This is a genomic window from Candidatus Tisiphia endosymbiont of Empis tessellata (assembly GCF_964031035.1).
Lineage (GTDB): Bacteria > Pseudomonadota > Alphaproteobacteria > Rickettsiales > Rickettsiaceae > Tisiphia.
In genome coordinates, this window is the sequence record NZ_OZ034997.1 from 1,211,097 (window position 1) to 1,268,767 (window position 57,671).

The following is a 57,671-nucleotide window of genomic DNA, read 5'->3' on the forward strand; positions in this document are numbered from 1 at the left end:
AGGAAAATATTGAATTACAATCTATTGGTATGTTTGCTTTTATCATAATGCCCTATTCTATTAACTTTTTATGGGCTCCTATTTTTGACACTATACATTTAGGTCAATTAAGTAAACTGCTTGGTCATAGATTATCTTGGATTTGTCTAATCCAGATTTTGTTGGCATTTACTATTTTTCTTTTAAGTACCATGAATCCTCACCACAGTCTAATATTGTTTGCACTAGTAGGCTTGATAATATCATTTTTAAGTTCAGCTAAAGATAGTGTCCTAGGGGCTTTCAGAACCGAAATTATTGCAAAAGAATCTCAAGGAGCAGCTTCTGGAATTTATATTTTTGGCTACCGCATTGGTATGCTAATTTCAAGTTCTGGAGCTATCTATCTGTCAAGCTATTTAGGATGGAATAATATATATAAAATTTTTGCCATTTCTGTACTTGTTTGTTCTGCTATTTTGGTTACAAGTATCTTGCGGTTAGAACACGACTTAGCCTCAAAAACTTATCCAGATCATAAAATAAATATTTCAAACTTTGTACAAAATATCTTAAGACCTGTAGGGTCTTTTTCCTTAGTCTTTTTAATAATAGTTTTCCTTATTTTATATAGATTACCAGATGATTTTATTACTATGATGATGAACCCCTTCTTAATACATCTTGGTTATAACGAATTTGAAATAGCCAGTGCAGGGAAATTCTTTGGCATAATATCTACAATAATTGGCGGACTAATAGCCAGCTTAGTGATAAAAAAAAAGAATATCTTAGATAGTTTGCTGATATTTGGCGTAATTCATGCAATCGCACATACCTTACTTATTGTGCATGAGATTTATGGCAAAAATTTACCATTATTCTTTATTACCACAGTCTGTGAAGGTATAACTTGCGGGATGGCTATGACAGCTTACATTGCTTTTATAGCTTCAATATGCACAGGCAAATTTCGTGCCACTCAGTATTCATTTTTTTCTTCTATGATGGGATTTTCAAGATCGATTTTTCCAGCTCTTTCAGGATATATTGTCGTACAATTTGGATGGAAAAGCTTTTTTACATTTATTATTATAATCACAATTCCTTCTCTACTTCTGCTACTAAAAATCAGCTCACTATTAAAAGCAAAAATGAAATATTAAATGTAACCATGAGTTCTATTACGTTGTTGCTGTCGGGATAATGTGTTTTGTGCTTTTGATACTGCTGTGTTTGTTTCAGGTGGAGTGTTGTTCACATGATGTTTTAAGCTACTCTGAATCTGCATTAATTCACCTATAGAGTCGCTTGCCTCAAGGGGAATAATAGCTTGTGACATATTGATATTACCTTCTTTATTTTTTGCTACTTCTTGTACCATTGCTTCATATTGACCTTTGGTTACAGGGATAGTGTAGATATTATTCCCTCTTTGTATATATCCTATAGCATCTTTATTATCCCCAGCAAACTTTAGTGATAATGGGTTGGTTATTTCCACTAGTTTTCCTTGCTCGTTATAGTGAGCAGTAAAATAAAGTGCTTTCGAGCTTGCAATATTTTCACCTTTCTCGTTTTGTACCGGGAATGAAAGATGGACAGCTGTACTAGAGGGCTTGATTGTTAATGGTAGATTAATATTTCGATAATTACTAATCTCTCTCTCTGTTACACCATCTTCTAACATTACTTTCTTATAAGTCTTTATATTAGTTTCTATTAATTTAAATAATTCTTCATCTTTGACTTTAATAACCCTTGACCTAGTAGAGGTTGTGTTTGTTACTGTTTCTTGTTCGTTCCAAGTTAAAGGTTTAAAATGATTAGCCTGAAGGACTTTAGCATAACTTTGTACTTCATCATTCATAGCTTGTGCTATATTTGCTTTTACACTGGGGGCAGCCCAAGCCTTTTGTATTAATCCGTTGTTATTTTCTATAAACTCTTTAAACTCCTGAGAATTAGTAGCAAGACCTGCAACTGCAACTCCTTTATCCGTATTAATATTTGCTTCAGCAAGGACGTATTGTAATATTGCTTGTTGTTTGGCAATAATTTCTTGTCTAAAGGCTAATGTTATAGAATCCACTTTGGAGGTTGAGGATTGAACATTAGTAGTTGTTGTTTCGTGAGTCAGCATAACGTCTAGTGCTTTTCTAGATATTTGCATAGATGGTTCGAGATCGCTTGTTTTTTTGGTCAGTAGCTGTTTTTCTTCTTGTAATATTTTTGCTATTTCTTTAATTAATAATACTTCTCGAGCTTTATAGCCTAAAATATACTCTATTTTCTTTTCTTTTCTTAATTTTAATTTTTTGGTTTGGTTGATTATATTGTTAAAATAATCGGGATGTTCTTGGACTAATTCTCGTAATTTTGGTGTGTTAATTTTTCCTTTTGTTACTAAAAGACCCAATTTAATTTGCAACCCATACTCTTTTAATGATTGTTGCCTCTTTTGCATAGTTTCCTTAAAGGCATCTTTAATATCGGCAACCTTTATGTTTTCTAGGGGGATATTCTTAAATTTTTGACTCATTGCCATTTTTGCCCAATTTGCTAGTGCTTTGTCACTATAATATTTTGATAATTCTGCAAAACTGTCATCGATAGTCTTATTTAAATCGACTTGTGCAGTATCAAGTAAACCTTTTACAAATGAATCATTATGACTTAATTTACTTGGGAATTCCCTAAAATGGTTAGTTGGGCCTAGTAATGGTAGATGTCTAGACCAAGAATATGGATGGATGTTATCCTCTAATTGGTCAAGACTTCCAGCAAAATCTATACGAACTAGTTTGGGAAGAATGGTAGAATCTTCGGGGTCTCTTATAACTCCTATGTTACCTGTATGAATATCAAAGTCACCTATTAATAAGCTAGTTGGAGCTATTTTATCAAAAGAACTATAATGAAGTTCTTCAAAAGCTTTGCTTAAAGTATTAGATAATAATTCTCTTGTTCCCATGAAAATCGGTCTTCCCCCATCTTTTCGAAGCCAACCACTTGGTTTAGTTTTTGTAGACATGTGTTTATCCATATCTACATACATGTCACCACTATAATTCTTAAAAAATTCAGACCGTACATATACCTCAGAGCCATCACTTTGAAGTCCTCCTTCCTGATGTACTTTTTCGGTAAGATGATCAGGTACAGTGAGAGAAACTTTAGCTCCATGATTTGGATTTGTTGCTTGAAAAATTTGTGAGCCTAGAAACTCTGATATATTTTTTCGAGAATCCCCTTCGCTTTTAATCATGGATAGAATATCATCAGAACTTTTGTATATTCCTCCTAATTCTCCGCCCTCATTAGCTCCAAGTGACTTCTTTGCCAAATAATTCCAACCGATAAATTTTGATATCAATGGTGTTGTCATATTATCCTCTTGGACTTTTTTGCTTCAGTTCGATATCGAACTAATAGTTATATTGATTATACACTCAAATAATTTCAAGAAAGTTTAAGAAATCTCGTAATTCTTGTCGAGCAGCTACGTGAGATATACTAAGTGTTTTTCCATGATTAGCTGTTGTTAAGTCGAGTAATGTTAATCCTTGTAAAAATAATTCCCGAAAAATTACTCTTTCACTAAAGCCTGGGGCAATTTTAAAGCTAATTCTTTTTGCTAATTGTTCAAGAGAAGTAGCAACCTTCCTTTTATTGACTGCATCCAAGTTGCTTAATCTATTACGCATTACAATCCAATTAATTGTTTCGCCATTACGGTTAGCCTTCTGCATTTTTTGTTCCCAAACCATTTGGCTATAGATTGACGGAGTAATCATTGACAAATTGTTAGCATTAACTTTACCTAGTACATCAAAATCAAGGAAACTGTCATTAATTGGCGTAATTATAGTATCAGCATAAGAGTGAGCTAGTCTTGATAAAAAAGAGTAGCTTCCTGGTGTATCGATTACTACATAATCTGCTTTTTTTGTCTGTTCAATTATTTGTTCAAACCTAGTTTTCTCGTCCTCTTCTTTAAGGTTAATGACTTGTTCTTGGCTTTCAGTTAAATGAACATGCTGAGGAATAGCAACCGTTTTGTCCGGATTCTTTAGATTATAGTCATCTCTATTCTTTAAATAATTTGTTAAAGAACCCTGACGTGAATCAGTATCAATACTAGCTACCGTATGACCATTATACAATAAGCCAGTAATTAGATGCATGGAGCAGGTAGTTTTACCTGCTCCACCTTTTTCATTACCAACTACAAAAATACGATTTGTTTGATTTGCTTGATTATTTTTCATAGTGATCTTGGATAAATTGGTTAAGAAGCCTTACACCATAACCTACTGCTCCTTTGGGACCAAGAGGATTACCTGTTTTATTATAGGCAACACCAGCAATATCAAGATGAGCCCAAGCTACATTTTCCTTAATAAAATTTCCTATGAATTGAGCTGCCGTACAACTACCAGCTGCTCCAGGGACATTACCAATATTGGCAAGATCAGCAATGTCAGACTTTATCATCTCATCAAAATCTTTATGCAGAGGCATACGCCATAATTTTTCATTAACTTTATTACCAACCTCTATTAGCTTATTAGCTAATTCATCATTATTAGCGAAGCATCCAGCATAAGTTTTGCCAAGAGCAACAATGATAGCTCCAGTAAGGGTAGCAAGATCAATGACACATTGAGGTTTAAATTTTTCTTGAGTATACCAAATTGCATCAGCCAGGACTAACCTACCTTCTGCATCAGTGTTATCCACCACCACTGTTTTTTTGGACATAGTGGTTACCACATCTCCTGGTCGTTGAGCATTACCTGATGGCATATTTTCCACAAGACCAACTACCCCGACCACGTTAACTTGGGCGTTACGACTAGCCAAAGCCATGATTGCTCCAACTACTGCGGCTGAGCCAGCCATATCATATTTCATATCTCCCATATTGGCTGCTGGTTTAAGAGAAATCCCACCACTATCAAAAGTAACTCCTTTACCAACGAAAGCTACAGGCGGGGTATCATCATCCAAACCATTATATTGCATTACTACAAGTTTAGATTCATTTTGCGAACCTTGTCCAACACCAAGTAAAGCCCCCATGCCAAGATTTTTCATTTCTCTTTCACCGATAATAATAGTCTCAACTCCCAATGGTTCAAGATGTTCTAATATTTTTTCAGAGTAAGATTGAGGGGTTTTGATGTTGGATGGTTCATTTATCATATCTCTAGCAAAGAATACTGCCTCAGCCAATGATTTTTTATCATTAAATAATTCTTCTGCTTTAGACTTGTCATCTATAGAAATCTCCAGAGAATCTACAACAAATTTCTCTCCTTCACTTTGGGTAGTTCTGTATTTATCAAATCTATATGAAGCAAGCAAACAGCCGCTAGCTATAAGAGAAGCTACAATAGCTGGCTCATATTGTCCAATATTATGAGAGATTTTTATACCAATAGTTCTAATTTTACAGCAAGTACTACTGGATAAAATTTTTCCCCCGATATCCTCAATACAAGAGGTCTTTAGTTTTGTTTCATCACCAATACCAACTATAATTAAATATCTTATCTCTCCATCCTTACCAATAGAATTAACAATTTTAATTTGTCCAAATTTTCCAGCAAATACTAATTTATTCTGAATAGTTTTAGAAATTAAACCATGATGTTGTTGGTCAAGTAGCAATAACTCATTGTCTAATTTCAGTTGTTCGTTAATAAAAACTACAGTTGCTTGATTATTTGATAATTCTTTACTTATAAAGTTAATGTTATTGAGCATAAATTCCTATTTTTGAGAGGCTAATTTTATATATTCTTTTTGTAAGCGTAATAATCTGAATAATGGAAGTATATAAAAAACCTACTAATTAATAAAGTAATTCTTTAAGTCTTTAAATATTATATTCTAAAATTATCTTCCACTAAGTAGAAAAGTGATTAATTTCAATATTGCCAAGTGTGCAAGTTTAAGTAGGTATAATAGTCCTCGATGTTCTAAGGGTGATGATACTGAGCTTACTATCAATTTATTACATCGATACTTGAGGTTAATTAGTTTCTTTTAAATTAGATTTAATTTTGTCTGAATATAATTTTACCTATAAACCTTAACCTAAAAATTTCTTTCTTGCTTTTCTACTTGGAAATAGTGTTTTCAGGAAAATAGTGTTATCATCTTCTTTTATATAAGGTATAGCATATATTTCAGTTAGTATCCTTACATATAGAATTTGCTGATCAGGATATTGTTCTTGATTATGATGTTTAGTTATATCTAATAGATTCCCATTTGCTATAGATTGAATTATTTCTTCAAAACCTATTCCTTTTTCAAGCAATAATTTTGAATTATTTTCATAATTATATCTAAATTTAATCAACTTAAACTACCTAACAACTACAATTTTGTGGCTTCTTTATGAATTAACATATTAATATATGTTTGATATGCTAACCCAAGTTTTGAAGCCTTAATTTTTATAGCTTCAATATCCTGCTCAGCTACTCTTATAGTAATAGGATGCTTTCTCTTTAGGTGTGTTTTAGCTGCATTTTGAAATAGTTTAATATCATTTTGATTTTTAATACTAGGTTGTTCTTCAAAATTAATCTCTATATCCTGCTCATATTTATCTAATTTGTAGCTCATAGTTTCATATATTTTATTTAATATAATAATAAATAGTACATACTATGTCAATACATTATACGCGAATTCGATAAGCGAACAATATTGTACTGCTCGTAAATGAAGAGTTGATAGACGATAGTATAACTTCAAGAAGAGCTAGGCAGTAGCAAAGTCGAGCGGCGTAGCGTACATGAGTAACGGAGCAGCTTCGATCTTTGGTCGCGGGAACGCCAATTCTTGAAGTTCTACCTGAGTATGCATAGTGAAGTAGGCTAGGCAATTTTTTTATACTCAAAGTATATTTTTCTTACCGAGTGAATCCATACAATACAAACAATGGTAAATACCACCATTAAAAATGGTGATATAGAGCTAAAAGTGGCTGTTGGTATTAATGTGAAAATAATTGACTGTATTAACCCGCTCGAAGATTTACCAACCTTCGAGCTAATGACGTCTACAGCTGCCTTACCTTTTGTCTTTAGCTCTTGGTCAAGAGGAATATATAACATTTCTCTTGAGGTATCCCAAATTGAATATTTACTACCTTTCACTAGAATGTTTTGTAAAGCACCAATTGACACCGCAAGAGCTAAGGGTGTCATGAGAATGCTACTATCAAATATAGATAATACTTGGTGGTCAAATACGATTAAGATAAAAAACAATATACCAGTAATCATCATAACAATTGGCGGAATTACTGCAGCAACAAACCAGCCATGGCTACGCATTATATTATTGCCTATTATAGTCATTACCATAATAGCAACTCCAGTCCAAAGAATGTAAAGACTATTGAATTCTGCATAACTATTAACAGTGGGGTATAATTCCTTAATTTTTGCTTTCCATACTGCTTCTACCAAATTCATTGATAAACCAAAGGCAGCAGAGCAAATTAGCATTAACCATAAATATTTTGATCTTGTTATATATTTAAAACTTTCAATTAAACCCATGCCTTCTTTAGTAGATCTACCACTTTTAGCATTTGCATAAAATGTTGGATTTGTAAAAACATTTTTGGTAATAAATTTTACAAGTAAACATGATATAACAGCAGAAACTACCACGAGACTTGTTGATATTTTTATAAGTGTAGTTTTGTTGTCCGATACGGTTAAAAAATATTTAGCAATACTGTTCTCAGATGATAAGTTCATTATCAAAAAGCCCACAAATATTAAAGAAGAATTGCCAAATAATGAAAAAAGCGTGTAAAACCTTTTTGCTTCTTCTGTTGTAGTAAGTTCATTAGCAAACTGCCAAAAAAGTAAAACATAAAAGATATTTGGCCAAAGTTCAGATAATGTATAGAAAACCATATAACTCCAATTACCAATTAAAGCTATATACCATTTAAGATGAGGATAAGTTCCCATAATTTGTTCTAGTGAATTTGGACTAATATGGAAAATATCGACATTTGGATAAATAATGAAAGCAAAAAGAATGAAGAATCCAACAAAAAAAGTGATTAAATAGCAAAAAATCTTTTCAAAACTAAAATGATTAAGCATCTTAGCATAGATTATAACGAATAAAGCTGCTGCAGGTGTTACACAATAAACTTTAGTAAAACTTACTACTTCAGCACTAATCTCTGAAATTAAAATACTATCTTTTAAAATTCTTAATATGTTTTGATTGAATAGGACACAGAACATCAGACCGCACATAGGTATGAATTTTCCAAGCTCATGATTATGGATAGGCCAAAATATAGTTCTGAATTTGCTTTTAAATAAGTTTGACTGTATACTAGTCATAATAAGGATTCCCTAAGACAAAAAAAAAACTTGAGGACATATTCAAGAGTTTCTCTATAATGGCTTAAGGCTATTATGAAAACCAAAGAAAGTTAGGAACTTATATATTATTAGCCTCCCTATGTCAAGATATTTAAATTTAGCTTGTATAGCAAGATAGGAGATGCTATAACTCTTTATGTCTATATAGAAAATCTAACGAGAGTATATGAGAAAACTATTGTTATTAATCGCTGTTGCAACTTCTGTTATTTTAACTTCTACCATATCAATAGCAGATGAAAATCAATTTTATGTAAAAGCAGAAGTTGGTGCAACAATATTAAGTGAAGGAAGTGAGGCTAACTCTACTATACGAAAGAAGCACTATCCAATTAAGGCTATTTCTAGTTTTGGTGTAGGCTATTATGTAATGAATAATGTTAGAGTAGATTTAACACTCGATTTTGTTCCAAAATTGGAAAGCAGTAAGATTGATAAGAATATTCTAAATATTGTTAGGAATGACAATAAGACACTACCGAAAATATCTCAAACACGTGCAGAAGTAGCACATAAAGCCAAAGTAGAGTCATTGTTACTTAATAGTTATATTGATTTGTATGGTGTAGGTATTGCAAGTTCTTTATAGGAGCAGGTGTTGGAATGGCTCAAATAAAAGAAACAATAACAGCTACTGTGACAGCGATACAGTCACAAACCCAATGGTAGCAGTTTCTGCGTCTTCTAATAAGGCTAATAATTTTGCCTATCAGTTGACTATTGGGACGTCTATCAATGTGCTTGATCATGTAAATTTTGATGTTGTATATAGTTGGAGAGATTATGGAAAAGTATCATCTAAGCAATATAAATATAATGATACTGAAAAGAAATATAGCACTGCTGAAATGACTAAAAATTCTTACAGAACTCATAATGTGATTGCTGGCATAAGATTTGATATATAATAATAAATATCAAAAATATTTTGATCAATATAATGATTATTCATCAAAATATTTATTGGGTAATAAGTATTGTTCCTTGGGTAAAAAAATAACTAAAACAAAATATTATCAAATTTTATATTATAAAACACTGGCATCGCAAGATTGCATTATTAGTAAAAAAAGAATATTCTTAGTTATTCCTTCGATCTTTAACTCCCCGGAAATTCTTTTCTTAGCTAAATCAAAAAGCTTTGTTGATAATTTAAGACATTGTGGGGAGGTGTTTCTAGTTGATTGGTTTGAAGTTGATGAAGCTGATTATTTGTTAGAAGACTACGTAAAGAGGGTAGTTGAAATTATTAGCAAAATTATTAGCAATTTAAGACAAAAAAAGTATCAAATAGACTTAGTGGGACACTGCATCGGTGGTATTATAGGAATGGCAGCCACTATAATAGTACCAAACATGATAAGAACATTAACATTACTTTCAACACCTTGGGATTTCTCCCATTTTGCTACAGCAAGGAATATATACCAATATCTTGGTCTAGATTATTATGTACGAAATTTGCCAATGATTCCTAAACTACATATTCAGATTCTTTTTTTCCTATTAATGCCAAATTATTTCAGTACAAAACTTGATAAATTTTTTACCATAACTGTACCAAAAATAAGAGATTTATCTTTTAGAGTAGAAAATTGGTTGATGTCTGGAACTGCTTTGTCTAGAAATACATATATACAAATTATGGATGATGTAGTAGGCAATAATATGCTTGCAAAACTTCAATGGAAAGTCAACAATATCACCATTGATCCGACATTAATAAATAAACCAGTATATCAAATAATTGCAAGTAATGACAAAATAGTACCAAAATCATCTATGTTATCCTTACACAAATTATTTAGAGAATCTATGATCTTCGAAGTACCAAGTGGTCATATTAGCTATTTGATTAATAACAATTTAGATATCTTATTTAAGGAGTATACTCGGTGAACTTAAAGAATTGGCTTCGTCGTGTCTAAAGATCTTCGCTGCTCCGTTACTCATGTACGCTACGCTGCTCAACTTTGCTACTGCCTAGCTCTTCTTGAAGTTATATACTCTTCTGCTTTGAAGAATTGTTTTTTGAAAATATCATGGATTCGCATGCTCACGTACTATATGTACGCTCCGCTTGCTCACCATTCATTTTCAAATCCAATTCTTCAAATCATTTGAGTATACTATCGTCTACCAACTTATTAAAATCATAGAATGTGGAGTATACTCGATGAGTAAAAAGGCAGTTTATATAACTCATGCAAAAAGAACAGCAGTAGGATCTCTGCTAGGAAGCTTAGGATCAATTCCAGCAACTAAACTTGCAGCTATCATTATAGAATCAATTTTAAAAGATAGTAAACTAGATACAGCTATTATTAATGAAGTAATAATGGGACAGGTAATCACACTGGTGGCGTAGGACAAAATCCTGCTAGGCAAGCTCTAATCTAAGCTGGATTACCTAAAGAAGTTACAGGCTTCACAGTTAATAAAGTGTGTGGATCTGGGTTAAAAACGGTATGTTTAGCAGCAAGTAGTATTATTGCAGGTGATAATGAGATTGTGATAGCTGGTGGGCAAGAAAATATGTCTTTGGGTTTACATGGATCGTATATTCGTGCTGGTCATAAGTTAGGTAGCACACAAATGGTAGATTTGATGCAGTATGACGGTTTGACCGATGTATTTTCTAATAATTTAATGGGAATTACCGCCGAAAATATATCTAAAAGATTTAATATTACTAGAGAAATGCAAGATGAGTTTGCACTAAAATCACACCAAAAAGCACGTGAAGCACAAGCAGAAGGTCGTTTTAAAGATGAGATCTTACCAGTAGAAGTTAAGATGCAAAAAGCTACATTAATATTTGATCAAGATGAGGGAATTAGAGCTAATATTAAATTAGAAGTTCTAGCTAAACTACGTCCAGCTTTTGACAAAGAAGGTACTGTAACAGCTGGTAATGCTTCTTCTATTAATGATGGAGCAGCTTGTTTAATGGTAGTATCTGAAGAAGCATTAAAGAGATATAATCTAAAACCTCTTGTTAGAATTGTATCATATGCTGAAGTAGGGGTAGAACCAAATATTATGGGAACAGGTCCAGTACCAGCATCGAAGAAGGCTTTGGACAAAGCTGGTTGGAAAGTAGAAGATTATAATGGACTGAAGAAAATGGACAAAAAAATAGAGTTAAAAGTTTCCTAATTAAGATAAAATAATAAGAAAAAATTAGGAGAAAAAATGACAAAAGAAAAAGTAAGAGTTTTTAGTGCTGAAGAAAAAACTAGGATAGTATTAGAAGTGCTGAAAGAAGAGAGTCCATTATCAGTGATAGCATCAAAATATGAGATAAACTCCAAGACAATTAGTAATTGGAAAAAATAATTTATATCAAATGCAGCATTGGCTTTTGAACCAGCAAAACTGGTAAGTAAATATCAGGAACAAATTAATATGCTGAAAGAACAAAATGATGAATTAGCGAAAACTCTTGGAAAAACAATAGTAGAGAGAGATTGGGCTGTGGGAAAGCTACAAAGCTTGGACTTATCAAATAGAAAAGAACTTGTCGATTCCAAGCTAGCAATGTTACCAAAGACAAGGAAATATGAATTATTAAAGATTAATCGTTCTTCAATGTACTATAAAGCAAAACCATTTAGTGGGTATAACTTAAATATTTTAAATAAAATAGATGAAATATATACTGATAATCCTGAATTTGGTTATCGTTATATCCATAGACAATTATTAGAAGATGGCTTGGTTATTGGTAAGGATCGGGTTCTAAAATATATGAACATGATTGGCATAGAGGCTATTTATCCAAAGAGGAAAAAGTTAACATCTGGAAAAGATAAACAGCATAAAATTTATAGTTATTTGCTTGATAAATATTGGTCTAATCTAGGTACAAGTAAAACTGTAGATGTACCTAACGCTAACGAGGTTTGGAGCGGAGATATCACTTATGTTAGAACTAATTCGGGATTTATGTACATGGCAGCAATTATAGATTGGCATAGTAGAGCTGTGTTGAGTTATAAATTGTCAAATAGTATGGATGTAAGTTTGGTAACTGAAGTATTGCATGATGCACTTAACAAATATCCTGCACCGCAGATATTTAATAGTGATCAGGGCAGTCAATATACTAGTCATGAACACATTGAAATTTTACAAGAGCATAACATTAAAGTTTCGATGAATAGTAAAGGAAGAAGTATTGATAATATAATTATGGAGAGATTTTTCCGAACTTTAAAATATAATTGTATATTTATTAATGATTTTAAAGATGTTAAAGAGCTAAAGAGTGGTATTGATGATTACATCAATCACTATAATTATAGAAGATTCCATTCAAGTATTGGTTACAAAAAGCCTATGAATGTCTATCTAAATTCTATACAAAATTATGAACAAATTGCAGCTTGAAAAATGCAAAAATGGGAAACAACATTATTATTTTTTTGTCTTGATTTTTCAGTCCAGTATCTTTTTATGAAAACACGGGATGAAATAAAAAGTGAAGTACAAGAAAAGATTAAAGAAGCAGAGCAACTAAAGGAACAAGATATCAGTACAGCAATTGGTATTTTAGAAGAAATAGAACAGGATTTATTGCCTAGGTTTAATATTAATAGGAGTGACAAACCTTCGGTTAAAAACACGACTCAGGATAAGCAAGGTCAAGAAATTTTATACCTAAGTAAATGTGGTTATATATTATACGAGATTGAAGATCATGAACAAGCCTTACAACATTATAACCAATTTGAGGAACGATTACCTAACAATAATCATAAGGTAGCAGTATATAAAGCACAAGGAGATTGTTTACGTAAACTAGCTAAACATGATGAAGCACTAGAGAAATATGAAAAAGGTATTACAATATGGCAAAAAGATAACTCAACTGATGCAAAGGCAAAAGGTGCATTATATAACAACCGTGGTTTAATATATATTACTACGGAACAATATGATAAAGCTATTATAGATTTTACGGAAGCTATAAAAGTTACAAACAAGGTAAAAGAACCTAATCCTTTGTATTATTGTAATAAAGGTAAAGCATTTATTGCTAAGGGGCAAAATAGTGATGCTTTAGAAGTTTTTAAAGAGGCTGAAAATTTAATTGAAAAAGGACATTTACAGAAGTTAGTTGATGCAAAAAACTTAACTAAAGAGAATGTTTCATATATTACAAATACTCTTAAATTAATTATTAAAGATGAAGATAATGTCTTACAAATGCAAGAAATAATCAGCGGACTTGATAAAAATAGTCCAGAGACTCAAAAATTTATTAAATTCTTTGAGAAATATAAAGATGTTGTAACTACAGTCGTTTTTATGGCTGCTAGCAATTTGGATAAAAGCGAGGTGAATACTAAATCTCAGGAACAATTAAAATTAAGATTTGATGTATTGTCTATGGAGAATTCAGATCTAAAGAAAGAATTAGGAGAATACACAAGGACTTTAAGTACATCACTTGAAGTTGTAACAGCTATGCAAAGTAAAGTGCAAGGTGTATCTGATACTGTAGAGTATCTTAAAGAACGGTTCGATTCAGGGCGTAGACAAACGTTAAAAGATTATGATGTGGTTCTAGAAGACTATCTGAAATCTTCAGATTTATCTGAAGAAAATAAGATAAAGATCAAAGAATATTACAAAGCTTTTACTGGAACAATAGCATCATTGTATATTACAGCACAAGTAGTAGATAGTGGACAAGTAGAAACTAAAAAAGGTATAGGAGTTACGCTTACCGCTAGTTTACTTCCTCTCATATCTATTTCTGGGGACTTTGTTAAGATAACATCAGAACCAATATTAGCACTTATTAAGGCAGCTATAACCGGTGGTGCTAACCTCCCCCATCGGAAAGGCCGGTGAGTCAATTGCTGATGATCTAACTGGGTCCTAGTGCAAAAGTTGCTAAACAGATCAAGCAGTTAGCTAATGATTCTAGCAATTTAAGTAAGCAAGTATCCCAAAAGGCTATTATGATAATAGAGAATCAATATAAACAAAATCAAATAATAAATACTACCACAGAAGATTTAAAGAAAATGCCGGATAATGAAATCTTAAAATTGTTAAAAGAAAAACTTAAGGTTGAAAAACTTGAAATTTCTATGAAGCAAGTTAAAAAATTCCTTTATGGTGAAATGTATTCTACAGTTGCAGAACAATTAGGTCATAAAGATGCTAAAGCTTTGATTAAGCAATATCTACATACTGATAATAGTCATCCACAAACTGACAAGAGTCATGCCTTTAAAGTAGCTGCACAAGATATTGTAAAAGATGGTGGATTTTATGTTGTTAGTGTTGACGAATTACACAATGAAGTATCTCAAGGATTGTTTACAAATAAACTAAAAGAATTATTTAATACAACTCATTTAAAATCTAAACTCCAGAATAGTCTTAACAAGAAAATTGAAGAGATATCAGATGAAGAAATAAAAAAAGTACATAATAACATTTAAACTTTTCTGTAGAGCTGTAAAGGAAGCTTCAGAACAAAATAAGGCTATAGCTTGTGTGGAGGATTTTGCAAAGGTCGGGGAATATCAAAGTTTAGTGAAGGAAATTGCATATAATCATCCTGAGTATTTTTGTGCTATTGAGATCGCGAATTCTGCTATTACTAAAGCTGTTCCAAACACTCAGGAACAAACAAAGTTACTAACAAACTTATAAAAAATATAGACAATATTGAAATTGCTCTACGTGATAGTACTAACAAATTAAATAATAAAGTATCTAACAATGGAAAATGGGCAGATGTAAAAGAATTATTTAGCGAGAAATACTTAAAAGATATGCTGAAGAAAGATTATCCCAATGGTAACGTATCAAATGATGAAATAATTAAAGCAAAAACTATCTTCTATTATTAAAACATCTATAAGTTTTAATTTGACAAATTCAGAACAATCCGTGACACTTAGCAAATCAGTATTGCTAAACTTGGTTGATTGGGTAAGAAAATATCATGCAAGGCATTCCTATATTGGAACCAATGAAGTGGGAAAGAGTTCCCAAAGAGAATCGTCATCGCCTAATAACTCTATTAGCAACATTATCATTGAAGAAATTGCCAGAATCGATAATAAATATGGAGAAGGCAAATGATAAACAAGGGGAAACAATCAACTCAGAGTATATTATCAAATGGCAAAATTCAAGATTATCATCACGATCGTCTAGCAATAGTATATGTAAGGCAATCAACACTACAACAAGTAGAACGGCATAGTGAATCTACTAAATTACAGTATAATTTAGTAGAAAGAGCATATGATTTAGGCTGGAGTGCTGATAAAGTACTTGTAATAGATGATGACTTGGGGCAGTCTGGTGCAAACGCCGAAGGTCGTCCAGGATTTCAGCGTTTAGTTGCTGAAGTTGGATTAGACCATATTGGTATAGTATTAGGAATAGAAGTATCGAGGTTAGCACGCTCATGCAAAGATTGGTACCAATTGCTAGAAGTATGTGCACTTTTTAGAACCATTATTGCTGATACTGATGGTATTTATGATCCGGTTTCCTATAATGATCGGCTGTTATTAGGTCTTAAGGGTACAATGTCTGAAGCTGAGTTACATATAATTAAGCAACGCATGCTACAAGGAAAAAACGCAAAAGCACGTCGAGGTGAGCTGGTCATACAAGTTGCTATGGGATATATTAGAAGACCATCTGGCGAAATTGTTAAAGATCCAGATGAGCAAGCACAGGCAACTATTCAGATGGTATTTGAGTTATTTGATAAATTTTCTACAATTAATGCAGTATTAAAATACTTAGTGAGTCATAAAATAAAAATGCCTTATAGAGAACGTAGTGGTTTACAAAAAGGTGAACTAAGCTGGAATCGTCCTAATAGAACTACCTTAGGAAATCTATTACATAACCCCATATATGCTGGTGCTTATGTATATGGACGTAGCCCCCCCCAAAAACAGAAGTACATAGAAAAAAGCCTGGCAGACCATCTACAGGGCGTATTGTTGCTAAAATATCAGATTGGCAAGTATTGTTAAAAGACAAAATTCCAGCTTATATTAGCTGGCAACAATATGAACGTAACGGCAGACAATTATTAGCTAACTCCATACAAGGAATTGGTGTGGCGAGACATGGTAATGGACTATTAGCCGGTCTGGTTGTTTGTGGTCGCTATGGTTTACGAATGGCAACTTGCTATACGAATAATGGTAATAAATTGCGTTACAGTTGTAGCAGAATGTCTGTAAATTATGGTGAAGATGTTTGCCAATCATTGGTTGGCAATGTTTTGGATGAATTAATTGCTAAGCAGGCATTAGAAGTGTTAAAACCGGAGACTTTGGAAATTAGTTTACGAGTTGCAACAGACCTTGAAACCGAACATAATAATTTACAAAAACATTGGCAGAAGCAATTGGAAAGGGTACAATATGAGGTTCAGCGGGCATATCGGCAATATAATTCTTCAGAACCTGAGAATCGTCTTGTCACCAGAACTCTTGAGAAAAAGTGGGAAGAATCATTATCTGCAGAAGAAAAGTTAAAACAGGAATATGACAAGTTTCTAGCTGATCAGTCAAAGATTTTGTCTGCTGTTGAGCGTCAAGCTATATATGAATTGGCTTCTGATATTCCTGCTTTATGGTCATCGCCTACTACTACGGTAGAAGAACGCAAAGAAATTTTACGTTTACTAATAGAACGTGTTGTTGTAAAAATAGAAGGTGTAACAGAGAAAGTCCTGGTAGAAATAGATTGGGCAGGTGGGTATAAAACCAATAGTAATCTTGTTCGTCCTGTGGCAAAATTGGAGCAACTTAGTTATTATGATGAATTGCTTGAACTAGTAAGCAATCTCAAAAACCAAGATATGACATTACAACAAATTGCCGATATTTTAAATCAGCAAGGTTGGCGTCCAGCAAAACGGTTAAATATTTTTAATAAAAACATTGTTAGTAGCTTACTTATACGCAGTGGTGCAACAGCTAATAAGCAGAAAATATTACCTGTAGAAATTAACCGTAGGCAAAATGAATTTACTTTTCGTGAGCTATCACAAAAAATAAATGTGCCAGGATCAACTTTATATAGTTGGATGAAAAAAAACGAATTAAAAGTCAGGAAAGTTCACGACATATCTCAACGCTGGATTTGGCTAATTACAGCCGATAAGCAAGAGATTAAAAGGTTAATCTTATTAAGAGAACAACCGAAACAGCGGATTTACCATTCTAAGGTAAAAAAGGTAGACTAATAAACAAATAACTATTACAGAGGCATTATGACTGGTAAACTACGATAATGTTTAAGCATATGTGTAAAGCTATAAAAGCAGCTTCAAATACAGTGGCTATAGATTGTGTGAAGGAATTTGCTGAGACAAAACATTCTAGTCTTCTTCCTACTAATAAGAAAGAACATAAAGATTTACTGGTAAAAATTGTAACTATGCATCCAGAATATTTTTGTACCATTGAAATTGCGGAGGTGGCTATTAAGGCTGCTATTCCAAAAAACATTCAGAAACAAAAAAAGTTACTAACAATCGTGTTTAATGAACTTATAAAAAATATAGATAATATTGAAATTGCTCTACGTGGTAATATTGACGAATTACATAATAAAGTATCTAGTAATGGAATGTTGGCAGATATAAAGGAATTATTTAGTGAAGAGTTTTTAGAAAAAGTTTTAAAGAAAGATTATTTTGATGGTTACATATCAAGTGATGAAATGATTAATGCACAAAAAATAATGTTCAAGCATATGTGTGAAGTTACTACACAGAATAATCTATCTTGTGTGCAGGGTTTTGTTCAAGAACATCCAGCTTTATTGATAAAAATTGCAGGTGATAATATCGTGAGGGATAGTATTACAGACAGTATCTTACAAGAGGCGGTGCTTGCTAGCATTAATCCTACAGGTAGAGGTTGTGCTAAACATCAAGAAGATAATTACTGGCATGATTATTGGTATAAGTATAGTAAAAAGGTAATGGATCAAATATTAGAGCTATATCTTAAGAGTGCAGGAATCAAAGATGCTAAGATCATCAGTGCAGACTGCGTTTTTGATGACGCTAGTAAGTTTGATTTCGTTAAGAATTTGCTAGCAAAAATCCCTGTTGAATTTGCTGTTAGTGATAACGTTATTAGTGACAGCATTAGTGGTAGCAATAATATTACTAAGTTATTAATACCGATAAATTTATATAATAAGCACTGGGTTGGTTTAGCGTTAAAACATAGCTTAGATAAAATTATAGCATATTATATGGACTCTGAGAACAGGACAATGCCTAAGACTTTAAAAAGTAGTTTTGAAGTGGGACTGGCTAAGTTATATCCAAATTTACACATTGAGATTACTGAGCAACAAGTACAAAGTCAAAAATATAATAATTGTGGTCCAGAAGTAATAGAAAATTTCATTGCTATATGTGGCGGAATACGAGTAACTGAGGAAGAAGCATTAGATATCCACTCTTTGTTATTTGAAGATAGTGTATTAAAGCAAGAACTTATATATCCAGCATTAGTCATAACGTTAAGGAACGGGGAGGATAATAAACAGTTCAATGGTGATAATGTTATTTATAATCTTGCTGAAACTTCTACACAATGCCTACTATCTGGAGAAGAAGGGATGTTAATCGTTCAGTAAGTAGTTCTTCCTAATAAATAATGGTATGAATTTTGTGTAACTGTTAAATTCATACCACTGTAGTGCAAACAAAGTAAGTATTGTTGTAGAGAACATTGGGTTAAATTACAGAAACGGGGCAGAAGCGAATTGGAAACGGAATTTTATCTAATTTCTAGCTAAATTTAGTTGTTACGCTACTTTAAAATTTACCACTTCACTTAAAGAATAATCTCGATCATTGGCTGATAATATATTGCTGAAATCGTATGTTCCATGCAGGTTTACATGCCGCCAGCTTAATATTGAAGTATACTGCTCGTAAATGAAGAGTTGAAGGAAGAGAAGAAAGAAGCTAGAATATGATTAAGGGAAATATTTTAACATCTGAACAAAGAACGGCACTGAAGTCACGTCATGGTAATGAACGAGATAGGAGAGTATGTGACCGAATTAAGGCAGTTTTGCTGTATGATAAAGGTTGGAGCTATGAAGAAATAGCAGAAGCATTGCTGTTAAGTGAAGAAGCTATAAGAAAGTATGTAATTATGTTTATGCCAAAAATATTAGCAATTACATAGAAAAAAAATACGGTGTTGCCTATACAATAGCAGGAGTAACATACGTTTTACCAAGTCCGTTGGGTTTTTTAATTAATATCTGTCAAAACCCTAGTTTAGAAAAAGACCTTAATTATTTATCCAATATTTTTTTAAATGAACACAATTATGATAATTAGGCGATGTTGTCACGAGATGTAATTCTATATTGAATCAAACTTATCTATACTATATCATATTTTTATCGAAACAGCATATTACCACATTTTATTAAAACTTAATCGGTAAAATAATTTATTAAAATTTAACTAAAAACTTTGGTATCAGAATATAAATATAATTGAATAATATGATAGTTGAACTTTCAAACACTAACACACATCTCAAGGGGGCTGACACTGTTAAGGAGAGTAATAAGCTGCCTAAAATGCTAGTAGGTACGGATGAATTCTATGACTTAGTAGTTAATAGTGATGTATTTGTTGATAAAAGTCTAATGATCAAAGAATTATTAGAAGATAGCGGTAAGGTTATCCTAATCACTCGGCCAAGACGTTGGGGTAAAAGCCTTAATATGGATATGATTAGGAGGTTCTTAGAAATTGAAGTAGATGAGAGAGGTAAGCCTTTATCTCAAGAAAAGAGAGTAAATTATAAACTCTTTACTGGAGGCATAGTAGATTTGGGCTTTGATGAAACCAAAGAGCTACAGCCTTTAAAAATATCCATTCATAAAAATATAATAAAGCGTCAAGGCCAATTTCCAGTAATATATATAAATTTTAAAGAAGTGAAGGGGAGTAATTATAAGGAAATTGTTAGTAGCATTATAGATCAAATAATAGAATTATACGAAAGATTTAATTATTTAGAACAATATATTCAAGAAGATAATAAATTTTTTAGTATTCCGCAAAAAGTAAAGTTAAAAAATTATCTAAGTGGTGATATTAATATAAGCTATTTAAAAAATAGCCTGAAGTTTTTAAGTCAAATATTGTATAAACATTTTAAACAAAAAGTATACATATTAATAGATGAATATGATACACCAATTAATAATGCATATTTAGAACTTGGACATAAAACAAAAGAGTTTGACCAAATTCTTAAGCTATTTAGAGGAATACTTGGTAGCAGTTTAAAAACAAATCCCTACTTAGAGAAAGGAGTAATAACTGGCATATTACGTATTGCTAAGGCTAATTTGTTTTCAGATCTTAATAATGTTAGTGAATATACCTTACTTGATAATGACTTTTCTAAGTTCTATGGCTTCACCCAAGCAGAAGTTGATGAGTTATTAACCATCGTGCCAACTGAAACGAATCCCAAAGAAATTAAAAATTGGTATAATGGTTACACCTTTGGTGGCGAGATAATTTATAATCCGTGGTCAATAATGCAATGTTTAGCACATAAAGGTAAGCTTGATCACTATTGGCTAGATAGTGGGGGAACAACTTTAATAGATAAAATACTGCTATCTGATGAAATGCAAGAAGATTTACAGAGCTTAGCTGCCGGGAGAAGTATTATCTCACCTATTACCAAACAAATAAGTTTTGCTGATATCAATGAACCAATAGGATTACTCAGTTTATTACTGTTCAGCGGTTATTTAAACCCTACTGCCAAAATACCGGAAAAGAATGTTTATGAGCTATCTATCCCTAATTATGAAGTAAAATATATTTATGAAACAAGAGTTCTACAATGGGTAACTGATCAGCTAAAAATTGATAGTTCTAGATATTACTCTTTTATCAGTTTATTGCCAGCAGGTAAAGTAGAGGAATTTAAAGAGCGTTTACAAGAGTTGTTGGTAAATTCTACCAGTTTTTATCAAACAGGGGAGAAAAAGGCAGAATTATTTTATAGTGGCTTTATGCTAGGACTTGTTAACATGTTAGCCCCTAGTTACATAATAGCAAGTGAACAGGAATCAGGTAGTGGTAGAGCTGATATTATCATGATCCCCAAGGTTGGTAAAGAAGATAAGGCTATTATTATTGAGTACAAGATTGCCAAAAATACAGAAGATTTAGCCTTGGTAGCCAAAATGGGATTAAAGCAAATTATAGATAAGCAATATGATGTAAAGGTAAAAGAACATTCTCACGTCAAAAAAATCATTAAACTTTCAATAGCTTTTTGTAGAAAAAATATGGAATTACAATACCAAGTTAATGAACCCTAATAATAGAGTGTAATGGCTTGAATAACAAGTAATTTAGTGTCTATAGTGGTTCTGAAATTGTCCACTACGCCCCGCCAAATGGGACAATTGGTTAATTTTGCTAGTTCTGTGAAGGGGAAAGCCAAGGTGTACTCTAGGTTTGAACCATTAAGATTTAGGTTCGCAAACATAAAATTTAGTAATTCCCGTTTTTCAGCTATCGTCGAATCCCTAAAAGTTTCATAGGCGTTTATAGTAATACTTATTAGGTCTACAAGCTTTTTTGATAATTTGTCATCTACCTTGTCATAACTTTTAATCAGTTCACTTAATTCATATTGCCTATCTCTTAATTGTGTTTTCTTACGCAAAAATTCTTCCCTAGTTAAAACCCCTTCTGTAACTAAGTCTACAATCGAGTCAAGTTTATTTTGAATTTGGGTATGTTCTTGCTTTAATGCACCAACTTCACGGTTAAATTCATGTGCCTTTCCTTGATTAACATTCATAAGATATTCCATCGTCTGCTTTAATATTTCAGGATCTTTGATTTTTAAGCTTTTCAGCACTTCTTCAGGCTGCAGCACTATTTGTTCTTCTCTGATCCAAATCATCTTTTCAGGATTTTGTGGATTCCAAGTGCGTAAATAAGTCCATTCTGATACTTTACCATTCTTGTATCTTTTGGTTTTAGTATCAGCAGTAATTAGTTTATCAGTAACAGCACATTTGAGAATACCCCTAAATAAAAATTCTTTACCTCTATACTGAAAAGATGTTTTATTCCAACCATTTCTTACTGCTTCGCATGCCATAAAAATCTCTCTTGTGGTAAGTGGTTCATACTTATGAGGCCATAATTCTTCTTTAATCCTCATTTCTCCGTAATAAAATGGATTTTGTAAAAGTCGATGCAAAGGTGATTTAGTAAAATGAAAACCCTTTTTACTCCTTAAACCCCACTCTTTTGCCTTGGCTACCATTTCAGATAAAGTATAAACTCCTGTAACATAAGTTTCAAAGATTTTTTTATTATTGGACCAATCACTGGGTCTACCACTATTAGCCCTCTCCCCCTTTCATCCCGTTTATTTACATAACCAATAGGAGCTGGACCATACCATTCCCCATGTATTTCTATTTTTTGTTTAAAACTTTTCCTAACATTCTCGCTAAGCAGATCAGTATGAGATTTGGCAAATACAACACTCATACCCCACATCATTAATTCATGTGTGCTGGAATGCTGATGGATTACATAACCCTCACTGTTAAAATATAGTTCTAACTTGCCTTGCCTTATTAGATCATCTAAAATAGGCGTTTCTTTTTGACTTCTTTGAATACGATCAACTTTATCAGCTACAAAAGCAATAGGCTCACGCTGCTTTTTTATAAATTTGATAATTTCCATAAAATGTTTACGATCACCTTTGTTAGATGATTCAACAAGCTTAAAGCGATCTAAAATAAATAGCCCCTTACGCTCACAATATTTTTCCAATCTATCAGTTTGTACCTCAAGAGAATAATCTTCTTGTTGATCTTTTGATGAAATATAATGGACTGAAGAAAATGGACAAAAAAATAGAGTTAAAAGTTTCCTAATTAAGATAAAATAATAAGAAAAAATTAGGAGAAAAAATGACAAAAGAAAAAGTAAGAGTTTTTAGTGCTGAAGAAAAAACTAGGATAGTATTAGAAGTGCTGAAAGAAGAGAGTCCATTATCAGTGATAGCATCAAAATATGAGATAAACTCCAAGACAATTAGTAATTGGAAAAAATAATTTATATCAAATGCAGCATTGGCTTTTGAACCAGCAAAACTGGTAAGTAAATATCAGGAACAAATTAATATGCTGAAAGAACAAAATGATGAATTAGCGAAAACTCTTGGAAAAACAATAGTAGAGAGAGATTGGGCTGTGGGAAAGCTACAAAGCTTGGACTTATCAAATAGAAAAGAACTTGTCGATTCCAAGCTAGCAATGTTACCAAAGACAAGGAAATATGAATTATTAAAGATTAATCGTTCTTCAATGTACTATAAAGCAAAACCATTTAGTGGGTATAACTTAAATATTTTAAATAAAATAGATGAAATATATACTGATAATCCTGAATTTGGTTATCGTTATATCCATAGACAATTATTAGAAGACGGCGTGGTTATTGGTAAGGATCGGGTTCTAAAATATATGAACATGATTGGCATAGAGGCTATTTATCCAAAGAGGAAAAAGTTAACGTCTGAAAAAGATAAACAGCATAAAATTTATAGTTATTTGCTTGATAAATATTGGACTAATCTAGGTACAACTAAGACTGTACATGTACCTAACGCTAACGAGGTTTGGAGCGGAGATATCACTTATGTTCGAACTAATTCGGGATTTATGTACATGGTGGCAATTATAGATTGGCATAGTAGAGCTGTGTTGAGTTATAAATTGTCAAATAGTATGGATGTAAGTTTGGTAACTGAAGTATTGCATGATGCACTTAACAAATATCCTGCACCGCAGATATTTAATAGTGATCAGGGCAGTCAATATACTAGTCATGAACACATTGAAATTTTACAAGAGCATAACATTAAAGTTTCGATGAATGGTAAAGGAAGAAGTATTGATAATATAATTATGGAGAGATTTTTCCGAACTTTAAAATATAATTGTATATTTATTAATGATTTTAAAGATGTTAAAGAGCTAAAGAGTGGTATTGATGATTACATCAATCACTATAATTATAGAAGATTTCATTCAAGTATTGGTTACAAAAAGCCTATGAATGTCTATCTAAATTCTATACAAAATTATGAACAAATTGCAGCTTGAAAAATGCAAAAATGGGAAACAAAATTATTATTTTTTTTGTCTTGATTTTTCAGTCCAGTATCCATCGTTAGACAATACAGATTTTGCAACACTCTTAGCTACATCTTTGACCCCATCAACTACACCACCAACAACCGTACCTACAGCTAGCAATGTTTCCCACCCACCTTCCACACGTGATATCCCATAAGCAAGATTACTGCCTGCCAATTCTATTACCTCTCCAGCTTGTGCTACACCTTTAATTATTTGGTTGTTAGCATATTTATTATTTGGATTATCAAAATACTCAGAAATATTTCGATCAGTATCTGCAGTGGTTTTGCGTCTCTCCATTGGCGCAACAAGTCTAGGTATAGACCCCATCTCCCTGCCAATTGCATAAGCTTGCTGCATCAAAGCTTCATCTCGTGCAAATTTCTTAGCTGCAGAATCATGCATATTTTGTTTAGCGATTTGCAGGATATTTCTGTGATATTCATTTTCTTTCGTTTGTAGTTGTTGCTTGTCCGCCGTTAAAGTGTCAACTAAAAATTGTGCAGCTGATAACTCCGACTGGCTTAAGGGCTTTGGTTGTAGAGTTGGCTGGGATGGCGGTTTTGGCGGAGTGGTATTGGCCAACTGGAATCGGCTGAACTACGCCTCGTAATATATCAGCTGAGTATTTACCATTACTACTAGCGGATATAGCATCATTAATGCTTAACATATTTTTTTGTGGCGGATTTATTTGCAGTACATTGTTTAGGTAATTGAGAGTATCCAAAGACATTGGTACTTTTGGTGGCTGGATGATAGAGGTAGTTAACAAAGAATATTTGTCATAATCTAACGACTCAATGTCATCCTTCCTGCGAAGAATGGAATCTACCGTACCTAATTGTCTAGATGTTCCTTGTGCTGACTCTTCACCTGTGCCGAAAAGACGTTTATCTAGCTTCTGCGGCTGCCCGATGGTTAGTCCGACCTGAACATTAGTGTTGTGCGGATCAAGTTTTAAAGCATGCTCTCTATTGCTGCTCTTATTTTTATCATGCATCATTATAGTGCTATCATCATCACCAGCTGCTATTGCTACTCCTTTTGAACCAGCTAGATTTATTACTTTATAACCATTTCGGCTCTGTATGTCTCTTATAGCATCATTCAAACGATAAGAATCGCCAAGAAGTGTATCACTGATTTTGTCAGATAAAGATACTTGATGCATTCCTTCCTGTATTATCGGATTAGCTAGCTGATGTTGGTAATGACCCATCAAACTCTTACTAACTAGTGCTGATTGTTGAGTAATTAAATGATTAATCGCTGATTTGTAATCTTTCGCACTACTTGCAATCATTCTACTGGCAAATGAGCTGATTTTAGCTCGATATTTTTCACCTACTCCAAGTTGGTTTTGCTTAATAATTTCTACCGCATTTGAGCAAAACTGATTATTGTTGATTGCCCCAATTCGTTCTAATGTTTTTACTATATCAGCAGCATCATCCATAGAGATTACAGGGTTTGAGGAACTATATAGTAGCTCAACTAGGCTAGGGCATGTCGTCACGAGATTATAGTTGAATAATTTGTGAAGTTGGTTATACTAATTATAGTAATAGGGATAATAGTTATGGGGCTAGCACATAGAAGACATGATATAAATGATGAACTTTGGAATAAGATACAAAGGCATTTGCCTGGCAGGGAAGGTTGTTGGGGAGGGGTTGCAAAAGATAATAGAACCTTTGTAAATGCAGTAATGTGGATATTTAGGACAGGAGCTCCTTGGAGAGATTTGCTACCTGATTATGGGAATTGGAAGAATGTACACAGAAGATTCTGTAGATGGCACGATAATGGAGTATGGGAGCATGTACTAAATATTTTTATAAATGCTCCTGATTTCGAATGGTTAATGATAGATTCAACATTTGTAAAAGTTCATAAAGCAGGACTTGGGGCAAAAGGCGGGAATCAAATGATTAGCCGTACAAAAGGGGGCTCAATACAAAGATACATATGGCCGTGGATGCGCATGGTATGCCGGTCAGAATTATTGTTACAGAAGGTTTCAGAAACGATTGTACTCAAGCTTGTGAATTAACCCAAAATATAGAGGCAGAGTACCTTATAGCAGATAAAGCTTATGACACAAATATAGCATCGTAGAATTTGCTGAGCAAGCAAATATAATTCCTGTAATACCATCAAAAAGAAACAGAAAGATTCAAAGAGAGATAGATAAGGATTTATATAAGTTAAGGCACATTATTGAAAATACATTTCAAAAATTTAAAGAATGGCGTGGTATAGCAACAAGATATGCTAAAAATACAAAATCATACATGGCAGGCCTTTGTCTAAGGGGATTACTAATGTAGGCTAAAATCTCGTGACGATATACCCTAGATGAATTAGGTTATGTACCAATAAATGTACCAATAAAAGTGGATGCTAGATTCCTATTATTTGAGGTATTTGCTAAATTATATGAGCAGTCTTCGCTTATTATCACTAACCATTTGAGATTTGAAGAATGGGGTGATATATTTGGTAATGCTAAAGCAACAAAAGTAATGATCGATAGATTGACACATCATTGTCACATCATAGAAACTGGTAATAAAAGTTTTAGAGGAAGAAAAGATGTAAATTAGCAAAAAATATAATTGAAAATCACTAATTGAGTGTAACTAAATATTATCTAATTTTTAATGTGATTAGGGGGGCAATAGTTCATTACAATAGGGGGGCAAAACCTGATTACAATTTACAATGTGCTACTACTGGTTGTGTGATCACTGCTGATACTAAGAAAAAGACTTATACTAATGGTAGTACAGCAGAGTGGATATATTTACTAGGATGGCATCCTGATAACCCTAATAAAAGGATATACGTGAAAGAAGAAATAATACTACAAGAAGTTGAGCAAGTACTAGCAACACTCCATTTAGAGCCTAAATTGTTAGCTGAAGTAATTGGTTATATTAAAGCTTCAGCAAAAATAGAGCAAGGTTTTTATAAAATGCGTATAGGAGAGCTACATACTGAACATACTAAGATTAAAACTCGTATGGATAGGTTAACTGATTTATTTTTAGACGGTAATATTAGCAAGGAAGATCATGAAGAAAAACGTCAGCAATTAATACAAAAACGTGAAGATATCATGAGAGAACTAGAAAGCCATAATTATGCTGATGATGAATTTTCAGAACTATTGATTAACCTAGTAGAACTAGCTTCCAGAGCGTTAGAAACCTTTAAAGGTTCGAATATTGAGAAAAAACGCAAATTGTTAAATCTTGTATTTTCGAACCTAAAATTAAAAGACGGAAAGCTAGACTTTATGCTACGTCCACCGTTTGACGCATTCGTAAAATGCACTAAAATCGGAGAATGGCTGGGGCGGATGGATTCGAACCACCGAATGACGATACCAAAAACCGTTGCCTTACCACTTGGCTACGCCCCATCATTAAATACTAGTGTATAAGTGTACACTTAATATACACAGAGCTTATAACAACAAACATTTCTTGAGTCAAATATTCTTTTTAATTTGACTATTCTTAATACGATTTTTATTGGTATTGTAGACACAAAATTAGCTTTTTGAACAGGCTAAAAGAATAATTTTTATAAAAAATTATAACATCTTTTCTAATATGTGTTAGAATCCGATATAGGTAAGCAATTATTTAAAACTAATGGATAAGCTGTTAAATTCTGTTCAAGAATATATTAAGTCTGGTGAATATTTTGTTGATGCGAAAAGATGGTATAATTTTGAATATATATATCCACTTGTACACAGAACATTTTTGTTGATATTTAGTGTAGTTCTTTTTGTATTATTTCTAAGTGTGGTGATTAATTTTGAGACTTTATTACCAGTAAAGCGTCAGGTAAGATACGCAATTAGTGCTAAATCCCTTAAAAGTGCAACAATAACTAACGCTAATCATATTAAGCATAATGCAATTAATTCTATTGCAGATATTATGATTAGAAATTACGTTATACATAGAGAATCATATGACTATGATTTACTTCGTCCTCAGTATATATTTATGCAAAATAATTCTACGCGTATAATATTTAGACAATTTGCCAATTTTATGAATATTGACAATCCATTGTCTCCAGTTATGCGTTACCAAAAGTCCTTAAAGCGTTCTGTTAATATATCATCAGTGGTTTATCATAAAAATAATAAGGCTGAAGTTACATTTACATCTTTGGCAAAAAACGCTTCTAATGATATTTTAGAAAATATGGTGTGGCAAGCTACAATAAATTTTGAAATAGATGCAATTAATATACATCTACCGCCTAACTCAAGATTTAATTTTGCTGTCACTGGTTACAAACTTAAGTTAATAGAAGATAAAAGTAAAAAAATAAGATGAAGCAACTAATAATATTTTTTGTAGTAGTATTTTTTGTAAATACTGCGTTAGCCGTTAGGGAATCTAGACCAATGCCGATTGATAGTAGAATCAGGGTAATGGTTTATAGTCCTGATGATGTATTTAAGTTTACTGGATATTATGGTTATCAGGCTAGTATAGAGCTAGCAAAAGATGAAGAAATAGTTAGTATTTCCATGGGAGATACTACTTCTTGGCAAATAGTACCAGCGGGTCATAGGATCTTCATTAAACCGATGGAACAAGATGCTACAACTAATATGACGCTTATTACTAATAAGCGAACTTACTTTTTTGAACTATATGCTACAGAAGCCTTAGATATGAGAGATCCAGATATGGTTTTTAATTTAAGGTTTATTTATCCTGATGATGAGGATTCTGGAGATCACGTACAAAATTACGTTACATCTTCAGCTAACCTTGATTTATCACACCCTGAAAAATATAATTTTAATTATTCCATAAGTGGTAATGAATCGATTGCACCAATTAAAATTTTTGATGATGGAGTGTATACTTACCTACAATTCAGAGATAAAAATGCTGAGTTACCAGCTATTTTTGCAGTTGATGAAGCTCTTAGAGAGTCGATGGTAAATTATAGACTCTCACAAGATAACGCTAATATGGTGATTATTGAACAAGTATTTCACAAGCTGTCAATACGTCATGGTAAAAAAATAGTATGTGTGTTTAATGAAGCATTTAAGCCGTATTAGACTTTATAGCTAACTAGGGTACATTACTACATCTATTAGCGAGGAGTGTACAAAGTTTCATGTGGCATTGCGAGGAGCTACTTTAGTGGCGACGAAGTAATCCATAAAGTAATTAGAAATGGATTGCTTCGTAGGGCTTACGCCTACTCGCAATGACGTTGGGGTTAACCATATGCAGGAAGTATATTAGACCTCTTTCGAAACTCGCTTATGCTGAAGGATTTGAAGGAGACGCTTCACCTCGAACCGCAGCGTACTCTAATGTACGTGAGGATTCGAGTACCGCATCGACGTACAAATCACCAGCAGAAGTAGAGTTTCAAAGGATATCTATTAATAAAATTAAGTAACAATGTTTTTAGAAACTATATATATCTCAAAAATTTTATATTTTTTTACACTGTTAGTGTTAGTTAGTGGTTTATTTATAATGCTAACCAGTGATAATTATGTTCGTAAAATTATTGGGCTTAGTGTAATGCAAAGTTCGGTGCTAATTTTTTACCTTATGCTTGGTAAGGTAAGTGGAGGTATTGTACCAATTGAACGTACAACACTACATAGCTATTCAAGTCCACTCCCTCAGGTGTTAATGCTCACGGCTATTGTTGTTGGATTTGCTACTTTATCATTGGGTCTTAGCTTGATTTACCGTATTTCTAAGCAATTTAATACTATATCAGAAAGTGAGATTAATTTTAGTGAAACGACTAATGATCGAAGTGAATGACATTAATTAAACATTTTCCCGCTTTGCAAGTATTGCTACCATTTTTTGGAGCATTATTTTCAATACTAACTTTTCGTTATGTGCTTGCCACTCGAATTATAGCAGTTATTTCGATTGCACTAAGTTTATTTTTAAGTATTTGTGGTTTATCAGCAATTAATAAAGGTGCTGTGTCATATAATTTTGGTGATTGGCATGCCCCTATAGGTATTGAATATAAGCTAGATTATCTGAACCAACCTATAATCATCTATATTAATTGCGTATTATTATTTTTTCTAATTTTTTGTAACAAATTGCTTACAACTACCGTACTTAAATTTATTGATAACAAAAGGCAATCGTTATTTTACGCAGTTTTATTATTCGCCCATAGCGGCTATCTTGGTATATTAAGTACTAATGACCTTTTTAATCTTTATGTATTTATTGAAATATCTTCATTAAGTACCTATGCACTAATGGCGCAGGGTAATAACCCCAAGGCTGTAATCGGTGCTTTTGATTATCTGATGCTCGGTACGGTTGGGGCAACTTTGATATTAATAGCCATTGGGTTTTTATTGAGCATTACTGGCAGTCTTAATATGTCAGATATTTCAATGCTGCTTCAGACAAATTATGATTACAAAATAGTCAAGCTAGCAATTAGTTTTTTTCTAATTGGTGCTATATTAAAAACAGCTTTTTTCCCTATGCATTTTTGGATGGTTAGAGCCTATAGTTCAGCTGCTCCGGTTATTCTGACATATCTTGCTAGTATATCCAGTATAATTGGTATTTATATAATCTTGAGGTTCATTCATTTTACTATTGATTACAATGTGATCATTAAGTATCTATCAAATTTTATCAGACCAATAGCTTTGATAACTATTACTTTATGTACATATTTTGCTTACAGAAGTCAAAAAGTTAGAAATATTGTTATATATTCTTCGGCGGTGCAAATTGGTTATATGTTTTTGCTTTTAGTTATTCCTAGAGGTGAATCACTGTTATTTCCCTTTTTGTTTGCTGATAGCATTAACAAGATAGCTCTATTTCTGATCATTGCTTATTCTGATATTTCAAAACCGTTTAGTATGTTATGGCGTGTTTTGGTAGTTTTTAGTCTAATTTACAGCTGTGGTTTACCAATAAGTAGCATGTTTTTCATTAAGATTAGTATTTTTGAGTTGTTGGTTGTGGAAGATATGTGGTTAGAGTTTGTTATTGTTGTCATAAGTTCTGCTATGTCGTTACTTTATCATTATAAAATTGCCAAAAAACTATGTTGGGATCACTATGATTATACACAATTAAAATCGAACACTAAGTATTGTGGGCTAATTTTTGTTAGTATAATGCAATTTCTCCTGCCAATATTCTTAAACCAATTACAAATATTAGGGGGATAGTAATGTACCCTTCTGTTACTCCTAGTTTTTTGATTTTATCAACTTTACTTCTAGCTATGCTAAATTTAGTTACTCCCTTTATTAGTAATAGTGATAATAATATGCGTAACTCCTTATTAATTACCATTAGTAGCTTCTTTTTTGTCAATATTTTAATTATTGATTGGTTATTCCTGAAAGGAGTAAGAGCAAATATATCAATAAATATATTCAGTAATTTTGCTATTGGGTTGCATTTAGAAGCGTTAAGCCTCATTTTCTTAACTTTACTGAGTTTCTTATGGATTTGTGCGTTAATTTACACCACCAAATATTTGGCAATTAATAATATTGATAATTCCAGTCGTTTTCTATTCTTCATTAATCTAAGTGTGTTATCTGGTGGGATGGTAGCATTATCTTCAAATCTTTTTACTATGTTTATTTTTTATGAAATATTAACATTATCAACTGCTCCATTAATTGGTCATAGTGGTGGAGATAAAGTTATGGCCGGGGTCTATAAATATTTAAAAATATTGATGATCTCGGGGATATTACTATTCTTGCCAGCCCTAATAATTATTTATGCTAAAGCAGGGCATGGTGATTTTACATCACAAGGTTTTACCGAACATTATTTTTCCAGGAGTCAAATAATAATTTTATTATTAATGTTTATTTTTGGCATATCGAAGGCAGCCTTATACCCTTTGCATCAATGGTTACCAGCAGCAATGGTAGCACATTACCCAGTAAGTGCCTTACTACATGCGGTGGTAGTTGTTAAAACTGGGCTTTTTTGTATCTATAAGATTCTGATATATATTTTTGGTCTTAAATATTTACAATCTATTTTTGCTGAATTTAATTGGATTCTTTTCTTTCCTATTATCACCATATTTTATAGTTCCTTTAAAGCCTTAACTAGTGATAATATTAAGAAGATTCTAGCCTATTCTACGATTAACCAGTTAGGGATAGCTTTATTGAGTAGCTTCATGTTTACCTCAAAATCTATAGGAGCAGCTATCCTACATTTATCCTCACATTCATTCACTAAAATCTGTTTGTTTTATGGGATGGGAAGTATTTATAGCTTAAAGAAAACTAACCAAGTCTCTGACCTGATCAATGCTGGTAGAGAAATGCCAAAAACTAGCCTTATGGTACTTATTGCCAGTTTATCCTTAATAGGCATTCCTCCTTTTGGTGGTTTTATTAGTAAATTTTATATTATGTTAGCTGCTGCAGAACAAAATCAAATATTAGTTATGGTAGTACTAGCTTTAAGTACGCTGTTCTCTGCACTGTATTTAGCAAAGCTGATAATATTTATTTATAAGCCTATTGATAATAATTCTAAAATATTTTCTATAGAAAATAAATTACCTAATTCTATGCTATTGAGTTTAGTTATATGCTCGTGCATGGTGGTATTATTTTATTTTATACATATTTTTATTAAGAAGTTTTTTGTATTTATAACTTGAATTTGTGGTGATAGAATTGATGTCATTCTCGGCATATGCAGGAATCTAAAGAAATAGACAGGAAGGGTGTTTTAGACATTCTATATCTAGCACCAAAACAGGGGTGCTAAAATAACTTAACACAAATATAAAGGAATCAGATGAACATAACTTATATTTTATTAATTATTACAGTAATTATTGCATTGTTTCATAGAGATAAAAAGTTTTTATACATAAGCATCATTATAACAAATATTGTAGGATTATCTCAGGGTGTAATAAATATCGTTGGACTAACTTTGTTGTGTTGCTTTAGTATAATGACATACTTATATTTCCACCTTAATAATGTCAATAAAGTTTTAAAAATTCTATTCTTTATAGGAGTATCCTCTTTCATAGCTGGATTTGCTTTTCATTTAATACCAGGCTTCTTTAATATATTAGTTTTAAATAAAGTCCATCTTTCTGAGTTGTCACGTCCATTTTCTATGTTTTTAAATTTTGACAAGACTATGTCTGCACTAATACTCTATTCTATAAGTAATTTTTATATTTTAGAGAAAACTATAGATGTAAAATCTTTAAAACAAACAGCTTGTTTTCTTTTACTTTGTATTGCAGGAGTTTTAATCCCTGCTTTTATTAGTGGATATGTAAAATTCGATCCGAAGATACCAAATGTGTTATTGATTTGGGCAATTAATAACTTATTCTTTGTATGTATGGCAGAGGAAGTAATTTTTCGTGGATTCTTACAGAATACCTTAAAAACTTTATTAGAACCACTTGCAGGATTTAATATTTTAGGGATAGGAGGTAAAAATGCTCATATTATTATTGCATCTTTAATATTTGGTTTAGCTCATTTTCAAGGGGGTAGCATTTATATAATATTAGCCACGATTTGTGCTTTATGTTACGGATATACTTACGATAAAACAAATAGGATCATATGTGCAATGATGGTGCATTTTGGATTAAATTTATTCCACTTAATGTTATTTAGCTATCCTGCTGCAAATATATAAGTCAGGTTAACCTATCTCTTCATCAAATTGAGGCTAAATAATGAGAAATGCATTTTATAAAACATTTTATATTATTGCAATAATATGTCCAATAGTTGTTGGTATATTATTAATTAACAACAAAGATGAGATGGTAGTTAATCTATACAATAATAGTTTTGTTATTAATTTTAGTAGTGAAAATAAGTTAATAGCACTTGCTTTTATTGTTGTAACGCTGGCTACTAACTTATATGCCATAAGTAAAAACAGAAAATTTGAGGTACTTATAGGTAGCCTATATTCAGCTAGTTCTTTGGTCTGTTTATTTGCTGGGGATTTTGTTTCAATGTTTGCTTCTCTAGAAATGATGATGATATTTGCTGCTTTGTTGATTTTTTATGGCAATTACAAAAATAGTGTTAGAGCAGCAAGACAATATTTGCTTACCCATCTTATAAGTGGGAGTCTTATTTTAATAGGGATTAGTTATATAATTACTCACACCTCTAGTTCACAAATTATTTCTCTTACCTCATTGACAGAAAATCAAGAGGCTGGTTTTATATTTTATGCTCTAATACTTTGTGGTTGTTTGATTAATGTAGCTAGCATACCTTTTTCTGGATGGATTGTTAATTGCTATCCATTTGCTTCAAGCTCAGGGATGATATATTTAACTAGCTTTACTAGTAAAATATCGATAATTATACTCCTTAAACTATTTAGTGGCTTAGAAATACTTAAATTCTTTGGATTATTAATGATTATATATGGCGGGATTTATGCTTGCCTAGAAGATAACATCAAAAGGGTCGTATGTTATCTTACTGTTTCTCAGCTTGGATTCATGCTAATTGCTATTGGCACAAAATCTCAACAAGCAAATTTAGGAATCATAGTTTTTCTTTTTGTCCATATACTGTATAAAGCTTTATTTGTCTTATACGTTGCCATATTAATAGACAAAGAAAATATAGAAAATTGTTCTGAAATAAAAGGAATTTACTCGCCCAAAAGTCATTTGTTGTTTGTTAGTTTAATAGTTAGTGTATTGTTCATTATAGCATTGCCTCCTTTTGCTAGTTTTGTTACCAAAATTGTTGTAACCAATGCTTTGGAGCAAGATATTAATTATTATGCTATTTTCCTACTCAAGATTGTCACATGCATTGCTTTATTTTCTGCGGTTAAATACAAATCTTTGATTAGTGGTTTTTACCTTAAGTTAAATATTCTAACTAAAGTTAGTTTATTTGTCATGCTATCGTTTTTATTAGCAACTAGCTTTTGTTTAGAAGAAGGTTTGAAACTAGTATGGTCATCTTATCCTATTGAAATAATTGATACAAATTGGTTGGATTTAGTAAAACAAATGGTAATAATAGTAATAGGTATAATATTCGCCTTAGTTCTTAGTAAAACGATTTCTAGGCGTTCAACTGCCAACATAAATTTAGACTTATTTCAGTTTATTGAAAATAATATTCGTCATATTTATTTTAAATATAACTTAGTGGGGCAGGGGGTTCATGATAGACTAGGGGCGGACTACCCTGTTTTTAAGAGAGTAGAAAAAAATACTTTACATAAGATGAAATCTTTGCATAATCAATCAACAGCTCTATTAGTAGTAATGGTATCATTAATTACTTTTATAATAATCAGCACTAGATGAGGATAAAATGCAACCACCCATAGCTAATAAGATTGATTATAGCTTTACATTGCACGGTCAGAAAATTACAGATGAGTATGCTTGGCTTAGGGATAATGAGTGGCCTAATGTTAGTAATAAAAAAATTATAGAATATTTACAGGCAGAAAATAAATATTCCGAGCAATTTTTTGCACAATTACAACAAGAAAAAGATAAAATATTTGAAGAGCTAAAAGGTAGGATTAAGCTCGAGGATCAGTCAACTTACGTAAAGAAAGATAATTATTACTATTATACTAGAACTGAAGAAACTACAGAATATCCTATATATTGCCGAAAAATGGGGTCAGTAGATGCTTCTGAAGAAATTATATTAGATGTTAATAGTATCTCTAAAGGTAATAAATTTACTGATGTAGGTCTAGTAGCAGTCTCTCCTGATCATACGTTAATGGCTTATAGTGTTGATTTTTCCGGTGATGAGAAATATACAATTAAAGTCTATAATTTAAAGACCAAACAATATCTACCAGATGAAATACATAACGTTAGTCGCAATATAATTTGGCATGAAGATTTGAAAGGGTTCTTTTATATGCCGATTAATGAGAATTCTCGTTGTGATAAATTAATGTTCCACTCTTTAGGGGATGTAATTTCCAATGATAAGTTAGTACATCATATAACAAATCCATTATATCAGTTAAATGCAGGCAAATCATCTAGTCGACAATATATTTTTATTGATATTTCTGGTCATAATGAAAATGAAATATATGCTATAGAAATGCGTGATCATAGCTTCCAGCCTAAACTTATTAGAGCTGCAAAGGATGGGGTTTTTTATGATGTTGAGCATAATGGGGATAATTTTTATATTAATACCAACGAGGAGGCAAAGAATTTTCGTATACTATTAGTAAATGTACATAATTTCCAAAATGATTTATGGGAAAATAATTATATTCCAGAAGAACCGACTAAATATTTATCAAGTTTTGATATTACTAACAATTATTTGATAGTTAATTATCGTGATCAAGGATTACCAGTTATTAAAATAAAACATCTTAAAGAACAGGATGAAAAAATTATCCACTTCCCGGATGCTGCTTTTACTGCCTCAGCCATGTCTACTAATTTTGATGAAGATGATATCCGAGTAAATTATTCTTCACTTGCTAGACCTAACACCACTTATAGTTATGATTTTAATAGCGACCAACTGACAATATTGAAAGTACAAGAAATCCCAAGTGGCTTTAATCCTGAAGAATATATGGTAGAAAGGATATTTGCTGATAATGATGGGGTTAAAGTACCAGTTACCTTATTATATAAAAAATCGTTGTTTAACAAGGATGGGAAAAATCCTTTATATTTATATGGTTATGGTTCATATGGTGTTAGCATACCAGTATCTTTCCGGAATACAGCTATTTCTCTTGTAAATCGTGGATTTGTCTATGCCCTTGCCCATATTAGAGGGGGAGATGATCTCGGGCATGATTGGTATAAAGCTGCCAAATTCCTCAATAAGAAAAGAACTTTCGATGACTTTATTGCGGTTAGTAAAGAGCTAATTAAAGAAAAATATACTAGCCAAGGTAATATAGTAATCTGTGGTGGAAGTGCAGGAGGGTTATTAATTGGAGCAGTAATTAATGAGCAACCACAATTATTTAAAGCAGCACTTGCCCATGTACCTTTTGTTGATGTATTAAATACCATGCTTGATGAACAATTGCCATTAACCCCCGGTGAGTTTAAAGAGTGGGGTAATCCTAAAGAATTAGACTATTTTAACTATATTAAGTCTTATTCTCCGTACGATAATATAAAGCCACAAAATTATCCAAGTCTATTTATCACTGCTGGAATCTCTGACCCTAGAGTTGGCTATTGGGAAGCGGCTAAATGGGTAGCAAAGATTCGAGCGACAAAACTCGACGATAATATATTATTGCTAAAAACTAATATGGATTCAGGGCATAAAGGTTCTTCTGGTCGTTTCGATTATCTAAAAGAAGCAGCCGATGATATAGTATTTGTATTCAGGGTTTTTGGTATAATCAATTGACTATATTAAGATTATTATTAACCAGCTATTGACTCGTATTTTTATAAATGGTAACATGAGATTTATGATTTACACAATAAATAGATCACTTAATTTAGAGGATTTACAATGACTAATAGTACAGCCCAATTTGTAGATTTTATGAAATCTTTTATGAATCCAGAAGTTTACATAAATTCCGTAAAAAACTTGCCTGTTATGGATTTTTCTGCTATGTCAGATACTATCAAGAAAAGTACTAAAATACTTACTACAACAAATCAGATTGTTACTGAATCACTGCAGTCTATGATCCAAAAAAATTCAGAGGATTTTCAAAACAATGCTATGAATATGCTGAATTCTATAAAAGATGCAATAACTTCTGGAGATTTAAACTAAATAGCCGAATGTCAGCAAAAATACCTTAAGTCGACTTGCGAAACTTCAATCAATAACATTAAAGAGTTTGTCAGTATGGCATCTGATACTTCAATGAAAATGTTTGATGCCATAAATAGTATGACAGGAGAGATGACTAAGACTTGTGATAACATAAAAAACAAAGCTTAAGAATTATTAATGGGTATATTTTATAACTTAAATACGCATAAATTAAAGAGCTAACTAAAGATAGCATTACAATACAGCTAACGAGAACCTTAGATTATAGAAATGTCAAAAGATAATTTAGATACTGACAGAAATACCGATAATAAATTTGTTGAAACAGAAGAAGAAAGAGAAAAACGACTGGATCGTGAAGAATCAGCTAGGAAACTAAAGGCAATTCTCTTTGTATTTATACCGCTTTTAGTTGGTTTCCTAACCTTCACTTATTTCTTTCTTAATTCAATAGAAGAAAAAAGTAAACTACTAAAAGAACAAACAAGTCAAAATATATCAACACCAAATAGCTCAGCAAAATAGGTAGATTTGGCTAAAGAAATTAGTTTATTGGTTGAAAGGACAACATAAGGCTGTTTTAAGAAGTGATACAGGTTGCACTTTCATCTTATACTCAGCTAGAACTGCAAGAATTAAGGTCTCTCGACCTAAATATCTCAGCTGCTCCGTTACTCATGTACGCCACGCCACTTTGCTAATGCTACCTCTTTTTGAAGTTATACTATCGTCTATCAACTCTTGAAATCATAGTAGTATATAGAAGCATAGTACCCTACATTTATATAACCAATATTAAAATGGCTGCTGATCGTCTATTAGCGAGGAGTCGCGAAAAAGCGGCGACGCGGCAATCTAGGATACGCAAAGCGTTACTCTAAAAAAACAGCTTCGCTGTTTACTTGGATCGCCACGGCATCTAAAGAGCCTTGCTATGACGATTATAGAAAAATTTAGGGTACTATGATACAGAAGCACAACTAATGGTTAATTCAAAAGCTACCCCCTATTCTTCTATAGTTTAGTGCTTCAGCAATGTGTATCCTGTAGACGTTGGAAGAAGCGTCTAGATACGCTATAGTTCTTGCAACCCGTAAGATACGGTTATAAGCACGCATGGATATACGAAATTTTGTCGCGGCTTCATTGAGTAAATCCTTACCGTCATCTACTGGCAATGCATGTTCGATAAGCAACTGTCCGTCCAAACGGTTATTTGTTTTGATATTATATCCTTCATATCTAGTTTGTTGAATATTACGAGCCATTTCGACCCTGTATGCTATCTGCCCCGACTCTTCTTCTGTATCATCTTCTATTAAATCATAGTTATATGAGTCGATAGATCCTACCTCTATATGTAGATCAAATCGATCCATGATAGGACCAGAAATTCGCATCTGATAATCGCTCCCACATTTTGGAGCTTTAGAACATGCTTTGTGAGGATCGCTTAAATAACCACATTTACAAGGATTCATTGCTGCTATTAACTGAAAGTTAGCAGGATATTTTATATGCGAATTTGCTCTAGCAATTAGTATTTCTCCGGTTTCAATTGGCTGCCTTAAAGATTCGATAACGTTAGGTGGAAATTCTGGTAATTCATCTAAAAACAACACTCCGTTATGTGCTAACGAGATCTCTCCAGGTTTTACTCTTTTACCAACCCCACCGCCGACCATCGCTGCTATCGAGCATGAGTGGTGGGGGGTTACGAAAAAGGTCTAGCTCTTGATAGTTTCCCGTTTGCTAGCTTGCCTGCAACGCTTGCTATAGTACTGCACTCCAATATTTCTTCGGATCGCATTTTGGGTAATATACCAGGTATACATTGTGCCAACATAGATTTGCCAGTACCAGGTGGACCAAGCATTAATAGATTGTGACCACCAGAGGCTGCTATTTCTAAAGCTCGCTTAGCGGCTTTTTGTCCTTTGATATCTTTAAAATTAGGGTAATTTATTATAGTAGTGTCAATTTCTAATTCAGGTGATGATAATATTTGTGAGCCTTTAAAATGGTTAACTAACTCTATTAAATTTCCTGCTACCAAAATATTATTATTGCCAGACCATGCAGCTTCCTGACCATTAGATTTTGAACAAATTAGCCCTTTATTTCTAGCCAAAGCTCCAATAGCAGCAGGCAAAGCCCCGCTGACAGGTAGAATAGAACCATCTAGAGATAATTCGCCTATTACTAGATATTCTTGTATTTCCTCAGCTGGTAAAATTTTCATGCTGCTAAGTATAGCACAAGCAATAGCAAGGTCAAAATGACTACCTTCTTTAACCAAATCAGCTGGAGCTAAATTTATCAGTATTTTTTGAGCAGGCAAGGCAAGACCTATTGAAGAAAGTGCTGCTCTAACTCGTTCTTTAGACTCGCCAATAGTTTTATCAGCAAGTCCTACTATAGTAAAATTAGGTATCCCTAGTGATATCTGTACTTGCACATCAACATCGATAATATCTATACCGCTAAAAGTTAAACTACCAAGGTGAACTATCATTTTTATAAAATAAATTTTACTAGATCAAGATTCTTGATAATTTTTGATAATTGCTGGTCGACAAAATGTTCGTCAATAACTATCTCTTTTTCTTTCGTATTACTTGCATTGAAGCTTATCTCCTCCAATAAATTTTCTAGAATAGTATGTAACCTTCTTGCTCCAATATCTTCAACTTCTAAATTAACATTTGCTGCATAAGTAGCAATTTTATCTATTGCATTATCAGTAAATTTTAATTTTACCCCTTCGGTTGCAATTAAGGCTGAATATTGTTTTATTAAACTTGATTCTGGTTCAATTAAAATTTTTATCATATCGTCCTTAGTGAGTGAGCTTAACTCTACTCTAATAGGTAGCCTTCCTTGCAATTCAGGTAACAAATCAGATGGTTTTGATAAATGAAAAGCACCTGATGCTATAAATAATATATGAGCAGTTTCTATAGGACCATGTTTTGTATTAACTGTTGTACCCTCAATAATAGGTAATAAATCTCTTTGCACTCCTTCTCTACTAATTTCTGAACTTTTTCCCTCAGATCTTGAGGTGATTTTATCTATTTCATCCAAAAATACTATACCATCATTTTGTACTAGCACTAAGGCATCTTGAGTAATTTTTTCTTGATCGATCAATTTTTCTGACTCTTCAGCAGAAATAATTAAACGAGCATCTTTAACCAGCATTTTCTTAGTTTTTGTTTTATTAGTACCGATAGCTTTGCCGATCATATCAGAAATATTTAAGACGCCCATGGCAGCTCCTGGCATACCAGGAATCTCAAAATTACTACTACCAAATAAGCCACCTGAATCTGTTATACTTATTTCAATTTCAGTATTGTCAAGTTCACCTTTTTCAAGCTTGCGACAAAATTTTTCTCTAGTTTCAGTTGATGCTGATTTGCCGACTAAAGCATCCAAAATCCTTTCTACAGTTTTTAAATGTGCATTAGCAATCACTGCTTTTTTAGCATTAGCTTTTTGTGTGTTAACAGCTATTTCCACTAAGTCTCGTATTATTGACTCAACATCTCGTCCAACATATCCTACTTCAGTGAATTTTGTTGCTTCTACTTTAAGAAATGGTGAGCCGCTAAGCTTAGCAAGTCGCCTAGCGATTTCAGTCTTACCTACGCCAGTTGGTCCTATCATTAAAATATTTTTTGGCACGATTTCTTGACGAAGTGGTTCGTCTACATTTCTACGTCTACAGCGATTCCGCAACGCTATCGCAACAGCTTTTTTAGCTTTATATTGCCCAACAATGAATCTATCAAGTTCAGCTACGATTTTAGCGGGAGTTAATCCCATAGATTTTTTTTTAAGATTAATACTCATATAACTTTAACTTTTTCTAGAATAATATTATGATTAGAGAAAACACAGATATCAGCTGCAATATTCATTGATTTTAAAGCAATCTCTTCTGCAGTTAGGTCATTGTCAAAAGACATTAAACCTCTAGCAGCAGACAGTGCATATAATCCACCAGAGCCAATGGCAGCAACGTCACCATCAGGTTCAACTACATCGCCATTACCAGTTAAAATTAATATATTTTTTTGATCTGCAACGATCATCATTGCTTCAAGTTTACGTAAATATTTATCGCTACGCCAATCTTTTGCCAGTTCTACAGCACTTCTTAGTAACTGATACGAATATTTCTCCAACTTTAATTCTAATTTTTCAAATAAAGTTAGAGCATCTGCAGTAGATCCAGCGAAGCCAGCAATAATACTATTATTGAACATGACTCTTAATTTTCTTGCTGTAGATTTTAAAATTGTATTACCATGGGAGACCTGACCATCCGCTACGATTACAACATTCCCACCTTTTCTTAAGCAAAGTATAGTAGTCCCGTGTAATGTGACAGGACCGGGCGAGTTATCTGACATAAAGAATCTTTTAAATATTGATGAAATATTGATGTTTGGCTATTTGTTTATTATTATGGTATTTAAGTAATCATTTAATATCGTAATTACAAGACTTTCCTATGAATATTTATTCAATATATGTTAATCCTCAAAAAAAAGATAATGATTTTATTCTTATCAAGCAAGGTTTTTCATTATTTGCTGCATTTTTAAGCGTGTTTTGGGCATTCTATCATAGAATGTGGTTACCACTAATAACTACTTTGATATTAAGTATTTTTATATCAAGTTTAGGTTGTACTAATTTTATTTCTGTAAGTCAACTCGCCATTATGTTGATATTTGGTTTTTTCAGCGATGATATGAGAGAATATGATTTGCAAAAAAAGAAATACCAACTTACAGACATAATATTAGCAAAATCTGAGATAGAAGCTGAATTAAAATTTTTAGAACGCTTAGTGGATGAAAAAAATGTGTTATAGTAATCTCAAATATTGACATTTGGGAGTAGATAATAAAAATGAGAGTATAATATGTATGACAAGAATAATGTTTTTGTAAAAATTATTGGTAAAGATATTCCAGCAGAGATAATATATGAAGATGATAATCTAATAGCATTTAATGATATAAATCCTGTAGCTCCAATACATATAATAATTATACCAAAAAAGGAGTATATTGACTATAGTGATTTTATCCTTAAAGCTTCTAGCAATGAAATTAAAGATTATTTCACCAAACTAGCCTATATTGCATCGCTAGTTGGTTTAGATCAAGATGGCTATCGTTTGATTACTAATAAAGGGGTAAAGTCTGGACAGAGTGTGTTCCATTTTCATTTCCATATTATAGGGGGAAAAACTATTTCTAAGTTGATATAGTCAATTAATTTGGTTTGCTATATTCTCATTCCAAATTCGGTGAAATTATAAATTGCTTCGTCGACCTACGGTCTCCTCGCAATGACGTTTTATAGACGTATATGCCATTGCGAGCGAACGTACGTGAGCGTGGCAATCCATGAAGCTTGTAAGAATAATAAAAAAATAAATGTAAATGACAAAACAATATAATATTGCGGTAATTGGTGCGTCGGGTAATGTTGGGCGAGAAACTTTAGAAATTTTGTTTGAGAGAAATTTTCCAATTAATAATATCCACGCTATAGCTTCGAGTGAGTCTAATGGTAAAGAGGTTAGCTTTGGAGATGGCACTATAAAAATATCTGACATAGACAGTGTAGATTTTAGCAAAATAGATATTGCTTTTTTTGCAGCTGGATCAGAAATATCAATGAAATATATACCCAAGGTTGTCGAGCAAGGTTGCATAGTTATAGATAAATCGTCATTTTTCAGACTTGATTCTGATGTTCCTTTGATAGTTCCAGAAGCCAATCTAGCTAGCCTTAAAGATTATACTATTAAAAATATTATAGCTAATCCGAATTGTTGTACTGCTCCTATAGCTACTGTATTAAAGCCTTTGGATAATGCAGTAAAGATTAAGAGAATGGTGATATCGACTTATCAATCGACTTCAGGAGCAGGAAAGAGAGGAATGGATGAGCTTTACGAGCAAACTAAGGCAAAATATGTTTTTAGCGACATCACTCCTAAAATTTTTCCTAGGCAAATAGCTTTTAATTTATTTCCTTATATAGGTAGTTTTAATGAAGATGGTTCTACTAGTGAAGAATCGAAGATTTCCTTGGAATTAGAAAAAATTATAGGATCACATGCTAAATTTAGTGTAACTTGCGTAAGAGTACCAGTGTTTGTTGGTCATTCTATTTCAGTGAATGTTGAGTTTAGCGGAGAGATAGATGCTAAAGAAATAGAAGAAATACTAAAAGAATCAGACTCTATTGTAGTTAATTCTCATTTGGATAAAACACAATATCTTTCTCCCATAGATGTTGTTGGTAAAGATCTTGTGTATGTTTCGCGAATTAGAAATGATCATAGTCAAAAAAATACCATTAATTTATGGATTACAGCAGATAATTTACGGAAAGGAGCAGCTTTAAACGCTGTACAAATTGCTGAGGAGTTGATAAAAGGATATTTGTCGAAAAAGTAATTAGGTTATATTTCAGGGTAATTTAAAAGTTACAACTAATGATAGAAAAGTTTGTTTTTTAAATGCATAAATGTCATTGCGAGGAGCCGCAAAACGGCGACATGGCAATCCAAAAGTTGCAATGGCAAAAAATAAAACAGCAAGTTGTTTATTTGGATCGCCACGCCACTTTGTAGCTCGCGATGACAACTATTCGCTTCTATAATTTAGTATTTTCTATCATTAGTTGTGATTTTTAAATTACCCTGTTATACTTCTAAGCTCTAAGTATAATAAAGAGGTTGCCATATTATTTATTTTGCGTATAGTGTAGAGTCAAATAAAAAATATTACAAATAGTATAATTTTTACTAATTAGCAGTAAAAAATATAATAGAGCCAGGAAGCCATCAGGTTCGGATAACTACTATTATCAGGACAGGCTAATTTAATTTGTGTTAGATGATATAGATTATTAATTCAGAAAAATATAATATAACAATGGTAATATGAGAAATAATAGTGCATTAGTATCTCAAGTAATAAATCCCCTAACTACTGCTCTTGAGAAATGCAAAATTGCGTTTTGGATAGTTTTTAGTTTTGCGTTTGTTATTAACTTGTTAATGTTGATAACACCTCTTTATTCCTTGCAAGTTCTTGATCGGGTTATAGGAAGTGGTAACTTATTTACATTAATGTGGTTGTCTATTATTATTGGTACGATCTATTTTATTTATGGGTTATTGCAAATTGCTAGATCATTCACCCTAATTAAAGTTGGTGAATGGTTGGATAAAACAATTGCTCCTGTAATTTTTGGTCACTCTATTTCAGCCTCTGCAACTCGTACTAATATGGGGGCTAGTCAGTTACTTCGTGATTTCCAAACAGTAAAAACCTTTCTAACTAGCACTGGTATTAATACTTTATTTGATGCTCCTTGGAGTGTTGTCTATATAATAGTAATTTTCTTAATTCATCCATATATTGGAATCCTTACATTAGCTGGGGCTATTATTATTGTATCTACGGCTTTCTTTAATGCAGCTGCAACTAATAAAACTCTCGGTGAAGCTACTGAATTTTCTATAAAGGGTATGACGCAAGCTGACATCGCCAATAGAAATTCAGAAGTTGTAGAAGCTATGGGCATGATGAAAAATGTTACGACAAATTGGCATCAGTTTAATATTGCTTCTTTGGAGAAGCAATCAATTGCTAGCTACCGTAATAGTGCTATTTCTAATTTTTCAAGATTTATCCGTAATGTTATGCAGATGCTGGTAACTGGTATTGGGGCTTATGTTGTTGTTAGTACTTCAGGAAGAGAGATGACTACTGGTGGTATGATTATGAGTTCCATTATAGTTGGTAGAGCTTTAGCCCCTTTTGATAACGCTATTGAGTTATGGAAAAGTATGAGCGGAGCTATAAAATCTTATAAAAATATCAATCAACTATTTGCTTCGTATAAATCAAGAGAAGAAGCAATGCCAATTCTAAATGTTGAAGGACATTTAACTGTGGAAAATATTTATTATTCGATACCAATTCCTCCACATATACCACAACCGCCAGTACCAAGATATATTTTAAAAGGAGTGTCCTTTGCGGTGCAGCCTGGTGAGATATTAGCAATTATAGGACCTTCTGCAGCAGGTAAGTCAACTTTAGCAAAAGTTTTAGTTGGGGTATGGAAAGCATCGTCAGGGACTGTTAGGCTTGATAGTGGAGAAATTTATCGTTGGAACAGGGAAGACTTTGGTAAACATGTAGGATATTTGCCGCAAGGAATAGAGTTATTTAGTGGTAGTATAAAGCAAAATATAGCTAGGATGGCTGAAAATGCTGAGCCAGAAAAAGTAATTGAGGCAGCTAAAATTGCTGGGGCTCATGAAATGATCTTAAGATTACCAGATGGCTATGATTCAGATATTGGAATAGCAGGCTCTAATCTTTCTGGCGGACAAAAGCAACGAGTTGGTCTTGCTAGAGCATTTTATGGTAATCCTAAATTACTTATTTTAGATGAACCTAATGCAAATCTTGACGAAGCAGGTGAAATAGCCCTATCACATTGCTTAAAGCAAGCAAAATCTAGGAATATTGCTGTAATTGTTATCTCTCATAGACCTTCTGTATTATCGGTGGTAGATAAGATTTTGGTATTACAAGAGGGGGCGGTAGCTCTTTATGGCACTCAAGAAGAAATGCAAAATCGAGTTAAACTGTTGCAAAATGGTGTAATCCACATTAATGAATAAGTTTTAAATATGGAAGAAAAGTCAAATAACAATAAGCCGGCATTTACAGCGGAGCAACTTAAACAACTTTTGTCGCTACAAAATGATTTAACACACACAAAAAAAACAAAGGGAGCTATTGTATCACAAAAGGTAATAGTAAAGATTTCTAATGCCATTAAAAATACATTATATTATCTTGATCGTTTCGTCAATTTTGTTACTAAAAATAATGATGTTGATCGCAATGATGTAGTGCAAATTGCTAGATACCCAATTCTTTTTGGAGTGTATGTAATAATCTTTTTTGTATTAGTTGGAGGGGTATGGGGCAGTTTTGCTCCTCTTGATAGTGCTGCTACAGCACTGGGTGTTGTTATAACGAGTGGTAATAAGAAGACAATTAATCACCAAGAAGGTGGAATTATAGCTAATATTTTTGTTAAACAAGGTGATCAAGTTAAAGAAGGTGACAAATTAATAGAGCTAGAAGATACAAGAATTAAGTCAGCATATGAAAGTAATTTAAGCCAATATAGACATGCTTTAGCAACGGAAAGTCGTTTAATTGCTGAGAGAGATAATCAAGCTCAGATTGAATTTTTAGAATTATTAACCAAAGATATTAATTTACCTGAAGTAGCAAGGATTATACATACCCAAGAAAATTTATTTCAGTCTAAAAAAGAAGTATATAAAAGTGAAAAAAATGCCTTACATCAAAGGATCGAGCAATTAAATAAAAAAATTGAAGGTACGCAGGCTAAAAAAGTTGCAAATGTAAAAACCCTAGAGGTTGTTAAGGATCGTTTAAAGGCAATGGATACATTGCATGGAAAAGGTTTTGCCAATAAAGCCGCTTTATTAGACTTAGAAGCTAAGGAAGCACAGTACAAAAGTGAGATAGCTATGGCAGAATCTGAGATTGCATCTATTAAGCATTCGATTACAGAGTGTGAGATTAGCATTATTAACTTACAGAATAAATATACAGAGAAAACTCTGACTGAACTAAAAGAGACACAAGAGCTAGTAGCTCGTTTTAAAGAGGCATTTAATGCACATCAGGACTCTTTAAATCGAGTGGTTATTAAATCACCAGTTGATGGTATTATAAATGTATTGAACTATCATACAATAGGACAGGTGATTTCACCAAGTTATCCGATTCTAGAGATTTCTCCAACTGATGATAATTTGATAATAGAAGCAAAAGTTCCAAGCAAGAATATAGATTCAGTGCATGAAGGCTTGGTAGCAAAAATTCGCTTCAGTGCTTTTAAATCTAGAACAACGCCGTTATTTACTGGCAAAGTTGTTAAAATATCTCCTGATATTGTACAAGACAGAAATACTCCAAGCCAAGATACTACCACTTATTATATCGCTAGAATTGAGATTGATATGGATGAGTTTAATAAGATTGCAAAAGCTAAAAAGTTAGAGTTACATCCTGGTATGCAAGCGGAAGTTCAAATTGTCACTGGCACAAGGACTCTCCTGAGATATTTACTTGATCCTATTACTGATACGATGTTTAGAGCATTTAAAGAGAAATGATATAGCTAACCACAGAAAAGGTTTTAGCCAAAAACGATGTCATCCCTAGTACTACAACTATAGTACTAACGTCAAAACGCTGTCATTCCCGTGTAGGCGGGAATCTAAAAAAATAACATAGAAGGTATGTTATCATAATACCCTACTTTTTTATATAACCACCATTAAAATGGCTGCTGATCGTCTATTAGCGAGGAGTCGCGAAAAAGCGGCGACGCAACAATCCAAGATCAGGATACGCGAAGCGTTACTCTAAAAAAACAGCTTCGCTGTTTACCTAGATCGCCAGGGCATCTAAAGAGCCTTGCTATGACGATTATAGAAAAATGTAGGATACTATGGTTAACTTGTTACATCAATAGTTGAGATTAAGTAAGTGTATTAATTTTCGGATTTGATACTAGAGTTTTCTAACGTTTTATCAATTACCCTAGAAAGGATTTCTAAACTATATCCATTTGTTAGTATGCCATTAACAAAAAATGCGGGTGTACCAACAAAACCTTGTGAACTAGCAGCAAGGTTAGTATTGGCAAGTAATGTTTCGACAATTTTATTATCATTAAGACATTTAGCATAAGTTTCTGCGGATACTCCACCAATTTGAGCTATATTTGTTAGTAATTCACGATATCTATTGCTACTGCCCCATTTATCTTGTTGTGCTAGTATTACACTTTGGAATTTAAGAAAACTATCTAGATCATTTGGACAACGTGCCAAAATTTCTGCATCTAAATCTTGCTTATTACCGATAAATTCACGAATTATATAAGCAATTTTATTGGTATCAATATATTTCTTTTTAAGCTCAGGTAGAATTTTTTCATGATAATAAGCACAATGTGGGCAAGTTGGAGAAAAATACTCAACTACCACTACAGTTGCCTTAATATTACCAAGAACTATATCATTTTGGCTAACATTGAAAGTTGGTTTATAAGGCATCTGTTTCAAGCTAACATTATCAATAGAGTTAGTAGCATAATCCTCTACCGTGTCTAGAGGTTCTTCCGTATTAGTTGAAGCCGTACTGTCTTGAGGATTTACTATTGTATTCCATTTATCATTGGCAAGGTTGTCATTATTTTCTTCTTGTGGAGCTTTTTCCTGAGTCACTTCAGCCTTATTATCAGGTTGCTCGTTTTTATTATTAGATTTATCACTTTCTTCCGAACATGATATTAACAATAATGAAATTATAATGATAAGGATATTATGCATAAGTTTTAATATAGTTTTAAGTTAAATTAAATACTTTACTCTCTAGGATTTTATATCTCTTATGAGAAGTCCTTATAAAAATAAGGTTTTACTGATATTTAAGCAATAAAAATTTTTACTTATTCGTAACAAAATAATTAATTTATATACTATAAATATTTTTTCTAATAAATGCAAAAATACTATTAGTTAAAATAAAAATATTGTTATAATGATTTGAACCCCCTCGTAACTTTCGTGATAATTAAGTCTTATTTGCAAATAAGGTAACACAACCCAAGAAGAAGTGAAAAATATATTGGGATACCATGATGATACTGATATAATGCTTGATGGAAGCATGAAATGGGTATACATCCGTATAATTTATGTTCTGATTAGTTAATTGATTCTCCTCCCTAGATATTGAATAACACGATAAGAAAATTAATTATGAAAGATTTTAATACTAAGGTTATTAGTAAGTATGAAGAAAGATTAAAAGGCTGTTTTGTCTCTTTAAGCTCTGAATGCATCGTGTCTTGTAAATATCCTATTACTTTAAAAAGGTCTTTACGTACTTTTAATATTATAAAGATTCTACAACAGAATAGTGACTTGCTTGATTATCTTAGTCTAGATAGTCAAAAGAACTTGCTCTCTGTTCTTGAGCATTACGGACCTCTCTCTATTGAAACGTTAAAGCAACAAAAATATCAAATGGAAGAGGTAACAAATTTTGTTACCTCTCTTAATCAATTGGTTGATTGCTTAAAAAGTTCTTCCACTTTACATCATGAAGAAAATAATAAGGCACTAAAACCTGTAATGGATTTAGCTAGAAACTTTGTACAACATTGTTGTATATTAATAACTAAAGATGTTAAAAATCAAGATGTTATAAATAATCTACAGGCAACTGCAATTGTTTTGAATTTAGATAATTTATCGCTTGAGCAACAAAATCTACTTTTAGATCAATTGTTGCTCATTAAAGAATTATGGCAGATTGATTATACCATTGACATAAAGAAAGAATCTGTTCCATTGTTATTTCATGCCAATATATTATTAACACTGAAAGAAGAGAACATAGTAGAGAATACAGTAGATTATGGATACATTTTAAAAAAAATTACTAATTTTTTAATAAATGATCACAATGTATTGATGGAGTTAACCAATGCTAAGTTAATTTGCTTATATAATAGGCTAAAAGATTTATCTATTAAATCTCAGACCATAAACCATATTTTGCTAAGAATACATGATGAATCAAAATTTAGGAAGAGTTTCAGTAAACTTAATAATTCAGGGTATGAGCTTTCAGTATTATTTGAAAATTATAATGCAATAATACATCAGATAGAAAATGCAGAGTTCGCTATAATAGAAAGATTCTTACTCCGGCAAAATGTCTTTATGCATGAAATTTTAATTAATATTACAAAGCATATAGATGCTATCAGGATGCTCAATATAACAGAAGATTCTGATCTGAATTATATATTAGCTCAGATTAGAAAAAGGTTAACTCAAAATATCCAAAGTGGTCATACTATTTCTTTAATGATTTCTTCTATTGAATCTAAATTTTCTGCAAAACTTGAAGTTAAAATTATCAAACGATATGCTTCTTTAGATAGTTTTACTAAAAATGCTTTAAAAACTAGGTATCAGTTGTTATTTAAAAATATTACTTCATTATTAAAAAAAGAGCTAAATTATGCAGAGTTTGTACAACAGGTAATAACATGTAAAATTGCAGCTGATTATAAGATAAATAGCAATGTTACTTCAGTTAAAACGTTAAGACTAATTGAACAAGAAAGGTTAGAAGTAAAAAAACAATTATGTGAAATAAATTTTGTAGAAATTTTTAGTGACAAATATTTAAATAAAACATCTAGTTTAAGTTTTAAAAAACATGTCAGGAAAACTAATATAACAACTCCTGCAGGTTATGTTATGGTAATTATTAGAATATTACTAACAAATTTTAGTGTTGAACAGCTTCAATTTTTATCACAATTTTTAATTAATGGTAATCTAATGACAATTCGAACAATCGTTCAACAAGAGTTGGTTATGCAAGTTAAAAAACGCACCACTATAAGTAAGGTAATATATTATGTATTTACTAGAAAGAAAAATGAACTTATCATGCTCAATAATATCAAGAGAATTCTAAATAAATATACTAACCTCAATTAGATATAAGAATCCTTTTTTAGGAGGGCATTTCTCCTTATATTAAAGCCAATTCAGAAGAATTTGATGCTAGGATGGAGCCGAAGAAGAAAGCCTATAGATAATAGGCGAGCGACGAGTGACGACGTTACCAAATTATCATCAATTGATTATATCAAAAATTTTTGTAAGCTTTGCTAACATACGTACGTCAGAACCATCTTCTAAAGCCCAAACCCAAGAAAGTACAGATTGGACAAAACACCAATCGCTAATTCGCTCCGTATCTAAATCCAAGAGAGTTGCAAACTTAATGATGCGATTTGCAATAATACTTTCAACATCTTCTAAAGCAAGGAGTTCAGGGAGAGGATTACGAATAAATGCTGCTACCTCATATGCTTTTTCACCGATAACTCCTTTGGGATCAATAACCACCCAATTATCACCACTTTGCAGAATATTATCATGATGTAAATCACCATGAAGTAAAACTAACATTGACGATGTGCCTAGTAATTTATCTCGCAATTGTCTAGCTTTTTCTAAGTAGTAATTTGGCACATCCCATTCTTTATCTAATACTGCTAACCAATCTGTGACATAAGGAAAACCTTCTGATGGCAAAGGTGCATAGTGTAATCTTTTCATTACATTACATGCTATTTTAATAGCCTCGTAATCTTTTACAGGAAAATAGGATTTTAATGATATATTAGAAATAGCCTGCTCAACTAGCAGTAAGCCGGTGCTTTCAGCTAAAACCTTCACACCTCCAAATTTAGAAAAAACTTTTAAAGCTGTTGATTCTCTCTTAAGATCATCAATGTCTAGCCCTAACTTTAAGATAATTGGCTGATAACCTTGGAAACCTGCTAGGACATAATGGTAACTCAAGTTCTTAACTGGATTTAAGCTAGATAAACCGTACTCCTTAGCCAATTTACGAACAATTTTTGGCAAATCATCTAACCAAACCTTACCTTGAACACCATAGATATTAGTAATGTTAGTTTCAAATGTTTTCATGATGACCTTAGAAAAATGCATTCTTGAAGCGGCTGGCACAAATGCATTTTAATCTATTATTAGCAAATGAAATATTTAACAATTATGCGTCAAACCGCTTTAAGCCTGATTGTTTACATTCTCATTCCAATTTAGGATTAATCAAATTAATCCGAAATTGATGTTGATGATAAATTTGTATTTTTTATGCTAGATCAAATTAACTATTTGCTATAATATTATAGGTAATTCTAACTTAAAACTTATAAAATTGATATTATGGGAATGAGCTTCAGCCACTTATTAGTGATCTTATTAATCATCTTAGTGTTGTTTGGAGCTGGTAAGTTGCCTCAAGTAATGTCAGATATTGCAAAAGGTCTTAAAGCTTTCAAGGAAGGAATGAAAGACATTGATAAGAAAAAAGATGAATAACCTGTTTTGCTAGGTGATGTGAGGATTTCTATCTAATAGTCTTTATCGATCGTTATTTTTGTTCTCGAATCCGTAACACCCCAATACGGGATAAGAATTAGTTAATTCTTATCCCGTATTGGCTTTAATACGACAATTTGAAATCTAGAGAATCCCAGTTCGAGCATTCACATCGAAGGGGTTCATTTGCCTAAGAGATGACGTCTACTTAAACCAAGCACTAGTATATTGAAGCGAGAATGCCCTTACCTTGACAGCAAGGGATAATGATATTCATTCAATAATTATCGCTGCTCGCTCAAATTTATTTTCTAAGTTGCTTTTAAGGTTTTTATATTGAGGAGTTTTTAACTCTTTATTGGTAATCAAACTTTTTCTTATGGAGATTATATCTATAAATTCAGTATCTTTATTTTGATATTTACATGATCTATTGACATATATCCACGGAGTATCAACTTCAAAGTTTAATTTATTACAATCTTTAATTGTAATATTTTTTATAATTATATGTCTTGTGTTAGTGTTAGGTATACCTATAAAAAGGTCTGATACTTGGTCAAAAGCCGTATTTGTAATATTTTCCATCCCATATAATCTTAACCTTAAACCAAACCCTTTATTGGTTTTAAAAATTCGGTTTTTTTGCTGATATGCATACTTAATTGTAAGATCCTTAACAATACGAGAAGTAAGATCAGGTAATTTTAACAATTTCTTGTCTTCTTTATCAAGATATACTCCTGTTAACATGTGGAAAGTAAAATCCCTTAGCTGTTCATTTGATTGATATAACCCAGCACCTGTTATATTTACTGCTACTTCTCCTTTCAAATCAAGCTGACCATGCACATCTACAATATTATCTCTTATTACCAACTCATTGTGTATTATAGCTTGTGAATTTTGATGATCTATTTCAGGAATTTTGGTATAACCTGCTTGTTGAAGATCTAATACCAAGGCTAACTTACCTGCAACATCCGGAAAAATTCCTTGTGCCATACTGACAAAGTTTGTTGGGTCAATCCAATATATTTTTCCATTTTTATTAGCTACTTTAAGCATCACATGATTAAAATTTCCTATAGTAGGTAGTGCTTTTGGATTAGAAAAATTAGTAATACCTCGCATTACTAAAATGGGTTGAACCTTAAACCCAAGCTTTTGCAAGATAGCAGCAGTACTTGCAGAAAAATCTTTGCAATCACCAATTTGAGAAGTAGCAATCTTTTCTAAATCTCTAGGAAAATACCGACCTGATACTATTCGCCAATCACCCATATATTGGATTTTTTCAGCTAATGAAGAAGTAACAAAATTAATTTTTTCTTCATCGGTATTTTTATTTAGAGCAGATTCTGCTATGCTCATGAGAGTTGTAGGAAGTGGTTGATTGATTACCTTAGAATAGTCAGGAGCTAGTTGCTTGGCAAAATCTTGCCATTTAGTTAAGCTTGATAAAGATACCCAAGTTTTTTGCTTAACATTTAATATCCCCTCAGTTGATTCATTAGTCAATTGATTATAAACAGGTTTCTTTAGGATAATCTCTGCCGAATGAAAGTCACTTTCAGCATCAGTAATAACTTTTAATACACCTTTTGGGTCATTTACCTTGATATTTAGGGGCAATTTAGAATTAATCTTAGTACTACTTGCTTGCAAGTAACCTTCCTTACCATAGAATATGGTAGCACCATAAAAATTATCTATAGCAACTTTTGTTTCAACATACTTATATTTTAAGTATATTTCTGCACCAAGTTCCACTTTAGGAAATGAGATAGTTATCTGATTTAGTTGATCAAAACCTTGTCCAAAACTAGCTAGCGGTTTATCCTCAATCATATCTTTAGAAACTACATATTCTTGCCCATTATAAATAGTCTTGGCTTCTAATATAGAGATTTGGGAACTATAGTTATTATAAGTTAATCTATATGGAGAGAAATCACTACGTCCTGATTCTTTTAGTATTTTTGCGTGCATTTCTATTATTTCTTCAGAAGTGCCATCTTGATTAATACTAATATCGTTGTTATAAAATTTAATTTCAACAGGAGCATCTTCGTATTTACTCCATCTAGCTTGAGCAGAATGGTTTATTAAAAATACCAATAATATTAAACGAAGACAAAATTTTAAATAAATCATTATAAATAATCCTAAAAATAAAAAAAATACCCCTTAGTTATACTCAAATGATTTGAAGAATTGGATTTGAAAATGAATGGTGAGCATGCTAGGTGTACATAGTGTACATATAGTACATGAGCATGCGAATCCATGATATTTTCAAAAAACAATTCTTTAAAGCAGAAGAATATACCAGCATTATAAGGTATTATAAACTAAAAAATAGAGACCACTAAGTAAAAATGATCTTTTTTCTTGGAGGTATATAAATAATTTTATCTTGATCATCTATAGTAACGTCATGATGCATCTTTTCCATGACACCAATAAAATAATTACCATGTGGCATTAGTTTTACTATTGCCCAACCGTCGATAATAAATTGAGTAATTTTATCTAAATCAGATTTGTTTTCAGCGAAAGATATAATTTTTTGATGGGGTTTTACCCTTGTCATAATCTTATTTTTTATTAATTTTAATTTCTTATTACTAAATCTTTTGATTAGTACGGCTGTAACAATAATTGCATCGAAACTGTGTTAGCTTTATTAGAGGGAAAGTGTATACTCAAATGATTTGAAAAATTGGATTTGAAAATGAATGGTGAGAAGGCGTAGCATACATCTAGTATAGTTACGCATGCGAATCCATGATATTTTCAAAAAACAATTCGTAGGAGCAGAATAGTATATGTATTTTTTGAAATACACTAACATTATCCCAAAAGTTAACTGATTTGATTGACCTTTCTTTTTCTTACATAAAATTAGAACCTCTAATGATAAATTATATAGTCAAATACATTGAATTAGGTGGTAAAAACATAGCAGTAGTTTTTACCATCAACTGTTACAATCAACTGATTTTATCAATTATCTTTCCACCTAATTCAATGTATTTAACTATATTGCATTTTTATCTGTTCCTAGAATTCACAGTTCGGCATCACGGTGTCAGTATCTTTTAACAGCAATCTATCCTAGATAACTAATTATTGCAACATTTTCTTTTATTTTAAATACATAATAATTGACAAATTCTTATCCCTAATTCGCGTATAATTTGTATACATTATGGTGTATACATTGCTTTTCAGTACTTCAAGTGGTGGCAAAACAACTCATTCTTAATACTAGCACAATTTCTGCATTAGATATCTTTCGAAATTCGCTTATGTGTAAGGATTTAAAGAAGCCACGAACCTCGACCCACAGCGAACGATGATGTGCGTGAAGAGCAGAGTACTGGTAGCACGAATAAATTACCAGCAGAAGTAGAGTTTGCCAAAGATATCTATTATATTTTCCACATTATATTACTTAGTGCTTTATAATTTCTGTGCTATACTAACTTTATAATTGATAACTACTAATAGCAGCATATATATGGATAAAATAACTCCTCGCGTGGATTTAGCTTTCAAAAAGATATTTGGTGTTGAAGAGAATAAGGACTTGCTGATATCCTTGATTAATTCTATCGTTGGACAAGAGGATCAAGTGGCAGAGGTAACACTGCTTAATCCATATAATCCTAAAAACTTTAAGAATGATAAACTCTCAATATTAGACATTAAAGCCAAATCTGTTGATGGCAAAAGGTTCAATATTGAAATTCAAATTAGCGACGAAGCTGATTATGATAAGCGAGCTTTATATTATTGGGCTAAATTATATACCGAGCAATTAAAGGTAGCTCAGGACTATTCTACCCTAAGCAAAGCCATTGGTATTCATATACTAAACTTTACTTCTATTCCGAATGTGACTAAATATCACAATGTTTTCCATATAGTAGAAAAAGATAGTGGATTGTTGTATTTCAAGGATCTCGAATTACATACTATTGAGCTTAATAAGTTTACTGATAATTCTTATGAGGAATTACCTGATATACTGAAAAAAGTAAAAAACTCTCTA

At 32.2% G+C, this 57,671-nt stretch carries 52 protein-coding genes, 1 tRNA gene and 4 pseudogenes (2 of these 57 cut by a window edge); 39 read left to right on the plus strand and 18 right to left on the minus strand.

The annotated features are described in order from the left end of the window. A protein-coding gene (locus tag AAHM86_RS06340) for an AmpG family muropeptide MFS transporter (RefSeq protein ID WP_342267687.1) crosses the window boundary here: on the plus strand, positions 1-1,145 show its 3' portion. 100 nt of this gene lie to the left of the window's left edge; the window shows 1,145 of its 1,245 coding nt (coding positions 101-1,245); its start codon lies off the left edge, out of view; its stop codon occupies positions 1,143-1,145. On the opposite strand, the gene AAHM86_RS06345 is transcribed toward AAHM86_RS06340, so the two are convergent. The 6 genes from AAHM86_RS06345 to AAHM86_RS06370 all read right to left on the minus strand — a co-directional run bounded on the left by AAHM86_RS06345 (position 1,142) and on the right by AAHM86_RS06370 (position 8,375). Next, entirely contained in the window at positions 1,142-3,367 is a 2,226-nt protein-coding gene (locus AAHM86_RS06345; RefSeq protein ID WP_342267688.1) for a Sca4 family protein, read from the minus strand. The two genes, AAHM86_RS06340 and AAHM86_RS06345, sit on opposite strands and share 4 nt — an antisense overlap. Before the next feature lie 64 nt (positions 3,368-3,431). Continuing rightward, positions 3,432-4,250: a division plane positioning ATPase MipZ gene (locus tag AAHM86_RS06350; protein WP_342267689.1), complete on the minus strand. Its 819-nt coding sequence runs from the start codon at positions 4,248-4,250 to the stop codon at positions 3,432-3,434. Next, entirely contained in the window at positions 4,240-5,751 is a 1,512-nt protein-coding gene (locus tag AAHM86_RS06355) for a leucyl aminopeptidase (RefSeq protein WP_342267690.1), read from the minus strand. The genes AAHM86_RS06350 and AAHM86_RS06355 overlap by 11 nt, the downstream gene beginning before the upstream one ends. 328 nt (positions 5,752-6,079) lie before the next feature. After that, complete coding sequence (locus tag AAHM86_RS06360) at positions 6,080-6,352, minus strand: hypothetical protein (RefSeq protein ID WP_342267691.1); 273 nt, start codon at positions 6,350-6,352, stop codon at positions 6,080-6,082. A gap of 17 nt (positions 6,353-6,369) precedes the next feature. Continuing rightward, positions 6,370-6,621, minus strand: a complete 252-nt coding sequence (locus tag AAHM86_RS06365; RefSeq protein WP_341751756.1) for a CopG family antitoxin — start codon at positions 6,619-6,621, stop codon at positions 6,370-6,372. A gap of 254 nt (positions 6,622-6,875) precedes the next feature. Then, complete coding sequence (locus AAHM86_RS06370) at positions 6,876-8,375, minus strand: Npt1/Npt2 family nucleotide transporter (protein ID WP_410521550.1); 1,500 nt, start codon at positions 8,373-8,375, stop codon at positions 6,876-6,878. A 208-nt stretch (positions 8,376-8,583) separates the two neighbouring features. On the opposite strand from AAHM86_RS06370, the gene AAHM86_RS06375 reads away from it, so the two are divergent. The 15 genes and pseudogenes from AAHM86_RS06375 (at position 8,584) to AAHM86_RS06445 (ending at position 21,815) form a co-directional block, all read left to right on the plus strand. Further along, a complete protein-coding gene (locus AAHM86_RS06375; RefSeq protein WP_342267692.1) occupies positions 8,584-9,006 on the plus strand; it encodes a hypothetical protein in 423 nt (140 codons plus the stop codon). Between the two features lie 73 nt (positions 9,007-9,079). Next, positions 9,080-9,325, plus strand: coding sequence for a hypothetical protein (locus AAHM86_RS06380; RefSeq protein WP_342267693.1), 246 nt, complete (start codon positions 9,080-9,082; stop codon positions 9,323-9,325). After that, complete coding sequence (locus AAHM86_RS06385) at positions 9,315-10,316, plus strand: alpha/beta fold hydrolase (protein ID WP_342267694.1); 1,002 nt, start codon at positions 9,315-9,317, stop codon at positions 10,314-10,316. Before AAHM86_RS06380 ends, AAHM86_RS06385 begins: the two co-directional genes overlap by 11 nt. A gap of 277 nt (positions 10,317-10,593) precedes the next feature. Further along, positions 10,594-11,525 (plus strand): annotated as a pseudogene (locus tag AAHM86_RS06390) (acetyl-CoA C-acyltransferase); the annotation flags it as partial. An 87-nt stretch (positions 11,526-11,612) separates the two neighbouring features. Next, a complete protein-coding gene (locus tag AAHM86_RS06395) occupies positions 11,613-11,756 on the plus strand; it encodes a transposase (RefSeq protein ID WP_342267695.1) in 144 nt (47 codons plus the stop codon). 18 nt (positions 11,757-11,774) lie between these two features. Further along, positions 11,775-12,809: an IS3 family transposase gene (locus AAHM86_RS06400; RefSeq protein WP_342267696.1), complete on the plus strand. Its 1,035-nt coding sequence runs from the start codon at positions 11,775-11,777 to the stop codon at positions 12,807-12,809. A gap of 3 nt (positions 12,810-12,812) precedes the next feature. Then, positions 12,813-14,279, plus strand: a complete 1,467-nt coding sequence (locus AAHM86_RS06405) for a tetratricopeptide repeat protein (protein WP_342267697.1) — start codon at positions 12,813-12,815, stop codon at positions 14,277-14,279. Between the two features lie 110 nt (positions 14,280-14,389). After that, the gene (locus AAHM86_RS06410) at positions 14,390-14,878 is read left to right on the plus strand and encodes a hypothetical protein (RefSeq protein WP_342267698.1); all 489 of its coding nucleotides are present in this window, start codon (positions 14,390-14,392) and stop codon (positions 14,876-14,878) included. A gap of 55 nt (positions 14,879-14,933) precedes the next feature. After that, positions 14,934-15,092, plus strand: a complete 159-nt coding sequence (locus AAHM86_RS06415; protein WP_342267699.1) for a hypothetical protein — start codon at positions 14,934-14,936, stop codon at positions 15,090-15,092. 219 nt (positions 15,093-15,311) lie between these two features. Continuing rightward, positions 15,312-15,527 carry a hypothetical protein gene (locus AAHM86_RS06420; RefSeq protein WP_342267700.1) on the plus strand — a complete coding sequence of 72 codons (216 nt, stop codon included), beginning with the start codon at positions 15,312-15,314 and terminating at the stop codon, positions 15,525-15,527. Continuing rightward, complete coding sequence (locus AAHM86_RS06425) at positions 15,524-16,441, plus strand: recombinase family protein (RefSeq protein WP_342267701.1); 918 nt, start codon at positions 15,524-15,526, stop codon at positions 16,439-16,441. Before AAHM86_RS06420 ends, AAHM86_RS06425 begins: the two co-directional genes overlap by 4 nt. After that, a complete protein-coding gene (locus AAHM86_RS06430) occupies positions 16,435-17,664 on the plus strand; it encodes a zinc ribbon domain-containing protein (protein WP_342267702.1) in 1,230 nt (409 codons plus the stop codon). Before AAHM86_RS06425 ends, AAHM86_RS06430 begins: the two co-directional genes overlap by 7 nt. Positions 17,665-17,723: 59 nt before the next feature. Beyond that, positions 17,724-19,076, plus strand: a complete 1,353-nt coding sequence (locus AAHM86_RS06435; protein WP_342267703.1) for a hypothetical protein — start codon at positions 17,724-17,726, stop codon at positions 19,074-19,076. Positions 19,077-19,417: 341 nt separating this feature from the next. After that, the gene (locus AAHM86_RS06440; protein ID WP_342267704.1) at positions 19,418-19,636 is read left to right on the plus strand and encodes a helix-turn-helix domain-containing protein; all 219 of its coding nucleotides are present in this window, start codon (positions 19,418-19,420) and stop codon (positions 19,634-19,636) included. Between the two features lie 328 nt (positions 19,637-19,964). Continuing rightward, positions 19,965-21,815 carry an AAA family ATPase gene (locus AAHM86_RS06445; protein WP_342267705.1) on the plus strand — a complete coding sequence of 617 codons (1,851 nt, stop codon included), beginning with the start codon at positions 19,965-19,967 and terminating at the stop codon, positions 21,813-21,815. Here AAHM86_RS06445 and AAHM86_RS06450 read toward each other — a convergent pair. Beyond that, the gene (locus tag AAHM86_RS06450; protein ID WP_342267706.1) at positions 21,812-22,777 is read right to left on the minus strand and encodes a recombinase family protein; all 966 of its coding nucleotides are present in this window, start codon (positions 22,775-22,777) and stop codon (positions 21,812-21,814) included. The two genes, AAHM86_RS06445 and AAHM86_RS06450, sit on opposite strands and share 4 nt — an antisense overlap. After that, positions 22,771-23,445, minus strand: a complete 675-nt coding sequence (locus AAHM86_RS06455; RefSeq protein WP_342267707.1) for a recombinase family protein — start codon at positions 23,443-23,445, stop codon at positions 22,771-22,773. Before AAHM86_RS06455 ends, AAHM86_RS06450 begins: the two co-directional genes overlap by 7 nt. On the opposite strand from AAHM86_RS06455, the gene AAHM86_RS06460 reads away from it, so the two are divergent. Beyond that, complete coding sequence (locus AAHM86_RS06460; protein WP_342267695.1) at positions 23,439-23,582, plus strand: transposase; 144 nt, start codon at positions 23,439-23,441, stop codon at positions 23,580-23,582. The genes AAHM86_RS06455 and AAHM86_RS06460 overlap by 7 nt on opposite strands. A gap of 18 nt (positions 23,583-23,600) precedes the next feature. Then, positions 23,601-24,635: an IS3 family transposase gene (locus AAHM86_RS06465; RefSeq protein WP_342267708.1), complete on the plus strand. Its 1,035-nt coding sequence runs from the start codon at positions 23,601-23,603 to the stop codon at positions 24,633-24,635. Positions 24,636-24,662: 27 nt separating this feature from the next. Here AAHM86_RS06465 and AAHM86_RS06470 read toward each other — a convergent pair whose 3' ends face one another. Both AAHM86_RS06470 and AAHM86_RS06475 read right to left on the minus strand, forming a co-directional pair. Beyond that, positions 24,663-25,256, minus strand: coding sequence for a hypothetical protein (locus AAHM86_RS06470; RefSeq protein ID WP_342267709.1), 594 nt, complete (start codon positions 25,254-25,256; stop codon positions 24,663-24,665). Next, positions 25,159-26,130 carry a hypothetical protein gene (locus tag AAHM86_RS06475; protein ID WP_342267710.1) on the minus strand — a complete coding sequence of 324 codons (972 nt, stop codon included), beginning with the start codon at positions 26,128-26,130 and terminating at the stop codon, positions 25,159-25,161. The genes AAHM86_RS06470 and AAHM86_RS06475 overlap by 98 nt, the downstream gene beginning before the upstream one ends. 123 nt (positions 26,131-26,253) lie before the next feature. On the opposite strand from AAHM86_RS06475, the pseudogene AAHM86_RS06480 reads away from it, so the two are divergent. Together AAHM86_RS06480 and AAHM86_RS06485 are read left to right on the plus strand one after the other, a co-directional pair. Beyond that, positions 26,254-27,004 (plus strand): annotated as a pseudogene (locus tag AAHM86_RS06480) (IS5 family transposase). A 36-nt stretch (positions 27,005-27,040) separates the two neighbouring features. Further along, positions 27,041-27,280 (plus strand): annotated as a pseudogene (locus AAHM86_RS06485) (ATP-binding protein); the annotation flags it as partial. A gap of 746 nt (positions 27,281-28,026) precedes the next feature. Here the strand turns inward: AAHM86_RS06485 and AAHM86_RS06490 are convergent. Continuing rightward, positions 28,027-28,101: transfer RNA gene (locus AAHM86_RS06490), tRNA-Gln, on the minus strand. A 235-nt stretch (positions 28,102-28,336) separates the two neighbouring features. Between AAHM86_RS06490 and AAHM86_RS06495 the strand changes: the two genes are divergently transcribed. The 11 genes from AAHM86_RS06495 (at position 28,337) to AAHM86_RS06545 (ending at position 39,024) form a co-directional block, all read left to right on the plus strand. Beyond that, entirely contained in the window at positions 28,337-29,038 is a 702-nt protein-coding gene (locus AAHM86_RS06495; RefSeq protein ID WP_341747699.1) for a VirB8/TrbF family protein, read from the plus strand. Continuing rightward, on the plus strand, positions 29,035-29,781 hold the full coding sequence (gene virB9, locus AAHM86_RS06500) for a P-type conjugative transfer protein VirB9 (RefSeq protein WP_341747700.1): 747 nt from the start codon (positions 29,035-29,037) through the stop codon (positions 29,779-29,781). The genes AAHM86_RS06495 and virB9 overlap by 4 nt, the downstream gene beginning before the upstream one ends. A 152-nt stretch (positions 29,782-29,933) precedes the next feature. Further along, positions 29,934-30,131: a palindromic element RPE1 domain-containing protein gene (locus tag AAHM86_RS06505; RefSeq protein ID WP_342267711.1), complete on the plus strand. Its 198-nt coding sequence runs from the start codon at positions 29,934-29,936 to the stop codon at positions 30,129-30,131. A 23-nt stretch (positions 30,132-30,154) separates the two neighbouring features. Continuing rightward, entirely contained in the window at positions 30,155-30,511 is a 357-nt protein-coding gene (locus AAHM86_RS06510; RefSeq protein ID WP_341752284.1) for a Na+/H+ antiporter subunit C, read from the plus strand. Further along, positions 30,508-31,911 (plus strand): proton-conducting transporter membrane subunit, encoded by a 1,404-nt coding sequence (locus tag AAHM86_RS06515; RefSeq protein ID WP_342267712.1) that lies wholly within the window; start codon positions 30,508-30,510, stop codon positions 31,909-31,911. Before AAHM86_RS06510 ends, AAHM86_RS06515 begins: the two co-directional genes overlap by 4 nt. 2 nt (positions 31,912-31,913) lie before the next feature. Continuing rightward, positions 31,914-33,383: a proton-conducting transporter membrane subunit gene (locus AAHM86_RS06520; RefSeq protein WP_342267713.1), complete on the plus strand. Its 1,470-nt coding sequence runs from the start codon at positions 31,914-31,916 to the stop codon at positions 33,381-33,383. A 140-nt stretch (positions 33,384-33,523) separates the two neighbouring features. After that, the gene (locus AAHM86_RS06525) at positions 33,524-34,396 is read left to right on the plus strand and encodes a CPBP family intramembrane glutamic endopeptidase (protein ID WP_342267714.1); all 873 of its coding nucleotides are present in this window, start codon (positions 33,524-33,526) and stop codon (positions 34,394-34,396) included. 40 nt (positions 34,397-34,436) lie between these two features. Further along, a complete protein-coding gene (locus tag AAHM86_RS06530; RefSeq protein WP_342267715.1) occupies positions 34,437-36,053 on the plus strand; it encodes a proton-conducting transporter membrane subunit in 1,617 nt (538 codons plus the stop codon). 7 nt (positions 36,054-36,060) lie between these two features. Next, positions 36,061-38,115 (plus strand): S9 family peptidase, encoded by a 2,055-nt coding sequence (locus AAHM86_RS06535; RefSeq protein WP_342267716.1) that lies wholly within the window; start codon positions 36,061-36,063, stop codon positions 38,113-38,115. A 108-nt stretch (positions 38,116-38,223) separates the two neighbouring features. Next, the gene (locus tag AAHM86_RS06540; RefSeq protein WP_342267717.1) at positions 38,224-38,496 is read left to right on the plus strand and encodes a phasin family protein; all 273 of its coding nucleotides are present in this window, start codon (positions 38,224-38,226) and stop codon (positions 38,494-38,496) included. 273 nt (positions 38,497-38,769) lie between these two features. Then, positions 38,770-39,024: a hypothetical protein gene (locus AAHM86_RS06545; RefSeq protein ID WP_341747708.1), complete on the plus strand. Its 255-nt coding sequence runs from the start codon at positions 38,770-38,772 to the stop codon at positions 39,022-39,024. A gap of 467 nt (positions 39,025-39,491) precedes the next feature. On the opposite strand, the pseudogene AAHM86_RS06550 reads toward AAHM86_RS06545, so the two are convergent. The 3 genes and pseudogenes from AAHM86_RS06550 to hslV all read right to left on the minus strand — a co-directional run bounded on the left by AAHM86_RS06550 (position 39,492) and on the right by hslV (position 42,920). Further along, a pseudogene (locus AAHM86_RS06550) lies at positions 39,492-41,014 on the minus strand (YifB family Mg chelatase-like AAA ATPase). A 2-nt stretch (positions 41,015-41,016) separates the two neighbouring features. Next, on the minus strand, positions 41,017-42,357 hold the full coding sequence (hslU, locus tag AAHM86_RS06555; protein WP_342267718.1) for an ATP-dependent protease ATPase subunit HslU: 1,341 nt from the start codon (positions 42,355-42,357) through the stop codon (positions 41,017-41,019). After that, positions 42,354-42,920: an ATP-dependent protease subunit HslV gene (gene hslV, locus AAHM86_RS06560; protein WP_342267719.1), complete on the minus strand. Its 567-nt coding sequence runs from the start codon at positions 42,918-42,920 to the stop codon at positions 42,354-42,356. The genes hslU and hslV overlap by 4 nt, the downstream gene beginning before the upstream one ends. 101 nt (positions 42,921-43,021) lie before the next feature. Here hslV and AAHM86_RS06565 point away from each other — a divergent pair, with 101 nt between their 5' ends. The 5 genes from AAHM86_RS06565 to AAHM86_RS06585 all read left to right on the plus strand — a co-directional run bounded on the left by AAHM86_RS06565 (position 43,022) and on the right by AAHM86_RS06585 (position 48,775). Beyond that, positions 43,022-43,387, plus strand: coding sequence for a DUF2628 domain-containing protein (locus tag AAHM86_RS06565; protein ID WP_341747711.1), 366 nt, complete (start codon positions 43,022-43,024; stop codon positions 43,385-43,387). A gap of 51 nt (positions 43,388-43,438) precedes the next feature. Next, entirely contained in the window at positions 43,439-43,789 is a 351-nt protein-coding gene (locus AAHM86_RS06570; protein ID WP_342267720.1) for an HIT domain-containing protein, read from the plus strand. Between the two features lie 175 nt (positions 43,790-43,964). After that, on the plus strand, positions 43,965-44,990 hold the full coding sequence (gene asd / locus AAHM86_RS06575; RefSeq protein ID WP_342267721.1) for an aspartate-semialdehyde dehydrogenase: 1,026 nt from the start codon (positions 43,965-43,967) through the stop codon (positions 44,988-44,990). A 488-nt stretch (positions 44,991-45,478) separates the two neighbouring features. Further along, positions 45,479-47,236, plus strand: a complete 1,758-nt coding sequence (locus AAHM86_RS06580) for a type I secretion system permease/ATPase (RefSeq protein WP_342267722.1) — start codon at positions 45,479-45,481, stop codon at positions 47,234-47,236. 9 nt (positions 47,237-47,245) lie between these two features. Further along, positions 47,246-48,775, plus strand: coding sequence for an HlyD family type I secretion periplasmic adaptor subunit (locus tag AAHM86_RS06585; protein WP_342267723.1), 1,530 nt, complete (start codon positions 47,246-47,248; stop codon positions 48,773-48,775). 381 nt (positions 48,776-49,156) lie between these two features. Here the strand turns inward: AAHM86_RS06585 and AAHM86_RS06590 are convergent, their stop codons facing one another. Next, on the minus strand, positions 49,157-49,999 hold the full coding sequence (locus tag AAHM86_RS06590; RefSeq protein ID WP_342267724.1) for a DsbA family protein: 843 nt from the start codon (positions 49,997-49,999) through the stop codon (positions 49,157-49,159). 432 nt (positions 50,000-50,431) lie between these two features. Here AAHM86_RS06590 and AAHM86_RS06595 point away from each other — a divergent pair, with 432 nt between their 5' ends. Continuing rightward, positions 50,432-52,192 carry a hypothetical protein gene (locus AAHM86_RS06595; protein WP_342267725.1) on the plus strand — a complete coding sequence of 587 codons (1,761 nt, stop codon included), beginning with the start codon at positions 50,432-50,434 and terminating at the stop codon, positions 52,190-52,192. A gap of 138 nt (positions 52,193-52,330) precedes the next feature. Here AAHM86_RS06595 and AAHM86_RS06600 read toward each other — a convergent pair whose 3' ends face one another. Continuing rightward, positions 52,331-53,197, minus strand: a complete 867-nt coding sequence (locus AAHM86_RS06600) for an aminoglycoside phosphotransferase family protein (protein WP_342267726.1) — start codon at positions 53,195-53,197, stop codon at positions 52,331-52,333. Between the two features lie 258 nt (positions 53,198-53,455). Between AAHM86_RS06600 and AAHM86_RS06605 the strand changes: the two genes are divergently transcribed. Then, positions 53,456-53,611, plus strand: a complete 156-nt coding sequence (locus tag AAHM86_RS06605; protein WP_342267727.1) for a Sec-independent protein translocase subunit TatA — start codon at positions 53,456-53,458, stop codon at positions 53,609-53,611. A gap of 273 nt (positions 53,612-53,884) precedes the next feature. On the opposite strand, the gene AAHM86_RS06610 is transcribed toward AAHM86_RS06605, so the two are convergent. Both AAHM86_RS06610 and AAHM86_RS06615 read right to left on the minus strand, forming a co-directional pair. Further along, on the minus strand, positions 53,885-55,768 hold the full coding sequence (locus AAHM86_RS06610) for a DUF3857 domain-containing protein (RefSeq protein ID WP_342267728.1): 1,884 nt from the start codon (positions 55,766-55,768) through the stop codon (positions 53,885-53,887). 214 nt (positions 55,769-55,982) lie between these two features. Beyond that, positions 55,983-56,207: a DUF2674 domain-containing protein gene (locus AAHM86_RS06615; RefSeq protein ID WP_341747721.1), complete on the minus strand. Its 225-nt coding sequence runs from the start codon at positions 56,205-56,207 to the stop codon at positions 55,983-55,985. Between the two features lie 930 nt (positions 56,208-57,137). Between AAHM86_RS06615 and AAHM86_RS06620 the strand changes: the two genes are divergently transcribed. Next, a protein-coding gene (locus AAHM86_RS06620; protein ID WP_342267729.1) for an Rpn family recombination-promoting nuclease/putative transposase crosses the window boundary here: on the plus strand, positions 57,138-57,671 show its 5' portion. 318 nt of this gene lie beyond the right edge of the window; 534 of the gene's 852 nt are visible here — the first part of the coding sequence; the start codon lies at positions 57,138-57,140; the stop codon falls past the right edge of the window.

Bases quoted from the DNA above. Each gene is read 5' to 3' on its own strand.
- AAHM86_RS06345 (WP_342267688.1), bottom strand. From the start codon at position 3,367: ATGACAACACCATTGATATCAAAATTTATCGGTTGGAATTATTTGGCA.
- AAHM86_RS06350 (WP_342267689.1), bottom strand. From the start codon at position 4,250: ATGAAAAATAATCAAGCAAATCAAACAAATCGTATTTTTGTAGTTGGT.
- AAHM86_RS06355 (WP_342267690.1), bottom strand. From the start codon at position 5,751: ATGCTCAATAACATTAACTTTATAAGTAAAGAATTATCAAATAATCAA.
- AAHM86_RS06365 (WP_341751756.1), bottom strand. From the start codon at position 6,621: ATGAGCTACAAATTAGATAAATATGAGCAGGATATAGAGATTAATTTT.
- AAHM86_RS06370 (WP_410521550.1), bottom strand. From the start codon at position 8,375: ATGACTAGTATACAGTCAAACTTATTTAAAAGCAAATTCAGAACTATA.
- AAHM86_RS06375 (WP_342267692.1), top strand. From the start codon at position 8,584: ATGAGAAAACTATTGTTATTAATCGCTGTTGCAACTTCTGTTATTTTA.
- AAHM86_RS06380 (WP_342267693.1), top strand. From the start codon at position 9,080: ATGGTAGCAGTTTCTGCGTCTTCTAATAAGGCTAATAATTTTGCCTAT.
- AAHM86_RS06395 (WP_342267695.1), top strand. From the start codon at position 11,613: ATGACAAAAGAAAAAGTAAGAGTTTTTAGTGCTGAAGAAAAAACTAGG.
- AAHM86_RS06405 (WP_342267697.1), top strand. From the start codon at position 12,813: ATGCAAAAATGGGAAACAACATTATTATTTTTTTGTCTTGATTTTTCA.
- AAHM86_RS06410 (WP_342267698.1), top strand. From the start codon at position 14,390: ATGATAATAGAGAATCAATATAAACAAAATCAAATAATAAATACTACC.
- AAHM86_RS06425 (WP_342267701.1), top strand. From the start codon at position 15,524: ATGATAAACAAGGGGAAACAATCAACTCAGAGTATATTATCAAATGGC.
- AAHM86_RS06435 (WP_342267703.1), top strand. From the start codon at position 17,724: ATGTGTAAAGCTATAAAAGCAGCTTCAAATACAGTGGCTATAGATTGT.
- AAHM86_RS06440 (WP_342267704.1), top strand. From the start codon at position 19,418: ATGATTAAGGGAAATATTTTAACATCTGAACAAAGAACGGCACTGAAG.
- AAHM86_RS06445 (WP_342267705.1), top strand. From the start codon at position 19,965: ATGATAGTTGAACTTTCAAACACTAACACACATCTCAAGGGGGCTGAC.
- AAHM86_RS06450 (WP_342267706.1), bottom strand. From the start codon at position 22,777: ATGGTAGCCAAGGCAAAAGAGTGGGGTTTAAGGAGTAAAAAGGGTTTT.
- AAHM86_RS06460 (WP_342267695.1), top strand. From the start codon at position 23,439: ATGACAAAAGAAAAAGTAAGAGTTTTTAGTGCTGAAGAAAAAACTAGG.
- AAHM86_RS06475 (WP_342267710.1), bottom strand. From the start codon at position 26,130: ATGGATGATGCTGCTGATATAGTAAAAACATTAGAACGAATTGGGGCA.
- AAHM86_RS06495 (WP_341747699.1), top strand. From the start codon at position 28,337: ATGGATAAGCTGTTAAATTCTGTTCAAGAATATATTAAGTCTGGTGAA.
- virB9 (WP_341747700.1), top strand. From the start codon at position 29,035: ATGAAGCAACTAATAATATTTTTTGTAGTAGTATTTTTTGTAAATACT.
- AAHM86_RS06505 (WP_342267711.1), top strand. From the start codon at position 29,934: ATGACGTTGGGGTTAACCATATGCAGGAAGTATATTAGACCTCTTTCG.
- AAHM86_RS06515 (WP_342267712.1), top strand. From the start codon at position 30,508: ATGACATTAATTAAACATTTTCCCGCTTTGCAAGTATTGCTACCATTT.
- AAHM86_RS06520 (WP_342267713.1), top strand. From the start codon at position 31,914: ATGTACCCTTCTGTTACTCCTAGTTTTTTGATTTTATCAACTTTACTT.
- AAHM86_RS06525 (WP_342267714.1), top strand. From the start codon at position 33,524: ATGAACATAACTTATATTTTATTAATTATTACAGTAATTATTGCATTG.
- AAHM86_RS06530 (WP_342267715.1), top strand. From the start codon at position 34,437: ATGAGAAATGCATTTTATAAAACATTTTATATTATTGCAATAATATGT.
- AAHM86_RS06535 (WP_342267716.1), top strand. From the start codon at position 36,061: ATGCAACCACCCATAGCTAATAAGATTGATTATAGCTTTACATTGCAC.
- AAHM86_RS06540 (WP_342267717.1), top strand. From the start codon at position 38,224: ATGACTAATAGTACAGCCCAATTTGTAGATTTTATGAAATCTTTTATG.
- AAHM86_RS06545 (WP_341747708.1), top strand. From the start codon at position 38,770: ATGTCAAAAGATAATTTAGATACTGACAGAAATACCGATAATAAATTT.
- hslU (WP_342267718.1), bottom strand. From the start codon at position 42,357: ATGAGTATTAATCTTAAAAAAAAATCTATGGGATTAACTCCCGCTAAA.
- hslV (WP_342267719.1), bottom strand. From the start codon at position 42,920: ATGTCAGATAACTCGCCCGGTCCTGTCACATTACACGGGACTACTATA.
- AAHM86_RS06565 (WP_341747711.1), top strand. From the start codon at position 43,022: ATGAATATTTATTCAATATATGTTAATCCTCAAAAAAAAGATAATGAT.
- AAHM86_RS06570 (WP_342267720.1), top strand. From the start codon at position 43,439: ATGTATGACAAGAATAATGTTTTTGTAAAAATTATTGGTAAAGATATT.
- asd (WP_342267721.1), top strand. From the start codon at position 43,965: ATGACAAAACAATATAATATTGCGGTAATTGGTGCGTCGGGTAATGTT.
- AAHM86_RS06580 (WP_342267722.1), top strand. From the start codon at position 45,479: ATGAGAAATAATAGTGCATTAGTATCTCAAGTAATAAATCCCCTAACT.
- AAHM86_RS06585 (WP_342267723.1), top strand. From the start codon at position 47,246: ATGGAAGAAAAGTCAAATAACAATAAGCCGGCATTTACAGCGGAGCAA.
- AAHM86_RS06590 (WP_342267724.1), bottom strand. From the start codon at position 49,999: ATGCATAATATCCTTATCATTATAATTTCATTATTGTTAATATCATGT.
- AAHM86_RS06595 (WP_342267725.1), top strand. From the start codon at position 50,432: ATGAAAGATTTTAATACTAAGGTTATTAGTAAGTATGAAGAAAGATTA.
- AAHM86_RS06600 (WP_342267726.1), bottom strand. From the start codon at position 53,197: ATGAAAACATTTGAAACTAACATTACTAATATCTATGGTGTTCAAGGT.
- AAHM86_RS06605 (WP_342267727.1), top strand. From the start codon at position 53,456: ATGGGAATGAGCTTCAGCCACTTATTAGTGATCTTATTAATCATCTTA.
- AAHM86_RS06610 (WP_342267728.1), bottom strand. From the start codon at position 55,768: ATGATTTATTTAAAATTTTGTCTTCGTTTAATATTATTGGTATTTTTA.
- AAHM86_RS06615 (WP_341747721.1), bottom strand. From the start codon at position 56,207: ATGACAAGGGTAAAACCCCATCAAAAAATTATATCTTTCGCTGAAAAC.